Source organism: Escherichia sp. HH091_1A (assembly GCF_030295175.1).
GTDB lineage: Bacteria > Pseudomonadota > Gammaproteobacteria > Enterobacterales > Enterobacteriaceae > Escherichia > Escherichia coli_F.
Genome location: NZ_AP025747.1, coordinates 2,301,231 through 2,356,392, shown reverse-complemented (window position 1 = coordinate 2,356,392; position 55,162 = coordinate 2,301,231). Strand labels below are relative to the sequence as shown.

63 protein-coding genes, 3 tRNA genes, 3 pseudogenes and 1 other annotated feature (1 of these 70 running past the window's edge) are annotated in these 55,162 nt (G+C 49.6%); of the genes and pseudogenes, 41 read left to right on the top strand and 28 right to left on the bottom strand.

Going from position 1 to position 55,162, the window contains the following annotated elements:
* The 6 genes from uvrC to yecA all read left to right on the top strand — a co-directional run.
* Positions 1 to 1,169 carry the 3' portion of an excinuclease ABC subunit UvrC gene (gene uvrC / locus QUF14_RS11820; protein ID WP_001283421.1) on the top strand. 664 nt of this gene lie to the left of the window's left edge, so only the last 1,169 of its 1,833 coding nucleotides appear in the window; its start codon lies off the left edge, out of view; its stop codon occupies positions 1,167 to 1,169.
* 56 nt (positions 1,170 to 1,225) lie between these two features.
* Positions 1,226 to 1,774 carry a CDP-diacylglycerol--glycerol-3-phosphate 3-phosphatidyltransferase gene (pgsA, locus tag QUF14_RS11815; RefSeq protein WP_001160187.1) on the top strand — a complete coding sequence of 183 codons (549 nt, stop codon included), beginning with the start codon at positions 1,226 to 1,228 and terminating at the stop codon, positions 1,772 to 1,774.
* 151 nt (positions 1,775 to 1,925) lie between these two features.
* Positions 1,926 to 2,001, top strand: a tRNA-Gly gene (locus QUF14_RS11810).
* Between the two features lie 53 nt (positions 2,002 to 2,054).
* Positions 2,055 to 2,128: transfer RNA gene (locus tag QUF14_RS11805), tRNA-Cys, on the top strand.
* Between the two features lie 12 nt (positions 2,129 to 2,140).
* Positions 2,141 to 2,227 (top strand) — tRNA-Leu (locus QUF14_RS11800).
* 195 nt (positions 2,228 to 2,422) lie between these two features.
* Positions 2,423 to 3,088, top strand: a complete 666-nt coding sequence (yecA, locus tag QUF14_RS11795) for a UPF0149 family protein YecA (protein WP_000847883.1) — start codon at positions 2,423 to 2,425, stop codon at positions 3,086 to 3,088.
* Positions 3,089 to 3,137: 49 nt separating this feature from the next.
* Here yecA and tyrP read toward each other — a convergent pair whose 3' ends face one another.
* Positions 3,138 to 4,349: a tyrosine transporter TyrP gene (gene tyrP / locus QUF14_RS11790; protein ID WP_000797564.1), complete on the bottom strand. Its 1,212-nt coding sequence runs from the start codon at positions 4,347 to 4,349 to the stop codon at positions 3,138 to 3,140.
* Between the two features lie 190 nt (positions 4,350 to 4,539).
* Between tyrP and QUF14_RS11785 the strand changes: the two genes are divergently transcribed.
* The gene (locus tag QUF14_RS11785) at positions 4,540 to 4,779 is read left to right on the top strand and encodes a YecH family metal-binding protein (protein WP_000377219.1); all 240 of its coding nucleotides are present in this window, start codon (positions 4,540 to 4,542) and stop codon (positions 4,777 to 4,779) included.
* 37 nt (positions 4,780 to 4,816) lie between these two features.
* On the opposite strand, the gene ftnA is transcribed toward QUF14_RS11785, so the two are convergent.
* Together ftnA and QUF14_RS11775 are read right to left on the bottom strand one after the other, a co-directional pair.
* Positions 4,817 to 5,314, bottom strand: a complete 498-nt coding sequence (gene ftnA / locus QUF14_RS11780) for a non-heme ferritin (RefSeq protein ID WP_000917208.1) — start codon at positions 5,312 to 5,314, stop codon at positions 4,817 to 4,819.
* A 171-nt stretch (positions 5,315 to 5,485) separates the two neighbouring features.
* Positions 5,486 to 5,809: a YecR-like family lipoprotein gene (locus tag QUF14_RS11775; protein ID WP_001237857.1), complete on the bottom strand. Its 324-nt coding sequence runs from the start codon at positions 5,807 to 5,809 to the stop codon at positions 5,486 to 5,488.
* 262 nt (positions 5,810 to 6,071) lie between these two features.
* On the opposite strand from QUF14_RS11775, the gene azuC reads away from it, so the two are divergent.
* Both azuC and yecJ read left to right on the top strand, forming a co-directional pair.
* On the top strand, positions 6,072 to 6,158 hold the full coding sequence (azuC, locus tag QUF14_RS11770; RefSeq protein ID WP_010723106.1) for a stress response protein AzuC: 87 nt from the start codon (positions 6,072 to 6,074) through the stop codon (positions 6,156 to 6,158).
* Positions 6,159 to 6,272: 114 nt separating this feature from the next.
* Positions 6,273 to 6,524 (top strand): DUF2766 family protein YecJ, encoded by a 252-nt coding sequence (gene yecJ, locus QUF14_RS11765; protein ID WP_000082120.1) that lies wholly within the window; start codon positions 6,273 to 6,275, stop codon positions 6,522 to 6,524.
* A gap of 78 nt (positions 6,525 to 6,602) precedes the next feature.
* On the opposite strand, the gene QUF14_RS11760 is transcribed toward yecJ, so the two are convergent.
* Positions 6,603 to 7,106, bottom strand: a complete 504-nt coding sequence (locus QUF14_RS11760; protein WP_040063790.1) for a non-heme ferritin-like protein — start codon at positions 7,104 to 7,106, stop codon at positions 6,603 to 6,605.
* A gap of 796 nt (positions 7,107 to 7,902) precedes the next feature.
* Between QUF14_RS11760 and araF the strand changes: the two genes are divergently transcribed.
* From araF to otsA, 5 genes are all read left to right on the top strand, one after another.
* Positions 7,903 to 8,892 (top strand): arabinose ABC transporter substrate-binding protein AraF, encoded by a 990-nt coding sequence (gene araF / locus QUF14_RS11755; RefSeq protein WP_000548675.1) that lies wholly within the window; start codon positions 7,903 to 7,905, stop codon positions 8,890 to 8,892.
* A gap of 69 nt (positions 8,893 to 8,961) precedes the next feature.
* Positions 8,962 to 10,476: an arabinose ABC transporter ATP-binding protein AraG gene (gene araG / locus QUF14_RS11750; protein ID WP_001187824.1), complete on the top strand. Its 1,515-nt coding sequence runs from the start codon at positions 8,962 to 8,964 to the stop codon at positions 10,474 to 10,476.
* 14 nt (positions 10,477 to 10,490) lie between these two features.
* A complete protein-coding gene (gene araH / locus QUF14_RS11745; RefSeq protein ID WP_001306740.1) occupies positions 10,491 to 11,477 on the top strand; it encodes an arabinose ABC transporter permease AraH in 987 nt (328 codons plus the stop codon).
* A gap of 166 nt (positions 11,478 to 11,643) precedes the next feature.
* Positions 11,644 to 12,444, top strand: coding sequence for a trehalose-phosphatase (otsB, locus tag QUF14_RS11740; RefSeq protein WP_001309561.1), 801 nt, complete (start codon positions 11,644 to 11,646; stop codon positions 12,442 to 12,444).
* Positions 12,419 to 13,843, top strand: coding sequence for an alpha,alpha-trehalose-phosphate synthase (gene otsA, locus QUF14_RS11735; RefSeq protein ID WP_001354736.1), 1,425 nt, complete (start codon positions 12,419 to 12,421; stop codon positions 13,841 to 13,843). The genes otsB and otsA overlap by 26 nt, the downstream gene beginning before the upstream one ends.
* A gap of 6 nt (positions 13,844 to 13,849) precedes the next feature.
* Here the strand turns inward: otsA and uspC are convergent, their stop codons facing one another.
* The gene (gene uspC, locus QUF14_RS11730; RefSeq protein WP_000122421.1) at positions 13,850 to 14,278 is read right to left on the bottom strand and encodes a universal stress protein UspC; all 429 of its coding nucleotides are present in this window, start codon (positions 14,276 to 14,278) and stop codon (positions 13,850 to 13,852) included.
* A 781-nt stretch (positions 14,279 to 15,059) separates the two neighbouring features.
* Between uspC and flhD the strand changes: the two genes are divergently transcribed.
* The 15 genes from flhD to flhE all read left to right on the top strand — a co-directional run bounded on the left by flhD (position 15,060) and on the right by flhE (position 30,662).
* Complete coding sequence (gene flhD / locus QUF14_RS11725) at positions 15,060 to 15,410, top strand: flagellar transcriptional regulator FlhD (protein ID WP_001295647.1); 351 nt, start codon at positions 15,060 to 15,062, stop codon at positions 15,408 to 15,410.
* Positions 15,411 to 15,412: 2 nt separating this feature from the next.
* Entirely contained in the window at positions 15,413 to 15,991 is a 579-nt protein-coding gene (flhC, locus tag QUF14_RS11720) for a flagellar transcriptional regulator FlhC (RefSeq protein ID WP_001291603.1), read from the top strand.
* Positions 15,992 to 16,116: 125 nt separating this feature from the next.
* Positions 16,117 to 17,004: a flagellar motor stator protein MotA gene (gene motA / locus QUF14_RS11715; RefSeq protein WP_000906336.1), complete on the top strand. Its 888-nt coding sequence runs from the start codon at positions 16,117 to 16,119 to the stop codon at positions 17,002 to 17,004.
* The gene (gene motB, locus QUF14_RS11710; protein ID WP_000795647.1) at positions 17,001 to 17,927 is read left to right on the top strand and encodes a flagellar motor protein MotB; all 927 of its coding nucleotides are present in this window, start codon (positions 17,001 to 17,003) and stop codon (positions 17,925 to 17,927) included. The genes motA and motB overlap by 4 nt, the downstream gene beginning before the upstream one ends.
* A 4-nt stretch (positions 17,928 to 17,931) precedes the next feature.
* Complete coding sequence (gene cheA, locus QUF14_RS11705) at positions 17,932 to 19,896, top strand: chemotaxis protein CheA (protein ID WP_077630129.1); 1,965 nt, start codon at positions 17,932 to 17,934, stop codon at positions 19,894 to 19,896.
* A 20-nt stretch (positions 19,897 to 19,916) separates the two neighbouring features.
* A complete protein-coding gene (gene cheW, locus QUF14_RS11700) occupies positions 19,917 to 20,420 on the top strand; it encodes a chemotaxis protein CheW (protein ID WP_000147302.1) in 504 nt (167 codons plus the stop codon).
* Between the two features lie 144 nt (positions 20,421 to 20,564).
* Positions 20,565 to 22,226, top strand: a complete 1,662-nt coding sequence (gene tar, locus QUF14_RS11695) for a methyl-accepting chemotaxis protein II (RefSeq protein WP_024212029.1) — start codon at positions 20,565 to 20,567, stop codon at positions 22,224 to 22,226.
* A 45-nt stretch (positions 22,227 to 22,271) separates the two neighbouring features.
* Positions 22,272 to 23,873, top strand: a complete 1,602-nt coding sequence (gene tap, locus QUF14_RS11690; RefSeq protein ID WP_000483206.1) for a methyl-accepting chemotaxis protein IV — start codon at positions 22,272 to 22,274, stop codon at positions 23,871 to 23,873.
* Between the two features lie 18 nt (positions 23,874 to 23,891).
* Positions 23,892 to 24,752 carry a protein-glutamate O-methyltransferase CheR gene (cheR, locus tag QUF14_RS11685; protein WP_000204337.1) on the top strand — a complete coding sequence of 287 codons (861 nt, stop codon included), beginning with the start codon at positions 23,892 to 23,894 and terminating at the stop codon, positions 24,750 to 24,752.
* A gap of 2 nt (positions 24,753 to 24,754) precedes the next feature.
* Positions 24,755 to 25,804, top strand: coding sequence for a protein-glutamate methylesterase/protein glutamine deamidase (gene cheB / locus QUF14_RS11680; protein ID WP_000036371.1), 1,050 nt, complete (start codon positions 24,755 to 24,757; stop codon positions 25,802 to 25,804).
* A gap of 14 nt (positions 25,805 to 25,818) precedes the next feature.
* Positions 25,819 to 26,208 (top strand): chemotaxis response regulator CheY, encoded by a 390-nt coding sequence (gene cheY / locus QUF14_RS11675; RefSeq protein ID WP_000763867.1) that lies wholly within the window; start codon positions 25,819 to 25,821, stop codon positions 26,206 to 26,208.
* A gap of 10 nt (positions 26,209 to 26,218) precedes the next feature.
* On the top strand, positions 26,219 to 26,863 hold the full coding sequence (gene cheZ, locus QUF14_RS11670; protein WP_000983609.1) for a protein phosphatase CheZ: 645 nt from the start codon (positions 26,219 to 26,221) through the stop codon (positions 26,861 to 26,863).
* Between the two features lie 187 nt (positions 26,864 to 27,050).
* Positions 27,051 to 28,199, top strand: a complete 1,149-nt coding sequence (flhB, locus tag QUF14_RS11665; RefSeq protein ID WP_001278925.1) for a flagellar biosynthesis protein FlhB — start codon at positions 27,051 to 27,053, stop codon at positions 28,197 to 28,199.
* Positions 28,192 to 30,270, top strand: coding sequence for a flagellar biosynthesis protein FlhA (flhA, locus tag QUF14_RS11660; RefSeq protein WP_000066970.1), 2,079 nt, complete (start codon positions 28,192 to 28,194; stop codon positions 30,268 to 30,270). The genes flhB and flhA overlap by 8 nt, the downstream gene beginning before the upstream one ends.
* Entirely contained in the window at positions 30,270 to 30,662 is a 393-nt protein-coding gene (flhE, locus tag QUF14_RS11655; protein WP_001202068.1) for a flagellar protein FlhE, read from the top strand. The genes flhA and flhE overlap by 1 nt, the downstream gene beginning before the upstream one ends.
* 120 nt (positions 30,663 to 30,782) lie before the next feature.
* Here flhE and QUF14_RS11650 read toward each other — a convergent pair whose 3' ends face one another.
* Positions 30,783 to 31,271 (bottom strand): lysozyme inhibitor LprI family protein, encoded by a 489-nt coding sequence (locus QUF14_RS11650; RefSeq protein WP_001370468.1) that lies wholly within the window; start codon positions 31,269 to 31,271, stop codon positions 30,783 to 30,785.
* Positions 31,272 to 31,361: 90 nt separating this feature from the next.
* Between QUF14_RS11650 and yecV the strand changes: the two genes are divergently transcribed.
* On the top strand, positions 31,362 to 31,406 hold the full coding sequence (gene yecV / locus QUF14_RS11645; RefSeq protein ID WP_211180499.1) for a protein YecV: 45 nt from the start codon (positions 31,362 to 31,364) through the stop codon (positions 31,404 to 31,406).
* A 41-nt stretch (positions 31,407 to 31,447) separates the two neighbouring features.
* Here yecV and argS read toward each other — a convergent pair whose 3' ends face one another.
* Positions 31,448 to 33,181: an arginine--tRNA ligase gene (argS, locus tag QUF14_RS11640; RefSeq protein WP_001025315.1), complete on the bottom strand. Its 1,734-nt coding sequence runs from the start codon at positions 33,179 to 33,181 to the stop codon at positions 31,448 to 31,450.
* 215 nt (positions 33,182 to 33,396) lie between these two features.
* On the opposite strand from argS, the gene QUF14_RS11635 reads away from it, so the two are divergent.
* The 4 genes from QUF14_RS11635 (at position 33,397) to torZ (ending at position 38,663) form a co-directional block, all read left to right on the top strand.
* A complete protein-coding gene (locus QUF14_RS11635) occupies positions 33,397 to 33,963 on the top strand; it encodes a VOC family protein (protein WP_001360735.1) in 567 nt (188 codons plus the stop codon).
* A gap of 13 nt (positions 33,964 to 33,976) precedes the next feature.
* Positions 33,977 to 34,723, top strand: a complete 747-nt coding sequence (gene cutC / locus QUF14_RS11630) for a copper homeostasis protein CutC (RefSeq protein WP_001185733.1) — start codon at positions 33,977 to 33,979, stop codon at positions 34,721 to 34,723.
* Between the two features lie 385 nt (positions 34,724 to 35,108).
* On the top strand, positions 35,109 to 36,209 hold the full coding sequence (locus tag QUF14_RS11625; protein WP_001214334.1) for a NapC/NirT family cytochrome c: 1,101 nt from the start codon (positions 35,109 to 35,111) through the stop codon (positions 36,207 to 36,209).
* A 24-nt stretch (positions 36,210 to 36,233) separates the two neighbouring features.
* The gene (torZ, locus tag QUF14_RS11620; protein WP_000176843.1) at positions 36,234 to 38,663 is read left to right on the top strand and encodes a trimethylamine N-oxide reductase TorZ; all 2,430 of its coding nucleotides are present in this window, start codon (positions 36,234 to 36,236) and stop codon (positions 38,661 to 38,663) included.
* Between the two features lie 164 nt (positions 38,664 to 38,827).
* On the opposite strand, the gene cmoB is transcribed toward torZ, so the two are convergent.
* From cmoB to QUF14_RS29025, 8 genes and pseudogenes are all read right to left on the bottom strand, one after another.
* Positions 38,828 to 39,799, bottom strand: coding sequence for a tRNA 5-methoxyuridine(34)/uridine 5-oxyacetic acid(34) synthase CmoB (cmoB, locus tag QUF14_RS11615; RefSeq protein ID WP_000564758.1), 972 nt, complete (start codon positions 39,797 to 39,799; stop codon positions 38,828 to 38,830).
* The gene (cmoA, locus tag QUF14_RS11610) at positions 39,796 to 40,539 is read right to left on the bottom strand and encodes a carboxy-S-adenosyl-L-methionine synthase CmoA (RefSeq protein ID WP_000019596.1); all 744 of its coding nucleotides are present in this window, start codon (positions 40,537 to 40,539) and stop codon (positions 39,796 to 39,798) included. Before cmoA ends, cmoB begins: the two co-directional genes overlap by 4 nt.
* A 40-nt stretch (positions 40,540 to 40,579) precedes the next feature.
* Positions 40,580 to 40,975 carry an MAPEG family protein gene (locus QUF14_RS11605; RefSeq protein ID WP_024212030.1) on the bottom strand — a complete coding sequence of 132 codons (396 nt, stop codon included), beginning with the start codon at positions 40,973 to 40,975 and terminating at the stop codon, positions 40,580 to 40,582.
* A gap of 52 nt (positions 40,976 to 41,027) precedes the next feature.
* Positions 41,028 to 41,798: a DUF72 domain-containing protein gene (locus QUF14_RS11600; RefSeq protein ID WP_100733831.1), complete on the bottom strand. Its 771-nt coding sequence runs from the start codon at positions 41,796 to 41,798 to the stop codon at positions 41,028 to 41,030.
* On the bottom strand, positions 41,780 to 43,093 hold the full coding sequence (locus QUF14_RS11595) for a tyrosine-type recombinase/integrase (protein ID WP_286333518.1): 1,314 nt from the start codon (positions 43,091 to 43,093) through the stop codon (positions 41,780 to 41,782). The genes QUF14_RS11600 and QUF14_RS11595 overlap by 19 nt, the downstream gene beginning before the upstream one ends.
* Before the next feature lie 55 nt (positions 43,094 to 43,148).
* Entirely contained in the window at positions 43,149 to 43,385 is a 237-nt protein-coding gene (locus QUF14_RS11590) for an excisionase family protein (RefSeq protein ID WP_059332719.1), read from the bottom strand.
* Between the two features lie 8 nt (positions 43,386 to 43,393).
* Positions 43,394 to 43,540, bottom strand: a complete 147-nt coding sequence (locus QUF14_RS11585) for a hypothetical protein (RefSeq protein WP_286333517.1) — start codon at positions 43,538 to 43,540, stop codon at positions 43,394 to 43,396.
* A gap of 3 nt (positions 43,541 to 43,543) precedes the next feature.
* A pseudogene (locus QUF14_RS29025) lies at positions 43,544 to 43,642 on the bottom strand (DUF4222 domain-containing protein); the annotation flags it as partial.
* A 56-nt stretch (positions 43,643 to 43,698) separates the two neighbouring features.
* On the opposite strand from QUF14_RS29025, the gene QUF14_RS11580 reads away from it, so the two are divergent.
* Positions 43,699 to 44,912, top strand: a protein-coding gene (locus QUF14_RS11580; protein ID WP_371829233.1) for an IS3 family transposase whose coding sequence is annotated in 2 segments (ribosomal slippage) — positions 43,699 to 43,987 and positions 43,987 to 44,912 — 1,215 coding nt in all. Because the reading frame shifts where the segments join, the coding sequence is not laid out codon by codon here.
* Positions 43,980 to 44,096, top strand: a sequence feature (AL1L pseudoknot). Its footprint overlaps the gene before it by 117 nt.
* Before the next feature lie 40 nt (positions 44,913 to 44,952).
* On the opposite strand, the pseudogene QUF14_RS11575 reads toward QUF14_RS11580, so the two are convergent.
* From QUF14_RS11575 to QUF14_RS11515, 13 genes and pseudogenes are all read right to left on the bottom strand, one after another.
* A pseudogene (locus QUF14_RS11575) lies at positions 44,953 to 45,099 on the bottom strand (DUF4222 domain-containing protein); the annotation flags it as partial.
* An 87-nt stretch (positions 45,100 to 45,186) separates the two neighbouring features.
* Positions 45,187 to 45,345: pseudogene (locus tag QUF14_RS11570) on the bottom strand (hypothetical protein); the annotation flags it as partial.
* Between the two features lie 574 nt (positions 45,346 to 45,919).
* Positions 45,920 to 46,141, bottom strand: a complete 222-nt coding sequence (locus QUF14_RS11565; protein ID WP_059332715.1) for a hypothetical protein — start codon at positions 46,139 to 46,141, stop codon at positions 45,920 to 45,922.
* Positions 46,142 to 46,480 carry a hypothetical protein gene (locus tag QUF14_RS11560; protein WP_054249955.1) on the bottom strand — a complete coding sequence of 113 codons (339 nt, stop codon included), beginning with the start codon at positions 46,478 to 46,480 and terminating at the stop codon, positions 46,142 to 46,144. It abuts the gene before it with no gap.
* Positions 46,480 to 47,223: an ORF6N domain-containing protein gene (locus tag QUF14_RS11555; RefSeq protein ID WP_100733562.1), complete on the bottom strand. Its 744-nt coding sequence runs from the start codon at positions 47,221 to 47,223 to the stop codon at positions 46,480 to 46,482. The genes QUF14_RS11560 and QUF14_RS11555 overlap by 1 nt, the downstream gene beginning before the upstream one ends.
* 11 nt (positions 47,224 to 47,234) lie before the next feature.
* Positions 47,235 to 47,813, bottom strand: a complete 579-nt coding sequence (locus QUF14_RS11550) for a hypothetical protein (RefSeq protein ID WP_162777066.1) — start codon at positions 47,811 to 47,813, stop codon at positions 47,235 to 47,237.
* A 33-nt stretch (positions 47,814 to 47,846) separates the two neighbouring features.
* Positions 47,847 to 48,068, bottom strand: a complete 222-nt coding sequence (locus QUF14_RS11545; protein ID WP_100733563.1) for a ParE family toxin-like protein — start codon at positions 48,066 to 48,068, stop codon at positions 47,847 to 47,849.
* Positions 48,040 to 48,249, bottom strand: coding sequence for a hypothetical protein (locus QUF14_RS11540; protein ID WP_059332713.1), 210 nt, complete (start codon positions 48,247 to 48,249; stop codon positions 48,040 to 48,042). The genes QUF14_RS11545 and QUF14_RS11540 overlap by 29 nt, the downstream gene beginning before the upstream one ends.
* Positions 48,249 to 48,608 (bottom strand): hypothetical protein, encoded by a 360-nt coding sequence (locus tag QUF14_RS11535; RefSeq protein WP_100733564.1) that lies wholly within the window; start codon positions 48,606 to 48,608, stop codon positions 48,249 to 48,251. Before QUF14_RS11535 ends, QUF14_RS11540 begins: the two co-directional genes overlap by 1 nt.
* A gap of 237 nt (positions 48,609 to 48,845) precedes the next feature.
* Complete coding sequence (locus tag QUF14_RS11530; RefSeq protein ID WP_249822533.1) at positions 48,846 to 48,983, bottom strand: hypothetical protein; 138 nt, start codon at positions 48,981 to 48,983, stop codon at positions 48,846 to 48,848.
* Positions 48,980 to 49,171, bottom strand: coding sequence for a hypothetical protein (locus tag QUF14_RS11525; RefSeq protein ID WP_100733565.1), 192 nt, complete (start codon positions 49,169 to 49,171; stop codon positions 48,980 to 48,982). Before QUF14_RS11525 ends, QUF14_RS11530 begins: the two co-directional genes overlap by 4 nt.
* A 1-nt stretch (position 49,172) precedes the next feature.
* Positions 49,173 to 49,631 carry a helix-turn-helix domain-containing protein gene (locus tag QUF14_RS11520; protein WP_249822534.1) on the bottom strand — a complete coding sequence of 153 codons (459 nt, stop codon included), beginning with the start codon at positions 49,629 to 49,631 and terminating at the stop codon, positions 49,173 to 49,175.
* A 144-nt stretch (positions 49,632 to 49,775) separates the two neighbouring features.
* Positions 49,776 to 50,156, bottom strand: a complete 381-nt coding sequence (locus QUF14_RS11515; RefSeq protein ID WP_375547511.1) for a helix-turn-helix domain-containing protein — start codon at positions 50,154 to 50,156, stop codon at positions 49,776 to 49,778.
* A gap of 102 nt (positions 50,157 to 50,258) precedes the next feature.
* Here QUF14_RS11515 and QUF14_RS11510 point away from each other — a divergent pair, with 102 nt between their 5' ends.
* The 6 genes from QUF14_RS11510 (at position 50,259) to QUF14_RS11485 (ending at position 55,147) form a co-directional block, all read left to right on the top strand.
* Positions 50,259 to 50,477, top strand: a complete 219-nt coding sequence (locus QUF14_RS11510) for a Cro/CI family transcriptional regulator (protein ID WP_100733567.1) — start codon at positions 50,259 to 50,261, stop codon at positions 50,475 to 50,477.
* 27 nt (positions 50,478 to 50,504) lie between these two features.
* A complete protein-coding gene (locus QUF14_RS11505; RefSeq protein ID WP_100733568.1) occupies positions 50,505 to 50,789 on the top strand; it encodes a hypothetical protein in 285 nt (94 codons plus the stop codon).
* 279 nt (positions 50,790 to 51,068) lie between these two features.
* Positions 51,069 to 51,662, top strand: a complete 594-nt coding sequence (locus tag QUF14_RS11500; protein ID WP_100733574.1) for an NUMOD4 domain-containing protein — start codon at positions 51,069 to 51,071, stop codon at positions 51,660 to 51,662.
* The gene (locus QUF14_RS11495; RefSeq protein ID WP_100733569.1) at positions 51,662 to 53,317 is read left to right on the top strand and encodes a DEAD/DEAH box helicase; all 1,656 of its coding nucleotides are present in this window, start codon (positions 51,662 to 51,664) and stop codon (positions 53,315 to 53,317) included. The genes QUF14_RS11500 and QUF14_RS11495 overlap by 1 nt, the downstream gene beginning before the upstream one ends.
* A gap of 1 nt (position 53,318) precedes the next feature.
* On the top strand, positions 53,319 to 54,287 hold the full coding sequence (locus tag QUF14_RS11490) for a toprim domain-containing protein (RefSeq protein WP_000844622.1): 969 nt from the start codon (positions 53,319 to 53,321) through the stop codon (positions 54,285 to 54,287).
* Positions 54,287 to 55,147 carry a hypothetical protein gene (locus QUF14_RS11485; RefSeq protein WP_001258395.1) on the top strand — a complete coding sequence of 287 codons (861 nt, stop codon included), beginning with the start codon at positions 54,287 to 54,289 and terminating at the stop codon, positions 55,145 to 55,147. Before QUF14_RS11490 ends, QUF14_RS11485 begins: the two co-directional genes overlap by 1 nt.
* Positions 55,148 to 55,162: the final 15 nt, after the last annotated feature.

The window sequence follows — 55,162 nt, the reverse complement described above, 5'->3', positions numbered from 1 at the left end:
AGTTTGAAGAAGCGGCACGTATTCGCGACCAAATTCAGGCGGTGCGACGCGTCACCGAAAAACAGTTTGTGTCCAATACCGGCGACGACCTTGACGTTATTGGTGTGGCGTTCGATGCGGGCATGGCTTGTGTCCACGTATTGTTCATTCGTCAGGGTAAAGTGCTCGGCAGCCGCAGCTATTTCCCGAAAGTGCCGGGCGGTACGGAACTGAGCGAGGTGGTGGAAACCTTCGTAGGTCAGTTCTATTTACAAGGCAGCCAGATGCGCACCTTACCGGGTGAGATCCTGCTCGATTTTAATCTTAGCGATAAAACGCTGCTCGCCGATTCCCTTTCAGAACTGGCGGGACGCAAGATTAATGTTCAAACCAAACCTCGCGGCGATCGGGCGCGTTATCTGAAACTCGCGCGCACCAATGCGGCGACGGCCTTAACCAGCAAACTTTCGCAGCAATCTACCGTTCACCAGCGACTGACCGCGCTTGCCAGCGTGTTGAAATTGCCGGAAGTGAAGCGGATGGAGTGCTTTGACATCAGCCATACCATGGGTGAACAAACCGTCGCCTCCTGTGTGGTATTTGATGCTAACGGCCCGCTGCGTGCGGAGTATCGGCGCTATAACATTACTGGCATTACGCCGGGCGATGATTATGCGGCGATGAATCAGGTGCTGCGTCGGCGTTATGGTAAAGCCATCGACGACAGTAAGATCCCGGATGTGATCCTTATCGACGGCGGCAAAGGCCAGCTTGCACAGGCGAAAAATGTCTTCGCCGAACTGGATGTCTCATGGGATAAAAATCATCCGCTGCTACTTGGCGTTGCCAAAGGAGCAGATAGGAAGGCTGGGTTGGAAACGCTGTTCTTTGAGCCGGAAGGTGAGGGATTCAGTTTGCCGCCAGATTCTCCCGCGCTGCATGTTATCCAACATATTCGCGACGAATCACACGATCACGCGATTGGCGGGCACCGCAAAAAACGGGCGAAGGTCAAAAATACCAGTTCCCTGGAAACCATTGAAGGCGTCGGGCCAAAACGTCGGCAAATGTTGTTGAAATATATGGGCGGTTTGCAAGGTTTACGTAACGCCAGCGTCGAGGAAATTGCAAAAGTGCCGGGTATTTCGCAAGGTCTGGCAGAAAAGATCTTCTGGTCGTTGAAACATTGATGTCTCTGTAGCAACATAGGGGTAATCTTACTGACAACAGATAGTTACCCGTCATTATGCAATTTAATATCCCTACGTTGCTTACACTGTTCCGTGTCATCCTTATCCCATTCTTTGTATTGGTCTTTTATCTGCCTGTCACCTGGTCGCCGTTTGCCGCCGCGCTCATTTTCTGCGTCGCGGCGGTGACTGACTGGTTCGATGGTTTTCTGGCACGCCGCTGGAACCAGAGTACCCGGTTTGGTGCTTTCCTTGACCCTGTAGCAGATAAAGTTCTCGTGGCTATCGCCATGGTGCTGGTAACCGAGCATTATCACAGCTGGTGGGTGACATTACCGGCGGCAACGATGATCGCCCGTGAAATTATTATTTCTGCGCTACGCGAATGGATGGCAGAGTTGGGTAAACGCAGTAGCGTGGCTGTCTCCTGGATTGGGAAAGTGAAAACCACTGCCCAGATGGTAGCGCTGGCCTGGCTGCTGTGGCGTCCGAACATTTGGGTTGAGTACGCCGGTATTGCACTTTTCTTTGTGGCTGCGGTACTGACTCTGTGGTCAATGTTGCAATATTTGAGCGCTGCGCGTGCAGATTTGCTTGATCAGTGATCGTTTCGGCGCAATTTTCAGCAAACGATCAAAAGTGGTGAAAAATATCGTTGACTCATCGCGCCAGGTAAGTAGAATGCAACGCATCGAACGGCGGCACTGATTGCCAGACGATAATAAAATCAAGTGATTAACTGATTGCTTGATGAATGCGGGAATAGCTCAGTTGGTAGAGCACGACCTTGCCAAGGTCGGGGTCGCGAGTTCGAGTCTCGTTTCCCGCTCCAGTTTAAAAGACATCGGCTTCAGCGGATGTCCGGCTGAAAGGCCTGAAGAATTTGGCGCGTTAACAAAGCGGTTATGTAGCGGATTGCAAATCCGTCTAGTCCGGTTCGACTCCGGAACGCGCCTCCACTTTCTTCCCGAGCCCGGATGGTGGAATCGGTAGACACAAGGGATTTAAAATCCCTCGGCGTTCGCGCTGTGCGGGTTCAAGTCCCGCTCCGGGTACCATGGGAAAGATAAGAATAAAATCAAAGCAATAAGCAGTGTCGTGAAACCACCTTCGGGTGGTTTTTTTGTACCTGCAACTTGTCGTTACACCCTCCTTAATTTTTAATCACCGGCAAAGCCACTCAAAAAGTATCTCTGATACGGACCGACATGTAAGATAGGTGTTGGCGAGTTTAGATCCACAAGGAAAAGCGTATGAAAACGGGACCGTTAAACGAAAGTGAGTTGGAATGGCTGGACGATATTCTGACCAAATACAACACTGACCACGCCATTCTTGATGTGGCGGAGCTGGACGGTTTATTGACGGCGGTGTTGAGTTCTCCGCAAGAGATTGAACCGGCACAGTGGCTGGTTGCCGTATGGGGTGGGGCTGACTATGTGCCACGCTGGGCGTCAGAGAAAGAGATGACGCGCTTTATGAACCTGGCTTTTCAGCATATGGCCGATACCGCAGAGCGTCTGAACGAATTCCCGGAGCAGTTTGAGCCGTTATTCGGCTTGCGAGAAGTCGATGGCAGCGAGCTGACGATTGTTGAGGAGTGGTGCTTTGGCTATATGCGGGGCGTGGCACTTTCTGACTGGTCAACGTTGCCCGATTCGTTAAAACCGGCGCTGGAGGCGATTGCGCTGCACGGTACTGAGGAAAACTTCGAGCGGGTAGAGAAGATGTCGCCAGAAGCGTTTGAAGAGAGCGTAGATGCCATTCGACTGGCTGCGCTTGATCTTCATGCGTACTGGATGGCCCATCCGCAGGAAAAAGTCGTTCAGCAGCCAATTAAAGCAGCAGAGAAACCGGGGCGTAATGATCCTTGTCCGTGCGGTAGTGGTAAGAAATTTAAGCAGTGCTGCCTGCACTAAGAGGTCTCATTGGGTGTCAGCGTTAATTCTGGCACCCAATAAGATCTAATCATCCCACTTCTGGTAACAAGCCTGCCGCAATCAAAAATTGCACGCCAATCACAGCAATTCCACAGAGAAACACCACCACCAGCGCCGGACGACCACCTTTCACCCGGTAACCCGCCTGAGGATTGTGCTTTCTGCTTTGCCAGGTCAACAGCGAAGGGATAATCAATGCCAGTACCGCCAGCGCCACACCGGCGTAACCCAGCGCCATTACAAATCCTCGTGGATAAAACAGTGCAAACGCTAACGGCGGCAGAAAGGTAATTGCACCAGTTTGCAATCGTCCACCAACGGTATTTGAACGCTGAAACAAATCGGCCAGATAATCAAATAAACCTAACGCAACGCCGAGGAATGACGTGGCGAGGGCTAAATCAGCAAATAAATGCACCGCCAGCTCAACATGCGGAGAGGCCACCATTTCGCGTAACGCCTGTAACAGCCCGTTTAATCCGGCATGATTAGCCAGCAATCCCATAAAGGTTGTTGAATCAATGCTGCCAAGCGTCGCCAGCTGCCAGAAAATATATGCCACCAGGGGGATCGCACTACCGGTTATAAACACCCAGCGTAGCTTACGAATATTGCCATCCATATAACTGACAATGCTCGGCACGCTACCGTGAAAACCAAACGACGTAAAAATCACTGGGATTGCAGACAGTGCCAGCCCCTGTTGCAACGGCAGGGTTAAAAGATTCACCTTATGAATATGCGGAAGTAGCAGTACCAGCATCACCACCAGAAAAATAATTTTGGCGCTGAACAGAAAACGGTTAAATAAATCGACCAGCGAAGTTCCGACACAAACCACGCCACCGGCAACAAAAGTGAACAACAGCACGCCAGCGGTTGCCGACATTGAAATACCTGTCCAGTCGCTGATGCTGGAAGCCAACAATTCACCAGCACCACTGATGTATGCCGCAGTCAGAGCATACATTAAGAACATCATACTGAAGCCCGTCAGCCACTGACCGTAGCGTCCCAGATAGCGTTTTGCCAGCGTGCCCAGACCGGTATCTGCCGGGACATGCTGGTACACCTCCAGTAGTAATAGCGCCGTGTAGCACATCAACGCCCAAAGCCCAATCAACAAGATTAACGTGACGCTAAAACCAACACCTGCCGCAGCCAGCGGCATTGCCAGCATGCCTGCTCCAATTGTGGTTCCCGCCACGATAAAAACACTTCCCAGAGTTCTGTTTTTCACGCTTTCTTCTGTCCTGACGATCTTTATGAGTGATATCTGCGGCGCAGGTTAAGGCATAACGGCTGCTTCGTCAAACTGGCGTTACATATGGTGTAAATATAAATGTACAATAAAATGCGTTCAGTCCTGCGCTGGCGCAAAGTCTTGGTAAGCGGCAATCGCTACGCTAGCCTTTTTTTGAGGAGGAACGATGGACTCTATTCACGGTCATGAAGTGTTAAATATGATGATTGAATCAGGTGAGCAATATACGCATGCCAGTCTGGAAGCTGCGATTAAAGCGCGTTTTGGTGAACAGGCACGTTTTCACACCTGCTCGGCAGAAGGGATGACAGCGGGAGAGCTGGTAGCGTTTCTGGCAGCAAAAGACAAATTTATACCTTCGGAAGACGGTTTTTCAACCGATCAGAGTAAGATTTGCCGTCACTGATTTGAAACGGCGGCAGAAAACCTGCCGCCGGAAAGCATTAGTTTTGTGTGTCGAGGGTAGAGAGTTCTTTGTCGATAAAATACAAACCTTCGCCGCTTTTGCCTGCAAGGCTTAATTTATCAATAATCGATTTGAACAGTTTCTCTTCTTCATGCTGCTCAGAAACATACCATTGCAGGAAATTAAATGTTGGGTAGTCCTGATTGGTCATTGCAGCATGAGCCAGTTCGTTAATTTTCTGCGTGATTAATTGTTCGTGTTTATAGGTTTCCTGGAATAATTCATCAAGTGAAGAATATTCAGCAAACGGAGATTCAACGGTATTAATACGCGGTAAGTTGCCGGTATCAGTCAGGTAATCAAACAGACGCTGCATATGCGTCATCTCTTCCTGGGCGTGACGGCGCAGGAACGCGGCAGCACCTTCGAAGGTATGATAGCTGCACCAGGCGCTCATTTGCTGATAAAGCAGTGAAGAGTACAGTTCCAGGTTCATCTGCTCATTAAGTTTTTCAATCATTTCTGGTTTCAGCATGATAGTGCTCCACAAAGGTTATATTTGTTGCTGTGGCGTCACTATAATTTGTTATTTTATTATTTGCAAAAGGTAAAATATAAACTTCATTTATTAAAAATACGAATGGGAATAAAACGCATTACTGATATTTATTTAATCAGCGAAGATCCCCCTCGCTGATTAAAACATTTAGAGAAAGACAGGGAAGGCGGAATGATGGCACTGATATGACAAAGTGAATTCCGTATTCAAACATAAGGAACCCGCAAAGAGGCTACAGTTGCCTACTGGCTGACCAAAGGGGATAGCGTGGGTATAGCCTTCCTGCTGGCATGCGCGATCGGCGATCCCGCGACTGATATAACGATCGGTACGGGCATGCTGCAAAAAAGCCTGATCATAAACCAACCGAACAATACCTGTTGCCGCGTCAACTTCGCCCACATGAGCCTGGCGAGTAACTGTGCACCCCGCCAGCGTTATTAATGAAAGAGTCAGAATCAGAAGTCTCATGGTCCAGCCAGAAGAGTAAAAGAAAGCAGTATTTTACGCGTTACAGCGCTGCGACAATGGCCGGAAAAGACGCCTGGCAGGCGCTATTTCTCGCCATCTGTATGTGTCAGAAATGGGGGGGCTGCTTTTTGATTATCATTTTTATAACATTAAAGGGGTATTTATGTGATTTGCATCACATAAAGATTGATTTTTGTGATGATTGTCATATTATAAGTGCAAAGACAATAACACCTGCATAACAAATAGTCGGAGTGCCGCGATGAAACTGCGCAAGATCCTGAAAAGTATGTTCAATAACTATTGCAAGACGTTCAAAGACGTACCGCCAGGCAATATGTTCCGATAACAAAAAACCTGCTCCGGCAGGTTTTTTTGTGTCCTGATGACGGTGGTTGTGACTATCGCTGAAGAAGTGAAGCCGCTACTATAACGGCTTTCAAAATGCTATCAGGAGTTTACGATGTCCCAGCCGCTGAATGCCGATCAGGAACTGGTTTCTGATGTGGTTGCTTGCCAGTTGGTTATCAAACAAATTCTCGACGTTCTGGATGTAATCGCGCCCGTTGAAGTTCGCGAAAAAATGTCCAGTCAGCTGAAGAATATCGACTTTACTCACCATCCCGCTGCCGCAGACCCGGTCACCATGCGGGCAATCCAAAAAGCCATCGCGCTGATTGAGCTCAAGTTTACCCCACAGGGTGAATCCCATTAAAAAAACCGCTGCTTCAAACAGATGAGGCAGCGGTTTCTCAAAAACTTCATCGGCGCAATGCATTAGCGCCGATGATGATCAATGCAGCTGATGCGACACGACATTCAGAACATGTTGGTCGGTCTGCACAGGGCACATACCCGCAAGTTTCGCACTGCGCACTTCTTCAAGAATGGTTTGCAGCAACAGGCCATCATGCTGCTGCTCTTTTTCCAGATCGCGCAGGAAATTGACGGTTGAATCATCATTCAGTTCTTTAGCTTCATCGGCTAACTGTGCCAGCGTGCTTGAACGTTGCTCGTATTCTTCCATCGTTTTTTGGAAAAGTTCTTCCAGTGAGTTCAGTTTTTCACCGGGAACATCAATGGCTTTAACGATGGGAGTAGCGCCGACACTCTTCATAAAGTTAAACATGCGCATCATTTGGGTCACGTTACTCTGTGCCTGGGCGCGAAGGAAAGTGGCGGTGCCGTTCAGACTCTGTTCAGAACACCAGTTACTCAGGTGAAGGTAGAGATTGGATGCGTAAAACTCGCGGTTCATTTGAGAGTTGAGTTTGAGAAGCATTCCAGCGGTTGCCATACCTAATATCCTTATATCCAGAAGTGGAGAGGTGCAAGATAAATCAAAACACCATAATTACTGTTTGCAGAATAATTCCTTTCTGCCGGTCCGAAATGTGATCGTGGAGTCAATTCTGACGATGATCTGAAATAAGAATAACGTCTGAACGGGTATAAGAAAATGCTTAAATCATCAAGTTTATATATTTTTACATTTCATTGATGAAATCAATGTAACTGCAATGAATTTTAATGATGATGCTTTTTGTATCTTGTTGATATTAATAGGGGGATTTGAATTCATGATGAAGCAATGATTTTTTAAAACGTTTTTTCATTTTTGCGATAAGGCTCTCAGTATACGTGTTCTGTTAATTAATGAGCACGGTGATAATTAATGGCGAAATGAATGACGCTCATTTTCCACATCTTTGAATTGCGGTTATTACACCATTTCAAAAGCTCAACGCCAGGTAATGTGGCCAATTGACTGGTTAAAAAGAAGACGTTCCGTATGAGTACAAAACACAACAAGGATTTCCAGGCTAATCTTATGGATTAATCTGCTGTGTACTCGATGATTTGTCTGACAAATAAGCCTTTCTCTATGTCTTTTCCCGCTAAATTTATGCACGTTCTCACTGTAATTCTGCGATGTGATATTGCTCTCCTATGGAGAATTAATTTCTCGCTAAAACTATGTCAACACAGTTACTTATCTTTTAGTTAAAAGGTAATGCTTTGTTTTCCGATTAAATTAACGAGAGTTATTCGTTTTTGCCCTACACAAAACGACACTAAAGCTGGAGAGAACCATGCACAAATTTACTAAAGCCCTGGCAGCCATTGGTCTGGCAGCCGTTATGTCACAATCCGCTATGGCGGAGAACCTGAAGCTCGGTTTCCTGGTGAAGCAACCGGAAGAGCCGTGGTTCCAGACCGAATGGAAGTTTGCCGATAAAGCCGGGAAGGATTTAGGGTTTGAAGTTATTAAGATTGCCGTGCCGGATGGCGAAAAAACATTGAACGCGATCGACAGCCTGGCTGCCAGTGGCGCGAAAGGTTTCGTTATTTGTACTCCGGACCCGAAACTCGGCTCTGCCATCGTGGCGAAAGCGCGTGGCTACGATATGAAAGTCATTGCCGTGGATGACCAGTTTGTTAACGCCAAAGGCAAGCCAATGGATACCGTTCCGCTGGTGATGATGGCAGCGACCAAAATTGGCGAACGTCAGGGCCAGGAACTGTATAAAGAGATGCAGAAACGTGGCTGGGATGTCAAAGAAAGCGCGGTGATGGCGATTACCGCCAACGAACTGGATACGGCACGTCGCCGTACTACGGGATCTATGGATGCGCTGAAAGCGGCCGGATTCCCGGAAAAACAAATTTATCAGGTACCTACCAAATCTAACGACATCCCGGGGGCATTTGACGCTGCCAACTCAATGCTGGTTCAACATCCGGAAGTTAAACATTGGCTGATCGTCGGTATGAACGACAGCACCGTACTTGGCGGCGTACGTGCAACCGAAGGTCAGGGCTTTAAAGCAGCCGATATCATCGGTATTGGTATTAACGGTGTGGATGCAGTAAGCGAACTGTCTAAAGCACAGGCAACCGGCTTCTACGGTTCCCTGCTGCCAAGCCCGGACGTACATGGCTATAAATCCAGTGAAATGCTTTACAACTGGGTAGCAAAAGACGTTGAACCGCCAAAATTTACCGAAGTTACCGACGTGGTACTGATCACGCGTGACAACTTTAAAGAAGAACTGGAGAAAAAAGGTTTAGGCGGTAAGTAATCTGCCGAAAAAATTCCCCTCTGCATGATGCAGAGGGGGTGTGAACGACCAGTGATTCACGGAGACGTTATGCAACAGTCTACCCCGTATCTCTCATTTCGCGGCATCGGTAAAACGTTTCCCGGCGTTAAGGCGCTGACGGATATTAGTTTTGACTGCTATGCCGGTCAGGTTCATGCGTTGATGGGTGAAAATGGCGCAGGAAAATCAACTCTCTTAAAAATCCTCAGCGGCAACTATGCGCCAACCACGGGTTCTGTAGTGATTAATGGGCAGGAAATGTCCTTTTCCGACACAACCGCAGCACTTAACGCGGGTGTGGCGATTATTTATCAGGAACTGCATCTCGTGCCGGAAATGACCGTCGCGGAAAACATCTATCTCGGCCAGCTTCCTCATAAAGGCGGCATTGTGAATCGCTCATTGCTGAATTATGAGGCGGGTTTACAACTTAAGCATCTTGGTATGGATATTGACCCGGACACGCCGCTGAAATATCTCTCCATTGGTCAGTGGCAGATGGTTGAAATTGCCAAAGCGCTGGCGCGTAACGCCAAAATTATCGCCTTTGATGAGCCAACCAGCTCCCTCTCTGCCCGTGAAATCGACAATCTTTTCCGCGTTATTCGTGAACTGCGAAAAGAGGGGCGGGTGATCTTATACGTTTCTCACCGTATGGAAGAAATATTTGCCCTCAGCGATGCCATCACCGTCTTTAAAGATGGGCGTTATGTCAAAACCTTTACTGATATGCAGCAGGTTGACCACGACGCCCTGGTGCAGGCGATGGTCGGGCGCGACATCGGAGATATCTACGGTTGGCAACCGCGTAGTTATGGCGAGGAGCGGCTGCGTCTTGATGCTGTGAAAGCACCAGGCGTGCGTACGCCAATAAGTCTGGCGGTTCGCAGTGGAGAAATTGTCGGTCTGTTTGGTCTGGTCGGGGCAGGGCGTAGCGAATTAATGAAAGGCATGTTTGGCGGTACGCAAATCACCGCCGGTCAGGTTTATATCGACCAACGGCCGATTGATATTCGTAAACCGAGCCACGCTATTGCCGCAGGCATGATGCTCTGCCCGGAAGATCGCAAAGCGGAAGGCATTATTCCTGTGCACTCCGTTCGCGACAATATCAACATCAGTGCCAGACGCAAACATGTGCTCGGCGGTTGTGTAATCAACAACGGTTGGGAAGAAAACAATGCCGATCACCACATTCGTTCGCTCAACATCAAAACGCCGGGCGCAGAGCAACTGATCATGAATCTTTCAGGCGGAAATCAGCAAAAAGCCATTCTGGGCCGCTGGTTATCGGAAGAGATGAAGGTCATTTTGCTGGATGAACCTACGCGCGGCATTGATGTTGGTGCTAAGCATGAAATTTACAACGTGATTTATGCGCTGGCAGCGCAGGGCGTGGCGGTGCTGTTTGCCTCCAGCGACTTACCCGAAGTCCTCGGAGTTGCCGACCGGATTGTGGTGATGCGCGAAGGCGAAATCGCCGGTGAATTGTTACACGAGCAGGCAGATGAGCGTCAGGCATTAAGCCTTGCGATGCCTAAAGTCAGCCAGGCAGTTGCCTGAGTAAGGAGAGTATGATGTCTTCTGTTTCTACATCGGGTTCTGGCGCACCTAAGTCGTCTTTCAGCTTTGGGCGTATCTGGGATCAGTACGGCATGCTGGTGGTGTTTGCGGTGCTTTTTATCGCCTGTGCCATTTTTGTCCCAAATTTTGCCACCTTCATTAATATGAAAGGGTTGGGCCTGGCAATTTCTATGTCGGGGATGGTGGCGTGTGGCATGTTGTTCTGCCTTGCTTCCGGTGACTTTGACCTTTCTGTCGCCTCCGTAATTGCCTGTGCGGGTGTCACCACGGCGGTGGTTATCAACCTGACTGAAAGCCTGTGGATTGGCGTGGCAGCGGGTTTGTTGCTGGGCGTTCTCTGTGGTCTGGTCAATGGCTTTGTTATCGCCAAACTGAAAATAAATGCCCTGATCACGACACTGGCAACGATGCAGATTGTTCGAGGTCTGGCGTACATCATTTCAGACGGTAAAGCGGTCGGTATCGAAGATGAAAGCTTCTTTGCCCTTGGTTACGCCAACTGGTTCGGTCTGCCTGCGCCAATCTGGCTTACCGTCGCGTGTCTGATTGTCTTTGGTTTGCTGTTGAATAAAACCACCTTTGGGCGTAACACCCTGGCGATTGGCGGGAACGAAGAGGCTGCGCGTCTGGCGGGTGTACCGGTTGTTCGCACCAAAATTATTATCTTTGTTCTCTCTGGACTGGTATCAGCGATAGCCGGAATTATTCTGGCTTCACGTATGACCAGTGGGCAGCCAATGACGTCGATTGGCTATGAGCTGATTGTTATCTCCGCCTGCGTTTTAGGTGGCGTTTCTCTGAAAGGTGGCATCGGAAAAATCTCATATGTGGTGGCGGGTATCTTAATTTTAGGCACCGTGGAAAACGCCATGAACCTGCTTAATATTTCTCCTTTCGCCCAGTACGTGGTTCGCGGCTTAATCCTGCTGGCAGCGGTGATCTTCGACCGTTACAAGCAAAAAGCGAAACGTACTGTCTGATGCTTTTTTCCACAATAATTTAGCACTTTTTCCCACCACAGCCAGCCGCCACAACGGTTGGCTGTTCTTCGTTACAAATGGCGACCCCCGTCACACTGTCTATACTTACATGTCTGTAAAGCGCGTTCTGCGCAACACAATAAGAAAAGAGAAGGAGGAGAACCGGGTGACAGAACCGTTAACCGAAACCCCTGAACTATCCGCGAAATATGCCTGGTTTTTTGATCTCGATGGAACGCTGGCGGAAATCAAACCGCATCCCGATCAGGTCGTCGTGCCTGACAATATTCTGCAAGGACTTCAGCTACTGGCAACCGCAAGTGATGGTGCTTTGGCATTGATATCAGGGCGCTCAATGGTGGAGCTTGATGCACTGGCAAAACCTTATCGCTTCCCGTTAGCGGGCGTGCATGGGGCGGAGCGCCGTGACATCAATGGTAAAACGCATATCGTTCATCTGCCGGATGCGATTGCGCGTGATATTAGCGTGCAACTGCATACGGCTATCGCCCAGTTTCCCGGTGCTGAGCTGGAGACGAAAGGGATGGCCTTTGCGCTGCATTATCGTCAGGCTCCGCAGCATGAAGACGCATTAATGACATTAGCGCAACGTATTACTCAGATCTGGCCACAAATGGCGTTACAGCAGGGAAAGTGTGTTGTCGAGATCAAGCCGCGAGGCACCAGTAAAGGTGAGGCGATTGCTGCCTTTATGCAGGAAGCTCCCTTTATCGGGCGAACGCCGGTATTTCTGGGCGATGATTTAACCGATGAATCTGGCTTCGCTGTCGTTAACCGGCTGGGCGGAATGTCAGTAAAAATTGGCACAGGCGCAACTCAGGCATCATGGCGACTGGCGGGCGTGCCGGATGTCTGGAGCTGGCTTGAAATGATAACCACCGCATTACAACAAAAAAGAGAAAATAACAGGAGTGATGACTATGAGTCGTTTAGTCGTAGTATCTAACCGGATTGCACCACCAGATGAGCACGCCGCCAGTGCCGGTGGCCTTGCCGTTGGCATACTGGGGGCACTGAAAGCCGCAGGTGGACTGTGGTTTGGCTGGAGTGGCGAAACAGGAAATGAGGATCAGCCACTAAAAAAGGTGAAAAAGGGTAACATTACGTGGGCCTCTTTTAACCTCAGCGAACAGGATCTTGACGAATACTACAACCAATTCTCCAATGCCGTTCTCTGGCCTGCTTTTCATTATCGGCTCGATCTGGTGCAATTTCAGCGTCCTGCCTGGGATGGCTACCTACGCGTAAATGCAATGCTGGCAGATAAATTATTGCCGCTCCTGCAAGACGATGACATTATCTGGATCCACGATTATCACCTGTTGCCCTTTGCGCATGAATTACGCAAAAGAGGGGTGAATAATCGCATTGGTTTCTTTTTGCATATTCCATTCCCGACGCCGGAAATCTTCAACGCGCTGCCGACATATGACACCTTGCTTGAACAGCTTTGTGATTATGATTTGCTGGGTTTCCAGACAGAAAACGATCGTCTGGCGTTCCTGGATTGCCTTTCTAACCTGACCCGTGTCACGACGCGTAGCGCAAAAAGCCATACGGCCTGCGGCAAAGCGTTTCGAACAGAAGTTTACCCGATCGGCATTGAACCGAAAGAAATAGCGAAACAGGCTGCCGGACCACTGCCGCCAAAACTGGCGCAACTCAAAGCGGAACTGAAAAACGTACAGAACATCTTTTCTGTTGAACGACTGGATTATTCCAAAGGTCTGCCGGAGCGTTTTCTCGCCTATGAAGCGTTACTGGAAAAATATCCGCAACATCACGGTAAAATTCGTTATACCCAGATCGCGCCAACGTCGCGTGGTGATGTGCAAGCCTATCAGGATATTCGTCATCAGCTCGAAAATGAAGCCGGACGAATTAATGGTAAATATGGGCAATTAGGCTGGACGCCGCTTTATTATTTGAATCAGCATTTTGACCGTAAATTACTGATGAAAATATTCCGCTACTCTGACGTGGGCTTAGTGACGCCACTGCGTGACGGGATGAACCTGGTGGCAAAAGAGTATGTTGCCGCTCAGGATCCGGCCAACCCGGGCGTACTTGTTCTTTCGCAATTTGCGGGAGCGGCAAACGAGTTAACGTCGGCGTTAATTGTTAATCCCTACGATCGTGACGAAGTTGCAGCTGCGCTGGATCGTGCATTGACTATGTCGCTGGCGGAACGTATTTCCCGTCATGCAGAAATGCTGGACGTTATCGTGAAAAACGATATTAACCACTGGCAGGAGTGCTTCATTAGCGACCTAAAGCAGATAGTTCCGCGAAGCGCGGAAAGCCAGCAGCGCGATAAAGTTGCTACCTTTCCTAAGCTTGCGTAAGTGCGGTTAATCTCCCGTAAGTGGAACTAACAGCACATCGACCTCACTTGAGGCAATCACTCTTTTCGCCGAGCAGGATGCTCGCGAAAAGAAACTGTGATTGTGATTACCGCAAATCACCAAATCGAAATGATGTTTGCGACAAACCTCCAGAATATGTTCGCTTAACTCACCGTAGGCAATAAACGTCTCGTCAACGGGATACCCCGCATCCTGAATTAACTTATCAAGAAAGCTTTGCGTTTCTTCCTGCATCACGCTGCGTAAATCTTCAAGCATCGGCGCGGCTAATTGATTGTACATTTCCGGGTCGGAAGCGAGAGTAATTAAACTGATGTGTCCCTTTACTGGCCTGGCGATAGATACCGCTTTTGCTAGCAGTTGCTGACTTTCCGGTGTAACCGCAACGGCGACAAGAATATTGCTATAGCTCATAACCTGTTCCTTATTCTGTGAACTTCAGGTGACATTAAAGCTTTACTCCTAATGGAGAATCGACGCAATCCCAACTCAGTCAAACAGGTAAATATTAGTGTGATTATTAGTAAATACAATTAATCAATGACGCCCAGCAATCATATAATTTCAATTGTTATTATAAGGAAAAAATGTACTAATTCCCCTTATTAAACAAATGGGTAATATATATAAAACATTTTGTTAACATTAAGTGGGTTGTTGCCTGTCTTTGCCTTAAATCAGTTTATTGTGTTGTAAGTGCCTGTTTGTAAATAGATTAACTGATTTTGCATTTGACCAATTATTTATAGCAGATGATTATTTACGGTGAGTTATTTTAACTGTGCGAAACATCTCATTTCGATTATTACGGTTTCACTTTTGCTTACCATCGGTGTGAAAAACTTTTTAACAGATTGAAATACACCCAAAACAAAAGTATGACTTATACATTTATGTTAAGTAATTGAGTATTTTATGTGATCTGCATCACGCATTATTGAAAATCGCAGTACCCCTCCGTTGTATGTGCGTGTAGTGACGAGTACAGTTGCGTCGATTTAGGAAAAATCTTAGATAAGTGTAAAGTACCCCCTCTATTTGTAAGGACCTATTAAACCCAATAAGGTGGGGCTGTTTTATTGCAGCTTATCGCAACTATTCTAATGCTAATTACTTTTTACCGGGGCTTCCCGGCGACATCACGGGGTGCGGTGATACCGCATAAAAATAAAGTTGGTTATTCTGGGTGGGAATAATGCATACCTCCGAGTTGCTGAAACACATTTATGACATCAACTTGTCATATTTACTACTTGCACAGCGTCTGATTGTTCAGGACAAAGCGTCCGCAATGTTTCGTCTCGGCATAAATGAAGAAATGGCGACAACGTTAGCGGCACTGACTCTTCCGCAAATGGTTAAGCTGGCAGAAACCAATCAACTGGTTTGTCACTTTCGTTTTGACAGCCACCAGACGATTACTCAGTTGACGCAAGATTCCCGCGTTGACGATCTCCAGCAAATTCATACCGGCATCATGCTCTCAACACGCTTGCTGAATGATGTTAATCAGCCTGAAGAAGCGCTGCGCAAGAAAAGGGCGTGATCATGAGTGAAAAAAGCATTGTTCAGGAAGCGCGGGATATTCAGCTGGCAATGGAATTGATCACACTGGGCGCTCGTTTGCAGATGCTGGAAAGCGAAACACAGTTAAGTCGCGGACGCCTGATAAAACTCTATAAAGAACTGCGCGGAAGCCCACCGCCGAAAGGCATGCTGCCATTCTCAACCGACTGGTTTATGACCTGGGAACAAAACGTTCATGCTTCGATGTTCTGTAACGCATGGCAGTTTTTACTGAAAACCGGCTTGTGTAATGGCGTCGATGCGGTAATCAAAGCCTACCGTTTATACCTTGAACAGTGCCCGCAAGCAGAAGAAGGACCGCTACTGGCATTAACCCGTGCCTGGACATTGGTACGGTTTGTTGAAAGTGGATTACTGCAACTTTCCAGCTGCAACTGCTGCGGCGGCAATTTTATTACCCACGCTCACCAGCCTGTTGGCAGCTTTGCCTGCAGCTTATGTCAGCCGCCATCCCGGGCAGTAAAAAGACGTAAACTTTCCCAGAATCCTGCCGATATTATCCCACAACTGCTGGATGAACAGAGAGTACAGGCTGTTTAACTGATACGGTGTGGCGAAACATTCCAGCAGCGGTAACGACGTACCGCTGCTTTTTTTGCCTCAATCGCGCGTTAACGTCTGACGACTGAACATCCTGTCATGGTCAACAGTGGAAGGATGATGTCGTGCTTATCTTATTAGGTTACCTGGTTGTTCTCGGTACAGTTTTCGGCGGTTATCTGATGACCGGTGGAAGCCTTGGAGCACTCTATCAACCCGCTGAACTGGTGATTATTGCCGGTGCAGGGATTGGGTCGTTTATCGTCGGCAATAATGGCAAAGCGATTAAAGGCACGCTGAAGGCGCTGCCGTTACTATTTCGTCGCTCCAAATATACCAAAGCAATGTATATGGATCTGCTGGCTCTGCTTTATCGGTTGATGGCGAAATCGCGGCAGATGGGGATGTTTTCGCTGGAACGCGATATTGAAAATCCCCGTGAGAGCGAGATCTTCGCCAGCTACCCACGCATCCTTGCGGATAGCGTCATGCTTGATTTTATCGTCGATTATCTGCGCCTGATTATCAGCGGTCACATGAATACCTTCGAAATTGAAGCCCTGATGGATGAAGAGATTGAGACGCACGAAAGCGAAGCAGAAGTCCCGGCGAACAGTCTGGCATTGGTCGGGGACTCACTTCCGGCGTTTGGTATTGTCGCGGCTGTGATGGGGGTCGTTCACGCGTTAGGTTCAGCCGATCGTCCTGCCGCCGAGCTGGGGGCGCTTATCGCACATGCGATGGTGGGGACTTTCCTCGGTATTTTATTGGCTTACGGATTTATTTCCCCATTAGCGAGTGTTTTACGTCAGAAAAGCGCCGAAACCAGCAAAATGATGCAATGCGTCAAAGTCACACTGCTTTCTAATCTGAACGGTTACGCACCGCCTATCGCCGTTGAGTTTGGTCGCAAAACGCTCTATTCCAGCGAACGTCCGTCGTTTATTGAACTGGAAGAGCATGTGCGTGCGGTGAAAAATCCGCAACAACAGACGACAACCGAGGAAGCATGAAGAATCAAGCGCATCCGATTATTGTCGTCAAACGACGCAAAGCCAAAAGCCACGGGACAGCACATGGATCGTGGAAGATTGCTTATGCCGACTTTATGACCGCGATGATGGCCTTTTTTCTGGTGATGTGGCTAATCTCCATCTCCAGCCCAAAAGAGCTGATTCAGATTGCGGAGTACTTCCGGACTCCACTGGCGACTGCGGTTACGGGCGGCGATCGCATTTCTAATAGTGAAAGCCCAATTCCCGGTGGGGGTGATGATTACACCCAAAGCCAGGGGGAAGTGAATAAGCAGCCGAACATCGAAGAGCTGAAAAAACGCATGGAGCAAAGTCGATTGCGGAAATTGCGTGGCGATCTCGACCAGTTGATTGAATCCGATCCGAAACTGCGGGCGTTACGTCCACATCTCAAAATCGATCTGGTCCAGGAAGGTCTACGTATTCAGATCATCGATAGCCAGAATCGCCCGATGTTCAGAACCGGCAGTGCCGACGTCGAACCCTATATGCGCGACATTCTGCGCGCCATCGCGCCCGTTCTGAATGGTATTCCCAACCGTATTAGCCTTTCGGGTCATACCGATGATTTCCCTTACGCCAGTGGTGAGAAAGGATATAGCAACTGGGAGCTTTCTGCCGATCGAGCCAATGCATCCCGCCGCGAACTGATGGTTGGCGGATTGGATGGCGGCAAAGTGTTACGTGTCGTCGGCATGGCGGCAACGATGCGCTTAAGCGATCGCGGTCCTGATGATGCTGTCAACCGTCGCATCAGCCTGCTGGTACTGAACAAACAAGCCGAACAGGCCATTTTGCATGAAAACGCCGAAAGCCAAAATGAGCCAGTAAGCGCCCTGGAAAAACCTGAGGTTGCACCACAGGTCAGTGTTCCCACAATGCCATCAGCCGAACCGAGGTGACAGCGTGAGCATGGATATAAGCGATTTTTATCAGACATTTTTTGATGAAGCGGACGAACTGGTGGCTGACATGGAGCAGCATCTGCTGGTTTTGCAGCCGGAAGCGCCGGATGCCGAACAATTGAATGCCATCTTTCGGGCTGCCCACTCGATCAAAGGAGGGGCAGGAACCTTTGGCTTCAGCGTTTTGCAGGAAACCACGCATCTGATGGAAAACCTGCTCGACGAAGCCAGACGAGGTGAGATGCAACTCAACACCGACATTATCAATCTGTTTTTGGAAACGAAGGACATCATGCAAGAACAGCTCGACGCTTATAAACAGTCGCAAGAGCCGGATGCCGCCAGCTTCGATTATATCTGCCAGGCCTTGCGTCAACTGGCATTAGAAGCGAAAGGCGAAACGCCATCCGCAGTGACCCGATTAAGTGTGGTTGCCAAAAGTGAACCGCAAGATGAGCAGAGTCGCTGTCAGTCACCGCGTCGAATTATCCTCTCGCGCCTGAAGGCCGGGGAAGTCGACCTGCTGGAAGAAGAGCTGGGGCATCTGACAACGTTAACTGACGTGGTGAAAGGGGCGGATTCTCTCTCGGCAATATTACCGGGCGACATCGCCGAAGATGACATCACAGCGGTACTTTGTTTTGTGATTGAAGCCGATCAGATTACCTTTGAAACAGTAGAAGTCTCGCCAAAAATATCCCCCCCACCAGTGCTTAAACTGGCAGCCGAACAAGCGCCAACCGGTCGCGTGGAGCGGGAAAAAACGACGCGCAGCAGTGAATCCACCAGCATTCGTGTGGCGGTAGAAAAGGTTGATCAATTGATTAACCTCGTCGGCGAGCTGGTCATCACCCAGTCGATGCTTGCCCAGCGTTCCAGCGAACTGGACCCGGTTAATCATGGTGATTTGATTACCAGCATGGGGCAGTTACAACGTAACGCCCGTGATTTGCAGGAATCAGTGATGTCGATTCGTATGATGCCGATGGAATATGTCTTTAGTCGCTATCCCCGGCTGGTGCGTGATCTGGCGGGAAAACTCGGCAAGCAGGTAGAACTGACGCTGGTGGGCAGTTCCACTGAACTCGACAAGAGCCTGATAGAACGCATTATCGACCCGCTGACCCACCTGGTACGCAATAGCCTCGATCACGGTATTGAACTGCCAGAAAAACGGCTCGCCACAGGTAAAAACAGCGTCGGAAATTTAATTCTGTCTGCCGAACATCAGGGCGGCAACATTTGCATTGAAGTGACCGACGATGGGGCGGGGCTAAACCGTGAGCGAATTCTGGCAAAAGCGGCCTCGCAAGGTTTGACCGTCAGCGAAAACATGAGCGACGACGAAGTCGCGATGCTGATATTTGCACCTGGCTTCTCCACGGCGGAGCAGGTCACCGACGTCTCCGGGCGCGGCGTCGGCATGGACGTCGTTAAACGTAATATCCAGGAGATGGGCGGTCATGTCGAAATCCAGTCGAAGCAGGGCACAGGTACTACCATCCGCATTTTACTGCCGCTGACGCTGGCAATCCTCGACGGCATGTCCGTACGCGTTGCGGATGAAGTTTTCATTCTGCCGCTGAATGCTGTCATGGAATCACTGCAACCCCGTGAAGCCGATCTGCATCCACTGGCAGGCGGCGAGCGGGTGCTGGAAGTGCGGGGTGAATATCTGCCCATCGTCGAACTGTGGAAAGTGTTCAACGTCGCGGGCGCGAAAACCGAAGCTACCCAGGGAATTGTGGTGATCTTACAAAGTGGCGGTCGCCGCTACGCCTTGCTGGTGGATCAATTAATTGGTCAACACCAGGTTGTGGTTAAAAACCTTGAAAGTAACTATCGCAAAGTCCCCGGCATTTCTGCTGCGACCATTCTTGGCGACGGCAGTGTGGCACTGATTGTTGATGTCTCCGCCTTGCAGGCGATAAACCGCGAACAACGTATGGCGAACACCGCCGCCTGAATGAGTAAAAAGGTAACAATATGACCGGTATGACGAATGTAACAAAGCTGGCCAGCGAGCCGTCAGGCCAGGAATTTCTGGTATTTACCCTTGGTGATGAAGAGTACGGTATTGATATTCTGAAAGTGCAGGAGATCCGTGGCTATGATCAGGTAACACGGATTGCGAACACGCCAGCGTTTATCAAAGGCGTCACGAATCTGCGCGGTGTTATTGTGCCGATTGTCGACTTACGAATTAAGTTCAGCCAGGTGGATGTGGACTATAACGACAACACGGTAGTTATCGTCCTGAATCTCGGACAGCGGGTGGTCGGCATCGTGGTTGACGGCGTCTCAGATGTGCTTTCATTGACGGCGGAGCAAATTCGTCCGGCACCGGAATTTGCCGTGACGCTTTCAACAGAATATCTCACTGGACTGGGCGCACTGGGTGACCGCATGTTGATTCTGGTGAACATCGAAAAACTGCTGAACAGTGAAGAGATGGCGCTGTTAGATAGCGCGGCGTCAGAAGTGGCGTAATTATCCCGATTTCCTCAATTGCAATGAACCCGATGATCTGCGCATCGGGTTTTTTATGTCAATTTTGCGGTGGATGGCATCATTAATAAAGTTTCCCTCCTTCTTGCCGATAACGAGATCAACTTGTTTTCAGGAAGGTGCCTTATGATTAACCGTATCCGCGTAGTCACGCTGTTGGTAATGGTGCTGGGGGTATTCGCACTGTTACAACTTATTTCCGGCAGTCTGTTTTTTTCCTCCCTTCACCATAGCCAGAAGAGCTTTGTGGTTTCCAATCAATTACGGGAACAGCAGGGCGAGCTGACGTCAACCTGGGATTTAATGCTGCAAACGCGCATTAACCTGAGTCGATCAGCGGTGCGGATGATGATGGATTCCTCCAATCAACAAAGTAACGCCAAAGTTGAATTGCTTGATAGCGCCAGGAAAACATTGGCCCAGGCCGCGACTCATTATAAAAAATTCAAAAGCATGGCACCGTTACCTGAAATGGTCGCTACCAGTCGTAATATTGATGAAAAATATAAAAACTATCACACAGCGTTAACTGAACTGATTGATTATCTTGATTATGGCAATACTGGAGCTTATTTCGCTCAGCCAACCCAGGGAATGCAAAATGCAATGGGCGAAGCGTTTGCTCAGTACGCCCTCAGCAGTGAAAAACTGTATCGCGATATCGTCACTGACAACGCAGATGATTACCGATTTGCCCAGTGGCAACTGGCGGTTATTGCGCTGGTGGTGGTATTAATTCTGCTGGTGGCGTGGTACGGCATTCGCCGTATGTTGCTTACACCGCTGGCAAAAATTATTGCTCACATTCGCGAAATCGCCGGTGGTAACCTGGCGAATACCCTGACCATTGACGGGCGCAGTGAAATGGGCGACCTGGCGCAGAGCGTTTCACATATGCAACGCTCTTTGACTGACACCGTCACTCATGTGCGCGAAGGTTCAGATGCCATCTATGTCGGTACCCGTGAAATTGCGGCGGGCAATACCGATCTTTCCTCTCGTACTGAACAACAGGCATCCGCGCTGGAAGAAACTGCTGCCAGCATGGAGCAGCTCACCGCGACGGTGAAGCAAAATGCCGATAACGCCCGCCAGGCCTCGCAACTGGCGCAAAGTGCCTCCGACACCGCCCAGCATGGCGGCAAAGTAGTGGATGGCGTAGTGAAAACGATGCATGAGATCGCCGATAGTTCGAAGAAAATTGCCGACATTATCAGCGTTATCGACGGTATTGCCTTCCAGACTAATATCCTCGCGCTGAATGCCGCTGTTGAAGCCGCGCGAGCGGGTGAACAAGGCCGTGGTTTTGCCGTGGTGGCGGGCGAAGTGCGTAATCTTGCCAGTCGCAGCGCCCAGGCGGCAAAAGAGATCAAAGCCCTCATTGAAGACTCCGTCTCGCGCGTTGATACCGGTTCGGTGCTGGTCGAAAGCGCCGGGGAAACAATGAACAATATCGTCAATGCTGTCACTCGCGTGACTGACATTATGGGCGAGATTGCATCGGCATCAGATGAACAGAGCCGCGGCATCGATCAAGTCGCATTGGCGGTTTCGGAAATGGATCGCGTCACGCAACAGAACGCATCGCTGGTGCAGGAATCAGCTGCTGCCGCCGCTGCGCTGGAAGAACAGGCCAGTCGTTTAACACAAGCGGTTTCTGCGTTCCATCTGGCAGCCAGCCCACTCACCAATAAAACGCAAACATCATCTCGTCCTGCCAGTGAGCAACCACCGGCACAGCCACGACTGCGAATTGCTGAACAAGATCCAAACTGGGAAACATTTTAACGAGCATTGACTAACGCGGTCATTGCCGCCTGAGGGGGAGCGTTGATGTTTAATCGTATTCGAATTTCGACCACGCTGTTTTTAATTTTGATTCTCTGCGGGATCTTGCAGATTGGCAGTAACGGCATGTCTTTTTGGGCATTTCGCGATGATTTGCAACGATTGAATCAGGTCGAGCAGAGCAATCAGCAACGTGCGGCATTAGCGCAAACTCGGGCGGTAATGTTACAGGCCAGTACCGCGCTGAACAAAGCGGGCACTCTGACGGCGCTTAGCTATCCGGCGGATGACATTAAAACGTTGATGACGACGGCGCGCGCCAGTCTGACGCAATCCACCACGCTGTTTAAAAGTTTTATGGCGATGACTGCGGGCAACGAGCACGTCAGGGCGTTGCAAAAAGAGACGGAGAAAAGTTTTGCCCGTTGGCACAACGATCTCGAACATCAGGCGACCTGGCTTGAAAGTAATCAACTTTCGGATTTCCTCACTGCGCCGGTGCAGGAATCACAGAATGCGTTTGACGTTAACTTTGAGGCCTGGCAGCAGGAGATCAACCATGTGCTGGAAGCCGCCAGTGCGCAAAGCCAGCGTAACTATCAGATTTCGGCGCTGGTGTTTATCAGCATGATTATTGTTGCAGCGCTCTACATCAGCAGTGCGCTGTGGTGGACGCGCAAGATGATTGTTCAACCACTGGCCATTATCGGTAGCCATTTTGACAGCATTGCTGCGGGTAATCTGGCGCGTCCGATTGCGGTGTATGGTCGCAATGAGATCACCGCCATTTTTGCCAGCCTGAAGACCATGCAGCAGGCTTTACGTGGGACGGTGAGTGATGTGCGTAAGGGAAGCCAGGAGATGCACATTGGTATCGCGGAGATCGTTGCAGGCAATAACGATCTCTCAAGTCGTACCGAACAGCAGGCGGCATCGTTGTCACAAACGGCCGCCAGTATGGAGCAATTAACCGCCACGGTAGGGCAAAACGCCGATAACGCGCGACAGGCGTCGGAACTGGCAAAAAAAGCCGCCACAACGGCGCAGGCGGGGGGTGTCCAGGTCAGTACCATGACTCACACCATGCAGGAAATCGCCACCAGCTCGCAAAAAATTGGCGACATTATCAGCGTTATCGACGGCATTGCTTTCCAGACCAATATTCTGGCCCTGAATGCGGCAGTGGAAGCGGCTCGCGCCGGAGAGCAGGGGCGTGGTTTTGCGGTAGTGGCAGGTGAAGTGCGCAATCTTGCCAGCCGTAGCGCCCAGGCGGCAAAAGAGATCAAAGGACTGATCGAAGAGTCTGTCAATCGTGTCCAGCAGGGTTCGAAACTGGTGAATAACGCCGCCGCGACCATGACCGATATTGTCAGTTCAGTAACCCGCGTGAACGACATTATGGGAGAAATTGCCTCGGCGTCGGAAGAACAACGGCGTGGGATTGAACAAGTTGCACAGGCTGTTAGCCAGATGGATCAGGTGACACAGCAGAACGCCTCCCTGGTAGAAGAAGCGGCGGCGGCAACGGAACAACTGGCGAACCAGGCTGACAATCTTTCGTCGCGCGTGGCGGCATTTACCCTTGAAGAACATGAAGTAGCAAGACATGAGTCGGCGCAGTTACAGATTGCGCCAGTGGTATCCTGAAGTGATTGAGAAGGCGCTATGACTTCATCTCTGCCCTGTGGGCAAACGTCTTTATTGTTACAGATGACCGAGCGCCTGGCGCTTTCCGACGCGCATTTTCGGCGGATAAGTCAATTGATCTATCAACGAGCCGGGATCGTTCTGGCTGACCATAAACGCGACATGGTTTACAACCGACTGGTTCGTCGTTTGCGTTCGCTGGGACTGACGGATTTCGGCCATTACTTGAACTTGCTGGAATCTAATCAGCACAGCGGTGAGTGGCAGGCGTTTATCAATTCGCTGACCACGAATCTGACAGCATTTTTCCGTGAGGCACACCATTTTCCTCTGCTCGCGGATCATGCCCGGCGTCGTTCTGGCGAGTATCGTGTATGGAGCGCGGCGGCTTCGACCGGCGAAGAACCGTACAGCATTGCGATGACACTGGCTGACACATTGGGCACCGCGCCCGGACGCTGGAAAGTGTTTGCCAGCGACATTGACACCGAAGTGCTGGAAAAAGCCAGAAGCGGTATTTATCGCCATGAAGAGTTGAAAAACCTGACGCCGCAGCAACTGCAGCGGTACTTCATGCGGGGGACGGGACCGCATGAAGGATTGGTGCGTGTGCGTCAGGAGCTGGCGAACTATGTTGATTTTGCCCCGCTGAATTTACTGGCGAAACAATACACCGTGCCGGGGCCGTTTGATGCAATCTTCTGTCGTAACGTCATGATCTACTTCGATCAAACTACCCAGCAGGAGATTTTGCGTCGCTTTGTTCCGCTCCTTAAACCCGACGGATTGCTGTTTGCGGGTCACTCTGAAAACTTTAGCCACCTTGAGCGCCGCTTCACGCTGCGTGGTCAGACGGTGTATGCGCTAAGTAAGGATTAACGATGAGCAAAATCAGGGTGTTATCTGTCGATGATTCGGCACTAATGCGCCAGATCATGACAGAAATCATCAACAGCCATAGCGACATGGAAATGGTGGCGACCGCCCCTGATCCGCTGGTTGCGCGTGATTTGATTAAGAAATTCAATCCCGATGTATTGACGCTGGATGTTGAAATGCCGCGGATGGACGGACTGGATTTTCTCGAAAAATTAATGCGTTTGCGTCCAATGCCCGTTGTGATGGTTTCTTCCCTGACCGGCAAAGGGTCAGAAGTTACGCTGCGCGCGCTGGAGCTGGGGGCGATAGATTTTGTCACCAAACCGCAGTTGGGTATTCGCGAAGGAATGCTGGCGTATAGCGAAATGATTGCTGAAAAGGTACGCACGGCAGCAAAGGCGAGCCTTGCGGCACATAAACCATTGTCGGCACCGACAACGCTGAAAGCGGGGCCGTTGTTGAGTTCTGAAAAACTGATTGCGATTGGTGCTTCAACGGGGGGAACTGAGGCAATTCGTCACGTCCTGCAACCGTTACCGCTTTCCAGTCCGGCACTGTTAATTACCCAGCATATGCCGCCCGGTTTCACCCGCTCTTTTGCCGACAGACTTAATAAGTTGTGCCAAATCGGTGTTAAAGAAGCCGAAGACGGAGAACGCGTTCTGCCGGGGCATGCTTATATCGCACCGGGAGATCGGCATATGGAACTGGCGCGTAGCGGCGCAAATTATCAAATCAAAATCCACGACGGCCCGGCGGTTAACCGTCATCGGCCTTCGGTAGATGTGTTGTTCCATTCTGTCGCCAAACAGGCGGGGCGTAATGCGGTTGGGGTGATCCTGACCGGTATGGGCAACGACGGCGCGGCGGGAATGTTAGCGATGCGGCAGGCGGGGGCATGGACCCTTGCACAAAACGAAGCAAGTTGCGTGGTGTTCGGCATGCCGCGCGAGGCCATCAATATGGGTGGTGTTTGCGAAGTGGTCGATCTTAGCCAGGTAAGCCAGCAAATGCTGGCGAAAATCAGTGCCGGACAGGCGATACGTATTTAAATCAGGAGTGTGAAATGGCGGATAAAGAACTTAAATTTTTGGTTGTGGATGACTTTTCCACCATGCGACGCATTGTGCGTAACCTACTGAAAGAGCTGGGATTCAATAATGTTGAGGAAGCGGAAGATGGCGTCGACGCCCTCAATAAGTTGCAGGCAGGCGGTTATGGATTTGTTATCTCCGACTGGAACATGCCCAACATGGATGGCCTGGAATTGCTGAAAACGATTCGTGCGGATGGCGCGATGTCGGCATTGCCGGTGTTAATGGTGACTGCAGAAGCCAAGAAAGAGAACATCATTGCTGCGGCGCAAGCGGGGGCCAGTGGCTATGTGGTGAAGCCATTTACCGCCGCGACGCTGGAGGAAAAACTCAACAAAATCTTTGAGAAACTGGGCATGTGAGGATGCGACTATGATGCAACCATCAATCAAACCTGCTGACGAGCATTCAGCTGGCGATATCATTGCGCGCATCGGCAGCCTGACGCGTATGTTGCGCGACAGTTTGCGCGAGCTGGGGCTGGATCAGGCAATTGCCGAAGCGGCGGAAGCCATCCCCGATGCCCGCGATCGTTTGTACTATGTTGTGCAGATGACTGCCCAGGCTGCAGAGCGGGCGCTGAACAGTGTTGAAGCGTCACAACCACATCAGGATCAAATGGAGAAATCAGCAAAAGCATTAACCCAACGTTGGGATGACTGGTTTGCCGATCCGATTGACCTTGCCGATGCTCGTGAACTGGTGACAGATACGCGGCAATTTCTGGCAGATGTCCCCGCGCATACCAGCTTTACTAACGCGCAACTACTGGAAATCATGATGGCGCAGGATTTTCAGGACCTCACCGGACAGGTCATTAAGCGGATGATGGATGTCATTCAGGAGATCGAACGTCAATTGCTGATGGTGCTGTTGGAAAACATCCCGGAACAGGAGTCGCGTCCAAAACGTGAAAACCAGAGTTTGCTTAATGGACCTCAGGTTGATACCAGCAAAGCCGGTGTGGTAGCCAGTCAGGATCAGGTGGACGATTTGTTGGATAGTCTTGGATTTTGATTTGTATTGCCTGATGTGGCGTAACCGCGTCATATCAGGCGATGACGCCGCATCCGACAAACGCACACCATGCTTGATGTGTGCAGCAAAAGCCCTAAATCCCCCCTGTTTTGCCCCTTACTCAGACCATTGAACGCTTTGCGCTCTGGCATCATTCACGCTTAATACTCTTTCCAGGATTGGCGACGTGTCTGACGAGAGCGACGACAAAACAGAAGCCCCCACACCCCACCGACTTGAAAAAGCGCGGGAGGAGGGGCAGATCCCGCGTTCCCGTGAACTGACCTCACTGCTGATTTTGTTGGTGGGCGTCTGTGTTATCTGGTTTGGCGGTGTGTCGCTGGCCCGTCGATTGTCGGGCATGCTCTCCGCTGGGCTGCATTTTGATCACAGTATTATCAATGACCCGAATCTGATCCTCGGGCAGATTATTCTGCTGATCAGAGAAGCCATGTTGGCGCTGCTGCCGCTGATTAGCGGCGTGGTGCTGGTGGCGCTCATTTCTCCGGTCATGCTGGGAGGGCTGGTATTTAGCGGAAAATCCTTGCAGCCGAAGTTTTCCAAACTCAACCCGCTACCGGGGATTAAACGGATGTTCTCGGCACAGACTGGCGCGGAGTTGCTTAAAGCGATTTTGAAAACCATCCTGGTTGGCAGCGTGACGGGGTTTTATCTCTGGCATCACTGGCCGCAGATGATGCGCTTAATGGCTGAGTCTCCGATTACCGCCATGGGTAATGCGATGGATCTGGTAGGGCTATGCGCGCTGCTGGTGGTACTTGGTGTTATTCCGATGGTGGGATTTGACGTCTTTTTCCAAATCTTCAGCCACCTGAAAAAGCTGCGAATGTCGCGGCAGGATATTCGTGATGAGTTCAAACAAAGCGAAGGCGATCCTCATGTTAAAGGGCGGATCCGTCAGATGCAGCGAGCTGCCGCGCGGCGTCGGATGATGGCCGATGTGCCGAAAGCGGATGTCATTGTCAATAACCCGACCCACTATTCGGTAGCGTTGCAGTATGACGAAAACAAAATGAGCGCACCGAAAGTGGTCGCTAAAGGTGCAGGGCTGGTCGCACTGCGCATTCGTGAAATTGGCGCTGAAAATAACGTCCCGACGCTTGAAGCGCCGCCGCTGGCGCGAGCGCTGTATCGACATGCGGAGATCGGTCAACAAATCCCAGGCCAACTGTACGCCGCGGTGGCGGAGGTGCTGGCCTGGGTCTGGCAACTGAAACGCTGGCGTCTGGCTGGCGGACAGCGCCCTGTTCAACCTACTCATCTTCCGGTGCCGGAAGCCCTGGATTTTATTAACGAGAAACCGACCCATGAGTAATCTGGCCGCGATGCTGCGCCTGCCCGCAAACCTGAAATCGACACAATGGCAGATCCTTGCCGGACCGATTTTGATCCTGTTGATCTTGTCGATGATGGTGCTGCCACTGCCCGCATTCATACTCGACCTGCTGTTCACCTTCAATATTGCCTTGTCGATCATGGTGTTGCTGGTCGCGATGTTTACCCAGCGCACGCTCGAGTTTGCTGCGTTTCCGACCATTCTGTTGTTTACCACCCTGTTACGTCTGGCACTTAACGTGGCTTCAACCCGTATCATTTTGATGGAAGGGCATACTGGCGCGGCGGCGGCAGGGAAGGTGGTCGAAGCGTTCGGTCACTTCCTCGTTGGTGGCAATTTCGCTATCGGTATCGTGGTGTTCGTCATTCTCGTGATCATCAACTTTATGGTTATTACCAAAGGTGCCGGGCGTATCGCAGAAGTAGGCGCGCGCTTTGTTCTCGATGGTATGCCAGGAAAGCAGATGGCGATTGATGCCGACCTTAACGCCGGATTGATTGGTGAAGATGAGGCGAAAAAACGCCGCAGTGAAGTCACTCAGGAAGCCGATTTTTACGGCTCAATGGACGGGGCAAGTAAGTTTGTTCGCGGCGATGCCATCGCCGGGATCCTCATCATGGTCATTAACGTTGTCGGCGGATTGCTGGTCGGTGTGCTGCAACATGGCATGAGCATGGGACATGCGGCGGAAAGTTATACGCTATTGACCATTGGTGACGGTCTGGTAGCACAAATCCCGGCGCTGGTGATTTCTACCGCCGCGGGGGTCATCGTTACGCGTGTCAGCACCGATCAGGATGTTGGCGAGCAGATGGTGAATCAGCTTTTCAGTAACCCGAGCGTTATGTTGTTAAGCGCCGCCGTGCTCGGTTTACTCGGCCTGGTGCCTGGAATGCCGAACCTGGTATTTTTGCTGTTCACTGCCGGATTGCTGGGGCTGGCCTGGTGGATCCGCGGACGCGAACAAAAAGCGCCTGCCGAACCAAAACCGGTAAAAATGGCAGAGAATAATGCCGTTGTCGAAGCAACGTGGAACGATGTACAACTGGAAGATTCTCTGGGAATGGAAGTGGGTTATCGCCTGATCCCGATGGTCGATTTCCAGCAGGATGGTGAACTCCTGGGTCGTATTCGCAGTATTCGCAAGAAATTTGCCCAGGAGATGGGGTTTCTGCCGCCAGTGGTGCACATTCGCGACAATATGGATCTGCAACCTGCCCGCTATCGCATTTTGATGAAAGGCGTGGAGATAGGCAGTGGTGATGCATATCCGGGGCGCTGGTTGGCAATAAACCCAGGTACCGCAGTTGGAACGTTACCTGGAGAGGCGACCGTCGATCCGGCATTTGGTCTGAATGCTATCTGGATTGAAAGTGCGCTAAAAGAACAGGCGCAGATTCAAGGGTATACCGTGGTTGAGGCCAGCACGGTGGTGGCTACGCATCTTAACCACCTCATAAGCCAGCATGCCGCAGAGCTGTTTGGTCGTCAGGAGGCGCAACAGTTGCTGGATCGTGTCGCTCAGGAGATGCCAAAGCTGACGGAAGATCTCGTTCCTGGCGTCGTCACGCTCACCACACTGCATAAAGTGCTGCAAAATCTGCTCGATGAAAAAGTCCCGATTCGCGATATGCGCACCATTCTCGAAACGCTGGCGGAACATGCGCCCATCCAAAGCGATCCACATGAATTAACCGCCGTCGTGCGCGTGGCGTTAGGACGGGCTATAACCCAGCAGTGGTTTCCTGGCAAAGATGAAGTCCATGTTATTGGCCTCGATACACCGCTGGAACGTTTGTTACTACAGGCCTTGCAGGGTGGGGGCGGACTGGAGCCTGGGCTGGCGGATCGTTTACTGGCACAAACTCAGGAAGCGCTATCCCGTCAGGAGATGCTGGGTGCGCCGCCAGTATTATTGGTGAACCACGCGCTGCGACCATTATTGTCTCGCTTCCTGCGTCGCAGCCTGCCGCAGTTAGTGGTGCTGTCGAATCTGGAACTATCAGATAACCGACATATCCGTATGACGGCGACGATTGGCGGCAAATAATGAGAGCCTTATTAGCAATATTATTGTTTCCGCTGCTGGCGCAAGCCGCCGGGGAGGGGATGTGGCAGGCGAGCAGTGTGGGCGTTACGTTGAATCACCGTGGTGAATCGATGTCGTCAGCGCCTCTTTCTTCGCGACAACCTGCATCAGGATTGATGACGCTGGTTGCGTGGCGTTATCAGCTTATCGGCCCAACTCCCGTAGGGCTGCGGGTTCGCTTGTGTTCACAATCTCGTTGTGTCGTATTAGAGGGGCAGAGCGGAACCACCGTGGCCTTTTCCGGTATACCGGCGGCAGAACCGTTGCGATTTATCTGGGAAGTGCCTGGCGGCGGGCGGTTAATTCCGCCGCTAAAAGTACAACGTAATGAAGTGATTGTGAATTATCGCTGAAGGACAAATAAAAATTACGCGCTCGCGGCATGTTTAATAACTCAGTGAAAAAGGCTCGATGTTTTGTTGCAATTATTTATCAGGAATAGCTTGCAACAAAACATGCCAAAAATATGTGAATTATCCTCTTGTCAAAGGGCTTGGATAAAAATCTTCAGAGTTACGGTATAACTGCAACTGGCGAGTTCGCGTATTGGTCTGTATGATCATACATGAGAGCCATTCTGATTCAGAATAAGGGGCACTTAAATCCTGAACGTCTTCATTTGAAAGGATTAATTCACATTCTTTGTCCCTAAAATCCAGCCAGGCTCGTTGTGATTTTTTAAGCAAGTTAAGTTGTTCGGTATCAGGTTTTTTGACACCTGTGCGTGGTACTTGTTCTATATAACGATACGCTTCACCATAAGCTTTATTTAATTGCGCATCGACGAGATTGTATTCTTGTCGCAGGCATGATTTGATCACGTTTATGTCAGTATCATCATCTGAATTTTTTTGCCAACAATCTTTGATGGCTGAAATGTCATGGTCATTGACTATAACCGTATCTTCTGCGTAAGCCTGGCAAGAGATAATGCCTAATGTTAATACAAGAAATTTAAACACTGCGGTATTTCTTAAATTCAACCGTTATCGTTTCCCTGGGGCCGGATATTACGCTTCTGGCCTCTTATCCAACAGTGAGAAAACAGTGGCATGTCCATTTTCAGAATACATTTAGATGGCAATAAAAAAGCCTGATCAGGTAACCCTGATCAGGCTTCACTCTCACGAAAAATCGATTACATACGCTCTACTGTCTCAATACCCAGCGTATCCAGGCCCAGCTTCAGCGTCTTCGCCGTCAGTTGTGCCAGTTTCAGACGACTGTTACGCACTTCTTCGTTTTCTGCGCTGAGGATTGGGCAGTGCTCGTAGAAGCCAGAGAACAGACCGGCCAGATCGTACAGGTAAGCACACATCACGTGCGGCGTGCCTTCACGGGCAACCACAGTGAGGGTTTCTTCAAACTGCAGCAGGCGAGCTGCCAGTTGTGCCTCACGATCGTCACGGATGATTACCGGGGCTGCAGCCAGTTGCTCTTCGTTAATTTCTGCTTTACGGAACACGGACAATACACGCGTGTAAGCATACTGCATGTATGGCGCGGTATTACCCTCAAACGCCAGCATGTTGTCCCAGTCGAAGATGTAGTCAGTGGTACGGTTTTTGGAGAGATCTGCGTATTTAACCGCACCAATGCCAACCGCATTAGCCAGTTTTTCCAGCTCATCGGCTGGCATATCCGGGTTCTTTTCTGCCACCAGACGGCGTGCACGCTCCAGGGCTTCATCCAGCAGGTCTGCCAGTTTCACTGTACCACCCGCGCGGGTTTTGAACGGTTTGCCGTCTTTGCCCAGCATCATGCCGAACATGTGGTGTTCCAGCGGTACGGATTCCGGTACATAGCCTGCTTTACGGACGATAGCCCACGCCTGCATCAGGTGTTGATGCTGGCGGGAGTCGATGTAATACAGCACGCGATCGGCATGCAATGTTTCATAACGATATTTCGCACAGGCGATATCAGTGGTGGTGTAGAGATAGCCACCATCTTTCTTCTGAATGATCACGCCCATCGGTTCGCCTTCCTTGTTTTTGAACTCATCAAGGAATACGACGGTTGCGCCTTCGCTTTCTACAGCCAGACCTTTGGCTTTGAGATCAGCCACGATACCCGGCAGCATCGGGTTGTACAGGCTTTCGCCCATCACGTCATCACGAGTCAGCGTCACGTTCAGACGATCGTAGGTGATCTGGTTCTGCGTCATGGTGATGTCGACCAGTTTGCGCCACATCTCACGGAAGTATTCGTCACCGCTTTGCAGTTTTACCACGTAGTTACGTGCACGCTCAGCGAACGCTTCATCTTCATCGTAATGCTTTTTCGCATCGCGGTAGAAACCTTCAAGATCAGCCAGCTCCATTTCACCGGCATTTTCCTGCTGCTGCTTTTCCAGCCATGCAATCAGCATACCGAACTGAGTGCCCCAGTCGCCGACGTGGTTTGCGCGAATCACTTTGTGACCGAGGAACTCCAGAGTACGCACTGCTGCGTCGCCAATAATGGTAGAGCGCAGGTGACCGACGTGCATCTCTTTCGCCACGTTTGGCGCAGAGTAGTCAACCACAATGGTCTGTTTTTCTGGCGTAGCAACACCGAGACGATCGGACGCCAGCGCCTGCTGAACATGTTCAGCCAGGAATGCCGGATCAAGGAAAATGTTGATAAAGCCTGGTCCGGCGATCTCAACCTTGCTGGCGATACCGTTAAGATCCAGATGAGTCAGCACCTGCTCTGCTAATTGTCGCGGTGCCATACCCAGTTTTTTAGCAACTGCCATCATGCCGTTAGCCTGATAGTCGCCGAACTGAACTTTTGCTGACTGACGAACCTGCGGTTCGCAATCCGCAGGCGCGCCTGCCGCAATCATGGCCTGACGGACTTTTTCTGAGAGAAGAGCCTGAATATTCACCGGAATACCTTACATTGATGAAGCGAGCAAAAATTGCCCGCACCAGTTAAAGAAATTAGGGCGGGAGTATACTGCAAATGGCTGTTTTCGTCAGCAACGTGCGCGTGGCGTATTGCCGTTTTCACCATTGCATCAGAAGCGGCGTGAAATCAGCGGTTGGTTGGCGCAGGGCAACAGGGTAAATTAACGCTTTTACTGAAAGACGAAGAGTGATTATGGCGAACTGGCAATCTATCGACGAGCTGCAGGATATTGCATTGGATTTACCGCGATTTACCCACGCATTAGATGAACTTTCTCGCCGTCTTGGGCTGGATATCACTCCGCTGACTGCCGATCACATTTCTTTGCGTTGCCATCAAAACGTTACCGCTGAACGCTGGCGTCATGGGTTTGAACAGTGCGGCGAGCTTTTGTCAGAAAATATGATCAAGGGCAGGCCGATTTGTCTGTTTAAATTGCATGAACCGGTACAGGTGGCTCACTGGCAGTTTTCAATTGTAGAGCTACCGTGGCCTGGGGAAAAACGTTACCCGCACGAAGGTTGGGAACATATTGAAATCGTTCTGCCAGGTGATCCTGAAACGTTGAATGCCCGTGCGCTGGCATTGCTTTCTGATAAAGGACTCAGCCTTCCGGGGATCTCGGTTAAAACCAGTTCGCCAAAAGGTGAGCATGAGCGATTACCGAATCCGACGCTGGCGGTCACCGATGGCAAAACGACCATTAAATTTCATCCGTGGTCCATTGAAGAGATCGTTGCCAGCGAGCAGTCGGCGTAATTAAGGAGCAAAAATGGCATTACTGGAAATTTGCTGTTACAGCATGGAATGCGCGCTAACGGCGCAGCAAAACGGCGCAGACAGAGTTGAATTATGCGCAGCCCCAAAAGAGGGGGGCTTAACGCCGTCGTTGGGGGTATTGAAATCCGTGCGCCAGCGGGTGACGATCCCTGTGCATCCAATTATTCGCCCACGCGGTGGTGATTTTTGCTACAGCGACGGTGAGTTTGCCGCCATTCTTGAGGATGTGCGCACAGTCCGCGAATTAGGTTTTCCTGGACTGGTGACGGGCGTTCTCGATGTTGACGGGAATGTCGATATGCCACGAATGGAAAAAATAATGGCTGCTGCCGGTCCGCTGGCAGTGACTTTTCATCGCGCCTTCGATATGTGCGCTAACCCTTTAAATACACTCAATAATCTTGCGGAATTGGGCGTTGCTCGGGTACTGACATCAGGGCAAAAATCAGACGCACTGCAAGGTTTATCAAAAATTATGGAACTTATTGCCCATGGTGATGCTCCAATCATTATGGCCGGAGCAGGAGTCCGTGCAGAAAACCTGCACCACTTCCTCGATGCCGGAGTGCTGGAAGTCCATAGCTCCGCGGGAGCGTGGCAAGCCTCACCAATGCGTTATCGTAATCAAGGATTGTCCATGTCATCAGATGCACACGCGGACGAGTATTCGCGTTATGTCGTAGACGGGGCGGCGGTTGCTGAAATGAAAGGAATCATTGAACGCCGTCAGGCCAAATGATTTTTACCGTTGCATCATGTCGCCCAATATGATGCTTGCTCGTACCAGGCCCCTGCAATTTCAACAGGGGCCTTTTTTTATCCCCGAAAAGTATAAAAAACGAACGATTTCTGTGATCAGTTGAGCGCGTGACAGTGCGCATAGCGTTGTGCTAAAAATTTTTATATATTCATATTAATTATGTAATTTAAATTACTAAAACTGACAAATATATATTCTAAATAACAACTGGGTTATTCCTTAGCAATTAATGATTACATTGTAATAAATCATATTCTTTATCGATTATTTCAGGCAGTGTTGTGCCGAATTATGCAAGCGGTCAATTCGTTGTGTATTTAATTATACAATGTTTTCGGTGCTCTGGAATTAATTAGAGGAATCTATGCGAGGGAAAAAACGCATTGGGTTATTATTTTTGCTGATAACGGTTGTGGTTGGTGGCGGCGGGTTATTACTGGCGCAAAAAGCCTTACATAAAACGTCGGATACCGCATTTTGCCTTTCCTGCCACTCGATGAGTAAACCTTTTGAGGAATATCAGGGAACTGTCCACTTTTCTAACCAGAAAGGGATACGTGCGGAATGTGCCGATTGCCATATTCCAAAGTCAGGGGCGGATTATTTATTTGCTAAATTAAAAGCTTCTAAAGATATTTATCATGAATTTGTTAGCGGCAAAATAGACAGTGACGATAAGTTCGAAGCGCATCGTCAGGAAATGGCCGAAACAGTATGGAAAGAATTAAAAGCAACTGATTCTGCAACGTGTCGTAGTTGCCATTCTTTTGATGCCATGGATATTGCCTCGCAAAGTGAATCTGCGCAGAAAATGCATAACAAAGCGCAAAAGGACGGCGAAACCTGTATCGATTGTCATAAAGGCATTGCCCATTTTCCACCACAAATAAAAATGGATGACAACGCGGCGCATGAGCTGGAAAGTCAGGCCGCTACTTCAGTTACCAATGGCGCACATATTTATCCTTTCAAAACTTCTCGCATAGGCGAGCTGGCTACCGTGAATCCTGGTACCGATCTCACCGTCGTTGATGCCAGTGGCAAACAGCCGATCGTTCTGTTGCAGGGTTATCAAATGCAGGGCAGTGAAAACACGCTCTACCTGGCGGCAGGTCAACGGCTGGCGCTAGCCACATTAAGTGAAGAAGGTATCAAGGCGTTAACGGTAAACGGGGAATGGCAGGCTGACGAATACGGCAATCAATGGCGTCAGGCGTCTTTACAGGGTGTGCTTACCGATCCCGCATTAGCGGACCGTAAACCGCTATGGCAATACGCTGAAAAACTTGACGATACCTATTGCGCTGGTTGCCATGCCCCTATTGCCTCCGACCATTACACCGTCAATGCATGGCCGTCCATTGCCAAAGGAATGGGTGCGCGAACCAGCATTAGCGAAAACGAACTGGACATTTTGACGCGGTACTTCCAGTACAACGCCAAAGATATTACCGAGAAACAGTGATCCTCGTTGATCAGGGAGGAAGTTATGACATTAACAAGACGTGAATTTATTAAACACAGCGGTATTGCCGCTGGGGCGCTGGTGGTGACATCGGCTGCACCGTTACCTGCATGGGCAGAAGAGAAGGGCGGCAAAATCCTCACCGCAGGCCGTTGGGGAGCGATGAACGTAGAAGTGAAGGATGGCAGGATTGTTTCTTCGACAGGCGCGCTGGCGAAAACCATACCAAACTCCTTACAGTCGACAGCGGTGGATCAGGTACACACCACGGCGCGTATTCAGCATCCGATGGTGAGAAAAAGCTTTCTTGATAATCCACTGCAACCGGCGAAAGGTCGTGGCGAAGATACTTATGTACAGGTGAGCTGGGAACAAGCATTAAAACTTATTCATGAGCAACACGATCGCATTCGCAAAGCTAACGGACCATCGGCCATTTTTGCCGGATCTTACGGCTGGCGCTCTTCTGGCGTGTTACATAAAGCGCAAACCTTACTGCAACGTTATATGAATCTTGCGGGCGGTTATTCCGGGCATAGTGGCGATTATTCAACCGGGGCGGCACAGGTGATCATGCCGCATGTGGTGGGTTCCGTGGAGGTGTATGAACAGCAGACCTCCTGGCCGCTGATTCTGGAAAACAGCCAGGTTGTGGTGCTGTGGGGGATGAACCCGCTGAATACCTTAAAAATTGCCTGGAGCAGTACCGATGAGCAAGGGCTGGAATACTTCCATCAGCTGAAAAAATCTGGCAAACCAGTGATTGCCATTGATCCTATCCGCTCCGAAACCATCGAATTCTTTGGCAATAATGCCACCTGGATCGCGCCGAATATGGGCACCGACGTGGCACTGATGTTAGGGATTGCACATACCCTGATGACACTAGGCAAACACGATAAAGTGTTCCTTGAAAAATACACCACCGGGTATCCGCAGTTTGAAGAGTATCTGACAGGTAAGCGCGATAATACGCCGAAGAACGCGGCCTGGGCGGCGGAAATTACTGGCGTAGCGGAAGCGCAGATAGTCAAACTCGCCGAACTGATGGCGGCGAATCGCACAATGCTGATGGCAGGCTGGGGAATTCAGCGCCAGCAATATGGTGAACAGAAACACTGGATGTTGGTGACTCTGGCGGCGATGTTAGGGCAGATAGGTACACCGGGCGGCGGGTTTGGTTTCTCTTATCATTACTCAAACGGTGGCAACCCGACGCGTGTTGGCGGCGTGCTGCCGGAAATGTCTGCGGCGATTGCCGGACAGGCCAGCGAGGAAGCTGATGATGGCGGAATGACGGCGATTCCTGTCGCCCGTATTGTTGATGCGCTGGAAAATCCTGGCGGCAAATATCAGCATAACGGTAAAGAACAAACGTATCCGAATATCAAAATGATCTGGTGGGCGGGTGGCGGTAACTTTACCCATCACCAGGATACTAATCGTCTGATTAAAGCATGGCAGAAACCGGAGATGATCGTCGTTTCTGAATGCTACTGGACCGCAGCTGCTAAACATGCAGATATCGTATTACCGATCACCACATCGTTTGAGCGCAATGACTTGACGATGACCGGTGATTACAGCAACCAGCATATTGTACCGATGAAGCAGGCTGTCGCTGCGCAATTTGAAGCGCGTAACGATTTTGATGTGTTTGCCGATCTTGCTGAATTACTCAAACCTGGCGGAAAAGAGATCTATACCGAAGGTAGAGATGAAATGGCGTGGCTGAAATTTTTCTATGATGCCGCTCAGAAAGGTGCGCGTGCGCAACGCGTGACTATGCCGATGTTTAATGCTTTCTGGCAGCAAAATAAACTGATCGAAATGCGCCGCAGCGAGAAGAACGAACAGTACGTTCGTTATGGTGATTTCCGCGCCGATCCGGTGAAAAATGCGCTGGGTACGCCAAGCGGCAAAATTGAGATTTACTCCAAAACGCTGGAAAAATTTGGCTATAAGGATTGCCCGGCACACCCAACCTGGCTTGCGCCTGATGAGTGGAAGGGTACCGCCGACGAGAAGCAGTTGCAGCTTCTGACCGCGCATCCGGCACACCGTTTACACAGTCAGCTTAACTATGCGGAACTGCGTAAAAAATATGCGGTTGCCGATCGTGAGCCGATCACTATTCACACCGAAGATGCTGCTCGCTTTGGTATTGCGAATGGCGATCTGGTGCGTGTCTGGAACAAACGTGGTCAGATTCTGACAGGCGCGGTGGTGACTGACGGGATCAAAAAAGGCGTGGTATGCGTGCATGAAGGTGCATGGCCAGATCTGGAAAATGGCTTGTGTAAAAACGGCAGTGCGAACGTGTTAACGGCGGATATCCCCAGCTCTCAGCTGGCAAATGCCTGTGCCGGTAACTCTGCGCTGGTGTATATCGAAAAATATACGGGCAATGCACCGAAGTTAACGGCGTTTGATCAGCCAGCTGTTCAGGCATAAGACGTGAAAAGCGCCCGGAAACGGGCGCTGAGGTTATGCAAACGTAAAACTGCCTGATGCGCTATGCTTATCAGACCTACATAGTCCCTGCAACATATTGAATTAAAAAGGCTTTGTAGGCCGGATAAGGCGTTCACGCCGCATCCGGCAGTAATACCAGACCTTTACGGCTTGCGCGCAATCAGTACCGCGCGTTTAGGCGCAGGATAGCCTTCCACCGTTTTACCCGGATCATGTGGGTCGAGGAAATCGGACAGAGACTCGGTGACCATCCATTCGGTGCGTCGCTGCTCTTCGGTCGTGGTAACGCTCACATCCGCAATGCGGATATCAACAAAACCACACTTCTTCAGCCAGTTTTTCAACGCCAGGGCTGACGGGATGAAATAAACATTACGCATTTGCGCGTAACGATCGCCTGGCACCAGGACGGTATTTTCATCGCCATCAATAACCAGCGTTTCCAGCACCAGTTCACCTTCATTCACCAGTTGATCTTTTAACTGCCAGAGATGCTCCAGCGGTGAACGACGATGATAAAGTACGCCCATCGAAAAGACGGTATCAAAGGCTTTCAGCGCCGGAAGTTGTTCAATCCCTAAGGGCAACAGATGCGCCCGTTGGTCGTTACCCAATAGTTTACGCACCGCTTCAAACTGGCATAGGAACAGTTGCGTAGGGTCGATACCCACCGCCAGATGTGCGCCTGCGCCAATCATGCGCCACATGTGATAACCGCTGCCGCAGCCGACATCAAGAATGGTGCGCCCGGTTAAATCAGAAAGATGGGGTAGAACACGATCCCATTTCCAGTCAGAACGCCATTCGGTATCGATGTTAACGCCATACAGCGAAAACGGCCCTTTGCGCCACGGCATCAGGTTGCGCATCAGTGTTTCAATGCGCTTAATCTGCCCTGCGCTCAGTGGCTCTTCGCTTTCTGCCGTCACGCTATGCAGTAAATCAAGACGATACGGTTTAATTTCAGGCAGAAATTCCACCGCATTGGACCACTGTTTAAACAGACCGTGCTGCTGTTCGCGCTGCCAGCTGGCAATCTGCGCGGGCAGCGTTTCCAGCCAGTGTGAAAGATGATTTTTGGCAATCAGAGAATAAAAGTTACCAAAGTCGATCATGCAGCGTCCTCTGCTTTTAATGCCATCAGTGAACCAAAGTTAAAGCACTGGAACCATAGCTCGCTATGTTCAAAACCGGCTTGATGCAGGCGAGCTTTATGTGTTTCCACGGAATCGGTCAGCATGACATTTTCCAGCATACTGCGCTTCTGGCTGATCTCCAGTTCGCTGTAACCGTTGGCACGTTTAAAGTCGTGGTGCATGTTGAACAGCAGTTCACCAACTTTGGCATCTTCGAAACTGAATTTTTCTGAAAGCACCAGCGCGCCGCCCGGATTCAGCCCTTGATAAATTTTATCCAGTAACGCCTGACGCTCTGAAGGTTCCAGGAATTGCAGGGTAAAATTCAGCACAACCATCGATGCGTTTTCAATGGTGATATCGCGAATATCACCTTCAATAACGTCTACTGGCGTAGGGGCTTTATAAGCGTCAATATGACGACGGCAGCGTTCAATCATCGCCGGAGAGTTGTCGATGGCGATAATTTTGCAATTATCATGATGAATATTGCGACGCACTGAGAGCGTCGCCGCGCCCAGAGAACAACCCAGATCGTAAACCTGCGTACCAGGTTGAACGAAGCGCTCGGCTAACATACCAATCATGGAAATAATATTGGAATAGCCGGGAACGGAACGCTGGATCATATCCGGGAAGACTTCAGCTACCCGTTCATCAAAGGTCCAGTCGCCCAGTCTGGCGATAGGGGCAGAAAATAGCGTGTCGCGGTGAGACATAACGTAAAAATCCGGGAAAAAGAAAGTGGCGTATTGTGCGCTAACGCAGGGAGAAAACCAACTCCCAGGGCATATACCAAAGATTCGCCAGCACCATCAGCAACAGCGCACACCAGGTGGCGCTCATGCCGGAACGTCGCCAGCGGAACAGACGGTGATGAAAACCGTAATAATGCATCAGACGACCAACAAGCAAAACGATGCCGCAAATATGCACCATCCAGGTTTCGGCGCCATTCATTTCCATAAACAGCATCAACACAATCGCGATGGGAATATACTCCACCGCGTTACCATGAATGCGAATAGCGCTTTGCAGTTCGCTAAAACCGCCGTCACCATAGGCAACGCGGTACTGCATACGCAGGCGAACGACATCAAAAGAGAACTTCATTAATAACAACGCACTTAAAACGGCATACAGCGCGCTTACCATACAAACTCCCTTTAAAATGGCCGATGGCACCTGTCTATGATAGGTGGCAAATTCAGAAAAGAGAAGATTGCTGTGGAATAGCCGGAACTGCTCCGATCTCTGGAAGTGTTTTACGTAAGCCTTCCCACAGGGTATGTACCAGTTCCGGTGCCTGGGCAATATCTGGCGTATGTAAAAAAAGATAAGGCGTAGTGGTCTGATGCCACTGCGCTAATTTTTGTAACCAAACCTGAAACAACTCTCGGTTTTGCGTCATATCATCACTACCGATAAAACGGATCAGCGGATTTGTCGCCGTCAGCACAGCATGTACGGGAACTTTAGGTTTTTTCCGTTGAGCGTCGCGAATAGCTTCACTGTGTGGGCGTGCTGCATGAACCGGGCGGCTGTCTAAAATCACCCGATTAACGCCGCGCTGATGTAAACCGCGATTAAGTGTTTGTTCCTCTTCCCCTTTGGCGAAAAACTGTGGATGGCGGACTTCCACACCATAATTAAACTCGCCGGGAAGAGAGTCGAGAAAATGCCAAAGCGCAGGCAGATCCCGTGGGCCAAATGTGGCAGGCAGTTGCAGCCAGTATTGCCCAATGCGCGGCGCTAACGGTGACAAGCGAGTCAAAAATTCAGTTACTAAATCATCGCAATGCCGTAATGCTGCCTGATGCGAAATGGTCGCCGGAAACTTAAAACAGAAGCGAAAATTATCTGTGGTCTGCTCACGCCAGCGCAGGACAACCTCGGATTTCGGCAGGGCGTAAAGCGTGGTGTTGCCCTCCACACAGTTAACATGACGGGTATTAAAGACTAACTTACTGATTTTAATAGGCCTCTTGTGTCACTTTGGTGACTATGGGACATCATTGGGACATAATCTGCCAGCTTCTGATTCAGCATGGCGATCTGTTCTGCATTGCTGTCAGTCATCCATGCTCCGTATACATTGAACACCATCTGGGCACTTGCATGGCCCATCTGGCTGGCAATGAAGCTTGGATTTGCTCCGGCAGATAATGACCAGCACGCATAAGTGTGTCGTGACTGGTATGCCTTTCGATGCCTGATGCCTGCACGCTTAATGGCTGTTTCCCATGAGTCGCCAATGGAATCTACTTTGTAGATAAAACCTACCTGTTTGCTTTTTCTAACCACCTGGGGGTTAAATACGAAAGTACATTCATGATTCACTGAACGTCCATATTCACGTAGTTGAACCTTGATGTGGTGCTGCTTACCCAGTCTTGTCATTTCAGCCTGATTTTTCAGGACACTGATAGCGGGCTGGATAAGATGCACAACCCTGTTTGTACTTGCCTCAGTTTTAGGTAGAGTGAACTCGCCGAGTTTCGTATAATTACGCCTGATAGTAATTGTTCCTGCTTTCAGATCGATATCTTCCCATGCCAGGGAGACCAGTTCACCGTGACGCATTCCTGTGTACACAGCCAATGACCACAGGTTTTTCGTCTGCTGATGTCGGCAGGCATCTATCAGGCGAATAAATTCGTCACGAGTTAGCGGATCTGGTTCTGCCCTGGCTCTTTTAAGAGGCTTAATTCCCTCGAAGGGATTTGCTTCTAAGTAACCGTGATCTGCAGCAAACTGAAACATTCCAGCGATTGTCGTCATGTAATAATTTACAGTAACGACGCTCCGTCCTTTTAGTGCTGCTTTGTTTTTCGTTGAATTCTGATGCCCGGTCAGCAAATCTTTCCTGATATACAGCAATTCCTCTTTGGTTACCGATGACACCAGTCTGCTGCCTCCAATTTTCGGAACCATCGTTCTTGCAACGGATTCATAGCGATTGAATGCATTTGCAGAGATTTCCATTCGTTTCAGATCCAGCCACTTTTCTTCAAGTTCTTTCACCGTAATTTCTTTTTTACTTACCCCAAAAGCCTGAAGGTTAGGGGAGTCAGGGAACTGTGCAGCATAATCAAAGCTTCCTGTGCGGATGGCAAAACATACCGATGTCCGCAGTTCCCCGGCGATCTTCCTGTTCTTGGCAGTGTCAGGGACACCAAGATTTTCCCTGACACGTTTACCTTTAAAATTAAACCAGATGCGTAATGTGCCGCCGTGGTTTTCGACGCCTGTTGGATATTTGACTTTATCCATCGATACCTCCAGACGCCCAAGAGCGATACGAGCTTACATATTTCATGATATTAAATCACCTGGGTTGTTTGTTTTTCATTGAGGCGACCCAGGCATCTATTGCTTTTCTGTTATACATACATTCACTGGAAGGCTTTGGATTACCGTCTGGTGATACGTGAATATACTCTCTTCCAACCATCCAGCATTCTTTCCGGGCCCGAAGAATTGTGCCAGGTTTGAGCCCGGTAATCGCGATAAGAACGCTTTCACAAACCCATTCATTGGGAGCCAGTTGAATCACATCGCCCATGCATTACCTCACACAACACTCAGCCCACGGCAGTGGCACCACACTTCAAACATTCGTTTCACAATTTCACAACAGTAGAAGCCGTTAACATCTCGCGTCAGGTCATAGCGATTGCCGTAACGCTGGCGTACCCATAGCTCAAACGCTTTATTCATTCTTTACTTCCTTTTCATAGCCCGTAATTTTTTCAGATGAGTTTCCTGCTCTGTTTCTGCCAGAATTTGTCGGTATTCCTGGTGATCGATTCGTTCAAACAGTTTGAACCGCCCCGGAAATCCTGGAGACTAAACTCCCTGAGAAAGAGGTAAACAGGATGACTAAAAATACTCGTTTTTCCCCCGAAGTCCGTCAGCGGGCGATTCGTATGGTTCTGGAAAGTCAGGATGAATATGACTCACAGTGGGCGGCAATTTGTTCCATTGCCCCAAAGATTGGCTGTACGCCGGAGACTCTGCGTGTCTGGGTTCGCCAGCATGAGCGGGATACCGGGGGCGGTGATGGTGGGCTCACCAGCGCTGAACGTCAGCGTCTGAAAGAGCTGGAACGTGAAAATCGTGAACTGCGCCGCAGTAACGATATCCTTCGCCAGGCTTCCGCTTATTTTGCGAAGGCGGAGTTCGACCGCCTCTGGAAAAAATGATGCCACTGCTGGATAAGCTGCGTGAGCAGTACGGGGTCGGACCGGTATGCAGCGAACTGCATATTGCCCCGTCAACGTATTACCATTGTCAGCAACAGCGACATCATCCGGATAAACGCAGTGCCCGTGCGCAGCACGATGACTGGCTGAAGAGAGAGATACAGCGCGTATACGATGAAAATCATCAGGTGTACGGTGTGCGTAAAGTCTGGCGTCAGTTGTTACGGGAAGGAATCAGGGTGGCCAGATGTACAGTGGCGCGCCTCATGGCGGTTATGGGACTTGCCGGTGTTCTCCGGGGTAAAAAGGTCCGCACTACCGTCAGCCGGAAAACCGTTGCCACAGGTGACCGCGTAAACCGTCAGTTCGTGGCAGAACGTCCTGACCAGCTGTGGGTGGCTGATTTTACTTACGTCAGCACATGGCAGGGCTTCGTCTATGTGGCGTTTATCATTGATGTGTTTGCCGGATACATCGTGGGGTGGCGGGTCTCATCGTCTATGGAAACGACATTCGTGCTGGATGCGCTGGAGCAGGCGTTGTGGGCCCGTCGTCCGTCTGGCACCATCCATCACAGCGATAAAGGCTCTCAGTATGTGTCACTGGCCTATACGGAGCGACTAAAAGAAGCCGGATTACTGGCATCAACAGGGAGTACAGGCGACTCGTATGACAACGCGATGGCTGAGAGCATCAATGGTCTTTACAAAGCGGAGGTAATACACCGTAAGAGCTGGAAAAACCGTGCAGAAGTGGAACTGGCCACACTAACGTGGGTGGACTGGTATAACAATCGACGATTGCTGGGAAGGCTGGGCCATACTCCTCCGGCAGAAGCAGAAAAAGCTTATTATGCTTCCATCGGAAACAATGATCTGGCAGCCTGAGTTCACAGATAAAACACTCTCCAGGAAACCCGGGGCGGTTCAGTTCATTAAAATCGTTTATTTTTACCGACTGTGTTCGCCCATCCATTCTTCTGTACAACACAGTGTTGTTTATGCAGCGAATAATTTTTATCGGGTAGCCAGCACTATCGGTGTATATCTGACCACGTTGAATCAGAGCGAACATTCCTTTATCCCCAGCGGAAAAGCGAATACAGAATAAATGCCACCGCTATTGCAACTCCTACTGCGGTGAATGCTTCAGGGCAATTCATCATTTCACCTCCACGCCGATCCCGGCAATAACACAATCCCGTTTGATAGCTTCTTTCACCCAGCGTTTATAGGTTTCCGGATGGAATTTTGCGTTTTTTCCGGTACCGCTCCAGAATGCCTTTGATGTGATATCGGGCAGGGTGATGGTCAGACCTTTCTGCTTGATGTCTCCAGAACTTTTGCAAAAAGTTAATGCGTCGCGTAGTTCTTTAACGCACGCATAGTTTTCTGCTTTCTCTGGATCGCCGGTACGGTGTTCAGCTTCTTGTCTGCACCATTTGATGACTTTCTCAGCGGCTGCGTGGAGACGCTGACGTTGCCAGTCGTATGTGTCGACCAGCCCATATGCGTGATCCTTTGCTTTGCTTAATTCAGCGACGAGGCATTCGGAATCAATCAGATTATTTTCCGCAGTGGACAGTGCTTGTTTCAGTCGCTCGATTTCTTCAGCCATGTAATAGCCGGTTTTACTCCAGGTATCGACATCATCGTCACTCATATCCAGTTCCATCGACGCCATCAGAACGGCGTCGTGATAGTTCTGGCTACCGCAGGTGATTGCAACGGCGTAGGAGTCACTATTTTCTCGCTTATGGATAAGTACAACTGGGTTTTTGATCTTGCCCATCCCGCACCTCAGTAATTCATTAAAAATTTATATTCAATCAGCGCACCGAAAACGACGGGCACCAGCAGCAGACTAAACAGCATGGACAGGAGGAATGACTTCATCAATTTGCCTCCCGCTGTACGATTTTGTAGGCGCGCAGGATGTCGCGTGTTTTTCCTGACAACGATGACTTAACCCAGAAAAAGCCGCTGCGGTTTTCAGAGATCCCCTGTACATTAAACAGCACCGCATCAACAACGCGGTTATGCTTTTGCAATGTCAGGCGGGAACTGGTGATCACGATGTTCGCTACGGCACCATAGTCCTGGTATTGGATTTTCATTTACATGTTCCCCATAACGGTATCGCTCATGTCGTTGACCATGCTCTGCCAGATTTCTTTGCCGCTTTGCGTCAGCTCGTTTCCACGAACGCATTTGCTTAACAGCTGAATACCAACGGCTTCCCATTGGGGGTAATTTTCTTTGATAGCCTTCAGAGCATAACCATCGATTAAGTCTCTGATGCCTTTAACCCCACCGATGATGTTTACTCGTATGGATTGTCCATTGGCATTAATCATGAAATGATCGCCGCTGGTGGCGGATATGTGGTTGTGCAGTGCAGCCGCATACTGGTTTGCCAGCGCATTGAGGCGGAAATTTTGTGTAATGAGTGGCATTATTTACCCTCCCAACCAATCACCTGAAACAGCCCCATCTTTGGGTGATACCAGCGGGTACCACGTGGCTCTGCCTCTGACATCATCTGATGAAATGCTTTCATGAATGGCTCCAGCTCCACGATAGCCCGGCGCGAAAGAAGACCATCTGGTGTCATAAATTCGTGCGTATCGGTTGGGAGGCTGTAGGCATTGACCAGATTGCGGCACTTGGCATCAGTCATTCCGCTTTTGGCGACCACCTGGCGATAACCGACATATCCGGCGCGCATATTTCCGCGTTTGATGGTTTCCACCGCTTCTGTGACTGTTTCGAGCTGATCTTCCACATGATTCAGGCGCTTCTGTTGACGAACGGCGTCGGCGGCCATCGCAGCGATCATCTCGATTTCCGTTAGCGGTGCGCGAGTGCGGAAGTAGCTGTTAACCAGTTCGCGCTGGACCTTCCAGGCCAAATCATCGTTGAATGGCTTGGTAAGCATCAGGTACCCCGCTTCCGTAAATACTCTCAGGCCGCGAAAAGGCACATCAACATTAAAAGGACGTAATACGTTGTTTTCTGAATATTCAATAAGATACGTGTCAATCCCTTCAACAAAACGCTCTTTGTTACGAAGGTAAGCAGCGCTTGCTGTGCCTTCCGGTCGCTGGTGGACTTCATCAATCATCGCCAGCGTCACAACACGCTGACCGCGATATTCGACTGCCGGAAGCTGTTTGTTATTGATCGTTACTATGTTCATTTTCGTCCACCTCAGTGCATAACTGGCATGTCTGGCATACCGTCTTTCTGAATCAGTTCAATGAAGCTGTCATGTAGTATGTTGAATCCCTCCCGGCCCATCGCTGACAGCCTGAATCCGCATTTCTCGTCAGTTACAACCATGTCCTGATACATACGCAGCGCCATCTGCTGGCCAACGTCAGGCCCGTATTTTTCAATTGCGCCAGCCTCGATATGGTTAGCGAGTGCGAAGCGCTCAGACCACGGATAAATGCTGATTGAACCGGGTTTTCCTGTGTATACAACGGCTGTATCTACGCCGCCCTTGTCATTCGGAACATCGACAGTCCCGTTCTTCTCCTGCTCCTCAGCAATGAACACGGCGACAACAAGCCAGCGCCATAGGATGATTTGTTTTTCAATACACGGCATAAACCAGCCGCTTTCAATCCCTTCCATAATGCAAGCTATCAGATCGAGCCCGTCCGGAATTCGTTTGTCATAGTTACCGTTGTCGATCTGGAGAACCGCAGTTGAATAACCAATAATTCGATTACCAAAACGGATGCCTGTTGATGTAGGTTCAGGGGTAATGGTTGAATTAATCATCAATACTCTCCTTTTGGTTTGAAGGTTTATTGTTCATTTCCGGTCCTTAACTTTGCTGTATCGTTCATGGCTCATTACTTCCCAGTTCTGGCCGCCGTCTCGGGACAGCAGCCGCCAGCGGCGATTAACCCTCAGACTCAGGTTTCCGGAGCCGTGCATACGACAGGGATGAATTCGTCTGGCTCTGAACAGGCGGAGAACACGGACCGCCTGCAGGTGCACCCACTCAGGAATTCGTATTGCTGTCAGGGCCATTGTCCTTCTCTCCTGCAGGTGGAATAATCGTGTAGCCAGCTCTTTCTGCCAGCCATATAAAAGTATCCATGCTGCCGGCGAATTCATTATCCAACAGGTGTCTTGAGTAAGTTACCTTTCCATTTTCAATGGTTAGCAACACTCTTACTTTTTCGTGTATAAGAGGGGATAAATCAGGCATCAGTTAATTCCTCCACTGATATATTTTTCTTTTTCGTAATCAACAACCTCTTTTAAAAGGTTGTCTACAATTAACTTCCCCGATTCAGTTAGATACTCAGTGTGTTGATTAATATTGATGGCATTCCGGTATGCGGTAAGTATTGCGGTCTCGCCATCCGTCCGTCCAAATTCAACACGGGTAAGACCTTCAAATCGTAATAACAGTTGTGTCATGAAGTGTTCCGTAATTTCGATGGTAGTTAACCCTCCGTCAGGAAGATTTACGATGAGAAAATTTCCTCCTGTTTTACGTTGCATCCGCTGTAATGCTGTTGTGACTATGCGGTGACGATATTTACCAATGATTTCATATGCCATTTGTTATTTCCCGTATGCTTTCCTGAGAAACAGTATTGCAACCGACCAGTATCCTGTACTAGCCATTAATAATGCGGTTTTATAAGCACTTCTGTTTTTCATGCATCACCATTATTTTCTGGTTGTGAAAACCCCCGACCAGAGGCCGTCATGCTTTTATGTGTGATTTTCTATTGAGAATTCTTTATTCGTTACGTAGTGTTTCTATATACTCGTAAGCCATTTCACAGGTCTTATTCATGGAGCGAATGAGGCAGCATAAAAATCGTCTGTCTCTCCTGAGTCGGGCGAATTCTTAAATATAAATTCAAGCATTGATGTATTCTCTTTTATTTGTGCCGCCACTTCCTCAAGAATATTTAATGGAGTTTTCATGTTCTTTGCTCCTTAAATGCATCGCATGCGCTTCTGGCGTATTGTTGTGCCAGTAAAAAGATGTCATCCGAAAGTTCATCACATTCTTCATCACCTGAAGCCGAAATGATTAACCACGCTTCAAGCAGTACGGCAATGTGATGAAAAGCTGTTTCCGGTTCGTTGGTGAGGTCTTTGAACATTTTCATTTTATGCTTTCTCCTGATTTTGTTTATAAGCACCAGTCAATAACCACATTGGATCACAGCCAAGAACATTAGCCAGAGGAATAACCTGGCTTGCCAGAGGTTCAGCCTTGCCGTTCTCCCACTGGATGATGATATCTTCATCGAGATCGAGCAGTTCAGCGAGTTCTCCTGTTGTTAAACCGCAGGCTTCGCGTTGGGTGCGAAGGCGATTCAGTGAATTAATAGCTAAATTTTGTTTGTATGAACGCGCTGATTTAGCCTGTGCTGTTCTGGTGAGCTTAAGTAAGTTTTCATTAATTGAATGGCTAATCCTCCAAGCAATGCTTATGCACGATTCAATCTCGTTGATTCCGCCGCTTGCTTGTGTGATTGCAGATGCAATAACAGAGAGTAAATCGCTCAAAACTTGTGATTCGTCTGCCATGCCCAATAAGTCAAGTTCGTTATCTTTAGTACTCATAACTTCATATGTAACTTTTGTTGCGTTAACTAAACTCTGCAAACAATAACCAAAGATAATATTTGAGGCAAGAAAAAAATAATAAAAGTTAGTTTTGTGGTGGGATGGAAAAGGCAACCTATTGAATAGATTGCCTTTTTATAATTATTTGCGTTGTTTTCTTACTCTCAGTAATTCTTCGAATAGTCTGTTGAAGTTCTCAACTCTTGCTGATATCTCATTGATTAAATTTGTTTTTTCTGAGTCAGGTAGTTGGTTGAATAAACTCAGTAACTGAGTTTGCTGTTCATCTAATTCTGTTGGAAGTTCATCTACTGGTGTTGGAGAACTATCTTCGTCACCAAAAAGTAACCATGTCGGGGAACATTTTAGAGCGTCACTTAGTGCGAAAAGGTTTTTTCCGCTGGGTTCATTTTGCCCATTTTCCCACTTCAGGATGCTGACACCTGACAGGCCTAGCATCTTGGCTAGAGCTAACTTGGTAAGTCCTAACTCTTTACGTCTCATAGTAATACGTTCGCTCATTTCCATGGGGATCCTCTCTACTTGGTTGGGGTATTAATATATGTTAACTTGAACTAACTGTTGTTATAGATGTAATATAAACATAAGTTATTTGGAGGAATCATGAAAACACAAGACGTAGTTGCATTTTTTGGAACTAAAGCAAAGGTTGCGCGAGCTTTGGGTATATCGCAAGTAGCTGTTACCAAATGGGGAGAAATTGTACCGAAAGGGCGTGCTCTGGAGCTTGAGAAACTAACTGATGGAGCTCTGAAGTGCGATCTGAACCTGTACAAGAACCGTTTGCGCAAAAACAAGCGTGGAGCACACATCCAAGCTTAGCGCGCACGGGGGAGGTGAAGGGCTTGTATGTCCCAGAATTACGTTCAGACAGAGATGCCATCTAGGTACTGCCAGGCAGACGAAGAGTGGATTCAGCAGCAGTTACAGGGGCTGCCTCCGTCACTGAGACGGAAAGTGGCCCTTAAGTACGCGGAGGTATACGAAAACACTTTTGATGCTGAGCCTGTTTCATTCCGCAAGGAGAACAGGGCAAGGCATGAAGCAAACACAAGGCTCCGCCTGTTTGTGAGAAATCAGGGCAGAGCTTTACAGGGGTATACAACTCAGCCGCCCCTGGCAGGATCACAGTAACGATCTGTAGGTCGCCGGGCTTAAAGGTGCCGGGCGATAGCAGGAAGGTGAATACTCAATTTGGATGTGTGGACGTCTAAGTGTTTAGATGCCTGGACGTATTCACCACCCCTAAATGTTTATGGGGGAAAGGGGGCGGTGTTGATCTTTTAGCGCGAAGCGCTGGAACAGGCTTTTCCAAGAAGACAGTTAAATAGGTTAGGTAGATCTCTGTATAGGGAAATACCAGAAGACGCTCAGATGTTTAGACGTCCAGGTGTAAAGATTGGAGGTGATTTTATGGTTAACAATTTTGCTGATGAAAAATGGATTCCGGTTCCTGTTGCTCCTTACGGCAACGCTTACCTCGTTAGTTCGGCTGGACGCATTCGCGGTGTTAATCGTGTAGCTGAATCAGAATTTTTTATTCGTCAAATCCGTGGAGTGATCCTCAAAGGGAGGGTGCGTCGGGATGGATATAAGGCCGTTAACCTGAGCTACAAACGAAATCGTCAAACATTTGCCATTCATCGCCTGGTAGCGCTGGCTTTTTGCGACAACCCACACAATCACACTGAGGTTAATCACAAAGACGGCAACAAACTAAATAACCACGCATCCAATCTGGAGTGGGTTAGCCACAAAGAAAATATTCAGCACTCAATTCTTACAGGACTCAATAAATCGCAGGGGGCTGACAACAAGCAATTTAAGGGCCTAATTGTCGCTACAAATCTTTCGACCGGGGAGGAGCAAACTTTTTGCGGGAAAAAGGCGCTAATTAGTGCTGGGTTTGATCACGGTAGTGTTTATGCGGTTATTGCTGGAAGAGTAAAGTCTCATCGTGGCCACTATTTCAAGCGCCTCCCACTGAACCATGAGGAGGCAGCTTAATGCTGAATATTGAACCGAATTTTGCACAGGAGCGAGCGCTAAACATGTTGCGCCGTGACTGGAAGGCAAACGACACCTTCATGGTGTACTCGCCAACAGGTAGCGGTAAAACGGGTCTGGCAGCCTTCATAGTTGCTGGTTTTGTCAGCCGTGGTATGCGCGTTCTGTTCTGTGTTCCGTACACCATCCTGATTGGTCAGACGGCTAATCGGTTCGTGCAGTATGGTTTACCTGGAGATGAAATCGGTTATATCTGGGCGGATCACCCGAACTACGATCCGGACCGGAAAATTCAGATTGCCAGCGCTGACACGCTTATTCGTCGTGTTTTTCCTGAAAATATCGATCTGTTGATTATCGACGAAGCGCACCTGCGTAAAAAACGCATCCTGAAGGATATCGAACGTCTGCGCGGCAAAGGCGTAAAGGTGATTGGCCTGTCGGGTACTCCGTTTTCCCCGTTCCTGGGCAAATACTATGACCGACTGATTAAGCCGACCACAATCGGCGAGTTAATCCAGCGTGGCGATTTGAGTAAATACGAATTTTACGCGCCAACTAAGCCGGATCTGAAAGGTGTTAAAACCACATCTTCGCTTGAGTACGGTCGGGATTACAACGAAACGCAGCTGGCTGAAATCATGTGCGGATCTACGCTGGTGGGCGACATCGTACAGAACTGGCTGGAGAATGGTCGGGATCTACCTACCATCGCTTTCTGCGTCAACGTAGCCCACGCCAATTACCTGACAATCCAGTTTAACCTCGCAGGTGTTAACGCTGAGGTAATGACCGCAGACACTCCGGTAGATGAGCGCCAGACCATCATTCACCGCTTTGAAACTGGTGCAACGAAAATCATCGTTAGTGTGGGCGTGCTGGTGGCCGGCTTCGATAGTGACGTTCGTTGCATCATCTACGCCAGGCCAACAAAAAGCGAAATTCGCTGGTTGCAGGCACTCGGGCGTGGGCTGCGCACCGCACCGGGTAAAGAGTCCTGCCTCATCTTCGATCATAGCGGCACCGTGCACCGTCTGGGTTATCCGGATTCAATCGAGTACGACGATCTTCCCGGTAAGTCTGACGGTATGGAGGAAAGCGCGCGCCGCGCAGTTGAGGAACGGGCCGAAAAACTGCCACATGAATGCCCTCAATGCCACTACATGAAGCCAGCTGGCGTCTATGTTTGCCCGAAATGTGGACACAAGCCGCTGCGAGGTGAAGACGTTGATACTGACACTAGCCGCAAACTTAATAAGCTGGGTAAAAATCAGCATCAGTCGACGAAGGCAGAGAAACAGTCCTGGTGGAGTCAGATCAAATTTTATCAGCGCCAGCGTGCTTCGCTGGGGCGTCCAGTCAGTGATGGATGGTGTGCTCACACTTTCAGGGAGAAATTCGGTGAATGGCCTGATGGGTTGAGCAGTTTCCCGATGGAAATAAGCCCAGAGGTAAGTAACTACATCAAACACAAGCTGATTCGGTTTGCCAAAGGCCGTCAGCGGACGCAGAGAACTATAGAAAAATTGCAGGCAACGGTTCCTCTGTCTCAGGAACGAGGTGAGCGAAGCGAGATGCCAATAGGCACTGAGGCCTGGCGCATCATGCAAGCAAAGCAACAACTCCAGAAAAATATAAACAGTTTGAGTCAGTAAGATGAAAACAGCAGCTGCAGCGAAAGGCCGCTGGCCTGAAATATTAGAGCACTTCGGCTTGCCGCCGATAACAGGAAAAAATCACTTCAAGGGTGAATGCCCGGTATGCGGTGCACGTGGCAAGTTCCGAATTGATGACCGCGACGGTGCAGGAACGTGGATCTGTGTATGTGGTAGTGGCGATGGTATGAAACTTGTCACCCTGACACAGGCGAAGCCATTTAACGAGATTTGTACCGAAATAGACCGCCTGATCGGTAATGATTACCAACGGGTTAAAATTCCGGTAATCAGCAGCGCCACCAGCTTACGCAAACGGGTATTGAGCAAGTTTTCAAAACTGGAGGCACTGCGTGGTACATCCGGCGCAGCGTATCTTAATTCTCGTGGAATATTCAGTCTTCCTGCTGAGGCGATCCGGTTCAATGCCAGGCAGAGACACAACGGGAGTGTGTTCCAGTCCCTTTATTCACTTGCTACGGACGATAAAGGGGAGTTGTGCTATCTGCACCAGACTCTGCTTGATGGTGATAAAAAAGCAGATATCGGTAGCAGTGCAAAGCGCCTCAAATCCCTGCAGGAAGATAACTATTTGGATCACGCTTGTTCTGTAGCTATCCGCATGTTTCCTGTTGCTAGCACTCTGGGTATCGCCGAAGGCATCGAAACAGCGCTGTCAGCGCACCAGATTTATAACGTGAACACCTGGGCAACCATTAACAGCGGCTTTATGAAAAAGTTCCGCGTACCAGCTGGTGTTCTGCACCTGATTATTTTTGCCGACCGTGACGAGAACAGCGCCACCGGGCTGGCTGCGGCTTGCGAATGTGCTCATGCCAATCTGATGGCAAAGAATGACCTGCAGCGCGTGAGCGTGTACTGGCCGGATCACGATGATTTCAACAATATGCTCCTGAACGGTGATCTGGTTCGAGAGCTGGTTTTCCATAAGAAAAAGGCGGTTGCGTAATGCGTACTGATAACAACGAACATAAAGCACTATTCACCATCCCGACGGCAGCGTACAGCTCCGCCCTCGCAAACATCAAGCCCCTGCCAGAGCAACGGAGAATCACCGGGCATAAGCAGACTGATGCTTATCTTTGGGTGCTGGAGGTTATACGTCTGAATGAACCCGCACATCTGGATGCTGCTGAGGCTGCGCTGGTGAAAATTAAAATTTCCCCAAAAGAGGCCCAGGAACGCTATTCGCGTTATCTGCTGGCGAATGGTGTCGATCCTTTCCAGATTGCTTTCGGTACCATCGGTATGGATAACCCGGCACAGGCAATCAGAATTGCCCGGGAGAATATCAAAAAAGCAGCATCAGTCAGGGCTACGTTTGGTAGCTATGAAGCAGCACTCGAAGATGTGGAAGCCGAGCGAGTGCTCAAGTCTTCCCAGAAATTTATCGACGATCATCTCTGGGGCTGGACTGCAGCCGAGAAGAAAGCGGGCAGAATTGACGGCATCCGTATGAATGAAATTGATGATCAGCGTCGTGCATATGTTGATGGCTATCGTGATGTACTGCCAGAGCCTCATACATTGTCAGACGTAGTTCGTGAGTTTGTTTACTGGGACTGGCTCTACAGTGTTCGCCACACTGCAACTAAAGAACAGGGCGATAAGTTTGGTTACTCTGAGCATCACGAATCGGTATATGACCGCGAGCGCTACCTTGAAAAATTGCTGATGACCATCAAACCGGTGACACGGGCTGAAGCTGTGGAGGTGTGTCGCTGGTTCCTGGCTAGTGGTAAGGGGGAGTACATGAAAGATGACGGCGCTGCAGTCATACTCAATCTGGTTGGGGAGTGTGAACAATGAAGCCTGAGGCATCGC

What these genes read in the sequence shown, in the direction of transcription:
- QUF14_RS11520 (WP_249822534.1), bottom strand. Translation starts at nt 49,631, where the DNA reads ATGAGTACTAAAGATAACGAACTTGACTTATTGGGCATGGCAGACGAA.
- QUF14_RS11515 (WP_375547511.1), bottom strand. Translation starts at nt 50,156, where the DNA reads ATGAGCGAACGTATTACTATGAGACGTAAAGAGTTAGGACTTACCAAG.
- QUF14_RS11485 (WP_001258395.1), top strand. Translation starts at nt 54,287, where the DNA reads ATGCGTACTGATAACAACGAACATAAAGCACTATTCACCATCCCGACG.
- yecJ (WP_000082120.1), top strand. Translation starts at nt 6,273, where the DNA reads ATGTCCCAGCCGCTGAATGCCGATCAGGAACTGGTTTCTGATGTGGTT.
- QUF14_RS11550 (WP_162777066.1), bottom strand. Translation starts at nt 47,813, where the DNA reads ATGATTAATTCAACCATTACCCCTGAACCTACATCAACAGGCATCCGT.
- araF (WP_000548675.1), top strand. Translation starts at nt 7,903, where the DNA reads ATGCACAAATTTACTAAAGCCCTGGCAGCCATTGGTCTGGCAGCCGTT.
- torZ (WP_000176843.1), top strand. Translation starts at nt 36,234, where the DNA reads ATGACATTAACAAGACGTGAATTTATTAAACACAGCGGTATTGCCGCT.
- QUF14_RS11560 (WP_054249955.1), bottom strand. Translation starts at nt 46,480, where the DNA reads ATGCCACTCATTACACAAAATTTCCGCCTCAATGCGCTGGCAAACCAG.
- QUF14_RS11530 (WP_249822533.1), bottom strand. Translation starts at nt 48,983, where the DNA reads ATGAAAACTCCATTAAATATTCTTGAGGAAGTGGCGGCACAAATAAAA.
- cheB (WP_000036371.1), top strand. Translation starts at nt 24,755, where the DNA reads ATGAGCAAAATCAGGGTGTTATCTGTCGATGATTCGGCACTAATGCGC.
- araG (WP_001187824.1), top strand. Translation starts at nt 8,962, where the DNA reads ATGCAACAGTCTACCCCGTATCTCTCATTTCGCGGCATCGGTAAAACG.
- cmoB (WP_000564758.1), bottom strand. Translation starts at nt 39,799, where the DNA reads ATGATCGACTTTGGTAACTTTTATTCTCTGATTGCCAAAAATCATCTT.
- araH (WP_001306740.1), top strand. Translation starts at nt 10,491, where the DNA reads ATGTCTTCTGTTTCTACATCGGGTTCTGGCGCACCTAAGTCGTCTTTC.
- cmoA (WP_000019596.1), bottom strand. Translation starts at nt 40,539, where the DNA reads ATGTCTCACCGCGACACGCTATTTTCTGCCCCTATCGCCAGACTGGGC.
- tap (WP_000483206.1), top strand. Translation starts at nt 22,272, where the DNA reads ATGTTTAATCGTATTCGAATTTCGACCACGCTGTTTTTAATTTTGATT.
- yecA (WP_000847883.1), top strand. Translation starts at nt 2,423, where the DNA reads ATGAAAACGGGACCGTTAAACGAAAGTGAGTTGGAATGGCTGGACGAT.
- motB (WP_000795647.1), top strand. Translation starts at nt 17,001, where the DNA reads ATGAAGAATCAAGCGCATCCGATTATTGTCGTCAAACGACGCAAAGCC.
- QUF14_RS11545 (WP_100733563.1), bottom strand. Translation starts at nt 48,068, where the DNA reads ATGGCCCTGACAGCAATACGAATTCCTGAGTGGGTGCACCTGCAGGCG.
- QUF14_RS11595 (WP_286333518.1), bottom strand. Translation starts at nt 43,093, where the DNA reads ATGGATAAAGTCAAATATCCAACAGGCGTCGAAAACCACGGCGGCACA.
- cutC (WP_001185733.1), top strand. Translation starts at nt 33,977, where the DNA reads ATGGCATTACTGGAAATTTGCTGTTACAGCATGGAATGCGCGCTAACG.
- QUF14_RS11495 (WP_100733569.1), top strand. Translation starts at nt 51,662, where the DNA reads ATGCTGAATATTGAACCGAATTTTGCACAGGAGCGAGCGCTAAACATG.
- QUF14_RS11590 (WP_059332719.1), bottom strand. Translation starts at nt 43,385, where the DNA reads ATGGGCGATGTGATTCAACTGGCTCCCAATGAATGGGTTTGTGAAAGC.
- QUF14_RS11775 (WP_001237857.1), bottom strand. Translation starts at nt 5,809, where the DNA reads ATGAGACTTCTGATTCTGACTCTTTCATTAATAACGCTGGCGGGGTGC.
- tar (WP_024212029.1), top strand. Translation starts at nt 20,565, where the DNA reads ATGATTAACCGTATCCGCGTAGTCACGCTGTTGGTAATGGTGCTGGGG.
- uspC (WP_000122421.1), bottom strand. Translation starts at nt 14,278, where the DNA reads ATGAGCTATAGCAATATTCTTGTCGCCGTTGCGGTTACACCGGAAAGT.
- QUF14_RS11785 (WP_000377219.1), top strand. Translation starts at nt 4,540, where the DNA reads ATGGACTCTATTCACGGTCATGAAGTGTTAAATATGATGATTGAATCA.
- QUF14_RS11505 (WP_100733568.1), top strand. Translation starts at nt 50,505, where the DNA reads ATGTCCCAGAATTACGTTCAGACAGAGATGCCATCTAGGTACTGCCAG.
- flhC (WP_001291603.1), top strand. Translation starts at nt 15,413, where the DNA reads ATGAGTGAAAAAAGCATTGTTCAGGAAGCGCGGGATATTCAGCTGGCA.
- QUF14_RS11605 (WP_024212030.1), bottom strand. Translation starts at nt 40,975, where the DNA reads ATGGTAAGCGCGCTGTATGCCGTTTTAAGTGCGTTGTTATTAATGAAG.
- flhE (WP_001202068.1), top strand. Translation starts at nt 30,270, where the DNA reads ATGAGAGCCTTATTAGCAATATTATTGTTTCCGCTGCTGGCGCAAGCC.
- QUF14_RS11565 (WP_059332715.1), bottom strand. Translation starts at nt 46,141, where the DNA reads ATGAAAATCCAATACCAGGACTATGGTGCCGTAGCGAACATCGTGATC.
- QUF14_RS11490 (WP_000844622.1), top strand. Translation starts at nt 53,319, where the DNA reads ATGAAAACAGCAGCTGCAGCGAAAGGCCGCTGGCCTGAAATATTAGAG.
- flhA (WP_000066970.1), top strand. Translation starts at nt 28,192, where the DNA reads ATGAGTAATCTGGCCGCGATGCTGCGCCTGCCCGCAAACCTGAAATCG.
- flhD (WP_001295647.1), top strand. Translation starts at nt 15,060, where the DNA reads ATGCATACCTCCGAGTTGCTGAAACACATTTATGACATCAACTTGTCA.
- QUF14_RS11525 (WP_100733565.1), bottom strand. Translation starts at nt 49,171, where the DNA reads ATGAAAATGTTCAAAGACCTCACCAACGAACCGGAAACAGCTTTTCAT.
- otsA (WP_001354736.1), top strand. Translation starts at nt 12,419, where the DNA reads ATGAGTCGTTTAGTCGTAGTATCTAACCGGATTGCACCACCAGATGAG.
- QUF14_RS11635 (WP_001360735.1), top strand. Translation starts at nt 33,397, where the DNA reads ATGGCGAACTGGCAATCTATCGACGAGCTGCAGGATATTGCATTGGAT.
- ftnA (WP_000917208.1), bottom strand. Translation starts at nt 5,314, where the DNA reads ATGCTGAAACCAGAAATGATTGAAAAACTTAATGAGCAGATGAACCTG.
- QUF14_RS11625 (WP_001214334.1), top strand. Translation starts at nt 35,109, where the DNA reads ATGCGAGGGAAAAAACGCATTGGGTTATTATTTTTGCTGATAACGGTT.
- QUF14_RS11540 (WP_059332713.1), bottom strand. Translation starts at nt 48,249, where the DNA reads ATGCCTGATTTATCCCCTCTTATACACGAAAAAGTAAGAGTGTTGCTA.
- QUF14_RS11585 (WP_286333517.1), bottom strand. Translation starts at nt 43,540, where the DNA reads ATGAATAAAGCGTTTGAGCTATGGGTACGCCAGCGTTACGGCAATCGC.
- cheR (WP_000204337.1), top strand. Translation starts at nt 23,892, where the DNA reads ATGACTTCATCTCTGCCCTGTGGGCAAACGTCTTTATTGTTACAGATG.
- QUF14_RS11555 (WP_100733562.1), bottom strand. Translation starts at nt 47,223, where the DNA reads ATGAACATAGTAACGATCAATAACAAACAGCTTCCGGCAGTCGAATAT.
- azuC (WP_010723106.1), top strand. Translation starts at nt 6,072, where the DNA reads ATGAAACTGCGCAAGATCCTGAAAAGTATGTTCAATAACTATTGCAAG.
- cheZ (WP_000983609.1), top strand. Translation starts at nt 26,219, where the DNA reads ATGATGCAACCATCAATCAAACCTGCTGACGAGCATTCAGCTGGCGAT.
- QUF14_RS11760 (WP_040063790.1), bottom strand. Translation starts at nt 7,106, where the DNA reads ATGGCAACCGCTGGAATGCTTCTCAAACTCAACTCTCAAATGAACCGC.
- QUF14_RS11500 (WP_100733574.1), top strand. Translation starts at nt 51,069, where the DNA reads ATGGTTAACAATTTTGCTGATGAAAAATGGATTCCGGTTCCTGTTGCT.
- QUF14_RS11510 (WP_100733567.1), top strand. Translation starts at nt 50,259, where the DNA reads ATGAAAACACAAGACGTAGTTGCATTTTTTGGAACTAAAGCAAAGGTT.
- cheY (WP_000763867.1), top strand. Translation starts at nt 25,819, where the DNA reads ATGGCGGATAAAGAACTTAAATTTTTGGTTGTGGATGACTTTTCCACC.
- cheW (WP_000147302.1), top strand. Translation starts at nt 19,917, where the DNA reads ATGACCGGTATGACGAATGTAACAAAGCTGGCCAGCGAGCCGTCAGGC.
- QUF14_RS11535 (WP_100733564.1), bottom strand. Translation starts at nt 48,608, where the DNA reads ATGGCATATGAAATCATTGGTAAATATCGTCACCGCATAGTCACAACA.
- pgsA (WP_001160187.1), top strand. Translation starts at nt 1,226, where the DNA reads ATGCAATTTAATATCCCTACGTTGCTTACACTGTTCCGTGTCATCCTT.